Genomic DNA, 54,092 nt, shown 5'->3' with positions numbered 1-54,092 from the left:
GATAAGTTCTACAGTTGCCTAGAAAATTTTCAATGGTGGAAGGGTGGAGGGATATAAATGATTTATTCCATATATATATTGTTGAATTTTTCGGAGAATTTCTAGATAACTCTAGAAAATTTTCAGTAGTAGAAGGATGGAGATAGAGAAATAATTTACTCCATGGTAAATATCTCTTTTGCTTTGGTCATTCCCCCATCAGGAAAATCTCAATATTTTTGATTTTTTCCGATAAGTTTTACAGTTGCCTAGAAAATTTTCAGTAGTAGAAGGGTGGAGAGATATAAATGATTTACTCCATGACAAATATTTCTTGAATTTTTCTCATTCCCACATCAGGAAAATCTCAATATTTTTGATTTTTTCGGATAAGTTCTACAGTTGCCTAGAAAATTTTCAGTAGTAGAAGGGTGGAGATAGAGAAAGAATTTACTCCATGGTAAATATCTCTTTTGCTTTGGTCATTCCCCCATCAGGAAAACCTCGATATTGTTGAATTTTTTGGAGAATTTCTAGAGTTGCCTAGAAAATTTTTAGTAGTGCAAGGGTGGAGAGATATAAATGATTCACTCCATGACAAATATTTCTTGGATTTTTGTCATTACCGCACAAGGAAAATTTCAATATTTTTGATTTTTTCGGAGAATTTCTAGAGTTACCTAGAAAATTTTTAGTAGTGGAAGGGTAGAGATAGATAAATTATTTACTCTATGGTAAATATTTCTTGGATTTTTGTTACTTCAATCAGAAAAACTAATTTCTTCATGATCGAGTTTAACTTGAAGTTTAGCTTTTACATTATCGCTAAACTTAAGATCGGATACCAGATGATTTAAGTCTTTGTAATGATTACTGTTTCTATTATTTAGCAGCTTTTGAATAGTTTTTTTCTTGACATTTGTTCCTCTAAAAGTAATTATTAATTCTGCTTCATTCGCTGTATTGATATTAACAGCAGTTGAGCTTTTTGAATCTGATGATGAAGTTGATTTTATTTCAATAATTTTATCTACAGTTGAATTTTTTGAACTTGGTGATGTAGTTGATTTTTTATCAATAACTTTATCTGCTTGAATAAATTCAATATTTTGTAACTCTAGCTTTTTTTCTAAAAGTGACGAACATGAAGGAGCAATCATAAAAGCTAACTCCGGAGGATTATTGTCTGAAAGATATGGATTAAATTCAAAATCATCTAACCATTTACTAAATATTTCTAAGTGAGAACTTAACAATTCATAATTTTTTGCTTCTCCAAAACCTCTAGCTACTTGTGTACCATTGTGAAGTAATTCTACATAACAATCTAAGGCGTGTTTTTCTCCTGTTTTTTTGCCTGGAATTACTTTTGTAGTTTCAACTGTTGATAATGTATATACTTTCTTGTTTAAATATTTTCCCCATTTTTCTCGACATTTTGCTTCAACTAATCCACGAGCATCACCTTCAAATTTTTGCTCTTCAGCTTCGGCAAAATATCTTTCATGTATTTCTAGAACTTTTCCTGAATAATATTGACAAAAATCTCGGAAATTTGTAGGGGTTTTCCAGGGTATATTTTCAATTTCTTGCCAAGCACTATTAAAATTTTTATATCCTTTGTATGCTCCTTTAATCCTGTCATCTATCTCTTGTTTAATCATCATAAATTCTTTATTAGAACCTGAGCTAAGATTAATCACCGAATCTTTGACTAAACTTTTTAAGACAGAATCTTCTTGAATTAAAGAACTTACATTGTCTGATGTACCTACCAAATAAATTAGTAGAGGAATACTTGCTCTAAATTTCTGAACAGCTTGCTTTAGTAATGCTCTAAAAATTAATCTAGTTTCTTCTATCTCTTCTGGAAATTTTTCTAATGAATCTAATTCATCTGTTAAATAGACAAAAGTAAATCTGGGGTCTACTTTTGTGACTTGAGATATCACATCAAAAAATAATTCCACAAAATTTACTTCACTTGTTGCGAAAAATTTACTAAATTTTGACCTAAAAGGATTTAATTTTATCTCTTCTCTAGTTCCTGTATTTAATAATGACCCTGCATCAAATTCTTCGAGAATGTTTTTAGCAACTTCTTTTACATCTGGCAATAAATTTTGATTATGTATTAATTGCCAAAAAGTATCTCCTAAAATATAACAGTAAAGTTTAATGCTAAAATTATGACTACTACCAACTGTCCGTAAATGAGAAAGTGGAAACTGAATTACTACAGAATGTTTTTCATAATTTGACTGAGTTGTTGTTAATTCATGCAAATAAGTTAATAGGGAAGTTTTACCACTACCAAGAAATGCCGCCACAAATCTAAATGTAAAAAATCTATCATCAAAAGTATGTTTAAGATCGTCTCGAAGCAATTCCGTTATATTTGATATTGAAGAGTTACCAGATAAACTTTCAGCTGTAGTTGTAGTATCATCTTCACCCTCTTTTCCTGGTAATCTTACATCACGTTCAACCCAAATATTTTCCACATAACCTTCTCCTGGTTGAATTTGCTGTAAAAACTTTCTAATATATCTTTTTTTTCCTGCATCTTCTGGCATAATTTAGTTCACCCATTGAATTAATTCTTTATTGTTTTCTTGTACCGCAAATACTAAACCATCAGATTTCAATTGCTCGAAATATTTTTCTACTAGAGATTCAGAAATATGATGATTTTTAATAAACTTTTGGCAAATTTCTTGACTGCGAATAGCCACAACACCTTCTAATTCTTGACGCCTCCTTTCTTCAATATAAAGCTTTTTAAACTTCTCTACAAATGTCTCAAAATCCATATCCTCATTTTGATAATTTATCTGATTATATTTTGCAGCTAATTTTAAACAAGCCATCAAAGCATTTAAAATTTTAGGTCCTTTGTTAGACCTAAATTTATATTCAGTTGTTTGAAGATTAAGAACTAGAGCTTTCATTCCCATTTCAGTAACTTTAATTCTCCCTCGTTTAGGAGATTCCAGAAACTTCAGCTCACATAAACTCTCACAAACCTGTTTTGCATTGGGGCGGCGTTTTTTAGATAAATGATTCCTAACTGTACTTCTAGTAACAGTTCCTTCTGTTGAATAAGCAAACGTATAAAGCAGATAAAGCAATTGTTCAGTGGAAAGCTCTGTCATTAGTTCCTCTTCTTAATTTAAAACAAAAATATTTTATCTTTTCCAAACAAATTAGGAATTGAGTATAGACTATTATCTCAGTTTCTTAGGCTATTGAAATACACATTTTTTTGATTTATATATAAAGTTGCTCATTTCTGACTAACAAATTAAATCATAAGTCATTCAAGAATTTAGAATGCGCGAATTTAGAATTTAGAATTACCTCTCCTTTAAAACGGATAGGATTGACTAATCATGAAAATTTTTCTTCTCTTGGTCGATTGGATATGGCGAGGAGACCTCGCCATCCCTCGACCGCTTTTTATCCTCTTAAAAGAGGAGGTTTTCAAGCACAATTTTTCGGTAAATTCAATTTTTATATAGCGTTTTTATCTAGAATGTGGAGACCAAGTGCTATGAAAAAGGTATGTAGTGAATAGTCAAGAATATAAAACAGAATTAAAAGTAACAAACACAAGGATATTAGTTCATTAATGGACAATGTATAATTGATAATTACCTCTGGTTAAAACCATTCTTGATTGAATGTAAGGAAATATCCTAGCACTTTTTTTCCCTTGAAAGGGTCGGCAAAGTAAGCTAAACTATTTAATTAATAATTACTAATTTTTCGGTAATTGATCGGCGCGCTTTTTTTCTTAGAAAAACCTCAATCTAGATTTACATCTCAAATAAAAACACTATATAGATATAACTATTTACTTTACTCAGAAATTATTCGTTAAAAGTAACCCTTGTAGTTATTGTTTTCAATAATTGACTTACTTTGTACAATTTAGGGCTATTTTAACATTAGTACTCATACCATTTATCTGTAACAATCTGCTTAATAATTATTGCAAAAACCTGAATTTTACTAATAGCTTTTATATCTTATTAAGCGCAACTTCATAGATAAATGGTATCACATTCCACATCTCATTTTGAGATATAAAAAGTAGCGCAAAAACTGAATAATCACTAAGTATTTATATTGAAAAAAATCAACCATACTCGTGAGATAATAAAGTTAAAAAAAATTTTTTAACACTTAAACTGACAATATTTGCCAGATTGGTAATTTTCATTCCCTCCTGAATCCTGAATTCTGACTCTTTCTCTTTTACCGAAAATTAAGGTTTAAAGCCTATCCTTTAAAGGAAAAACAAGAAAAAAATTTCCTTTGAGTCAATCCTCTTCTTGAAAAGAAGAGGTAATAATTAATTATTAATTATTAATTGTTGAAACTATCCTTTAAAGTGCGAAATATAGGTTAATAATTTCCTGCAGTAATAATTGTTATTTCAGGACTAAATACTCTTGCAGTAGAAAAAAATTAACTATTAATTTCTGCTGTTAGATGTTGACTTTGATGAATTAGAAAATCTAGCGATCGCTAAACACTAATCTTCATTCCATCTCAGAGTGAAATGTAGTTAATTCTTGACTAAAAGACTCTCCAATTAGTTTGTAAACCTCTCTTAATTCTTCACCTTTAAAAGATTTAATCAATTTTTCTGCTGCCTTTTGAGGATTTTTAGGAACTACTACCCATAGTTCTTCATTCAACTTACCTTCTGGCTGTTGCTCTAACCAATTTTTAACCGCATTTTTTCCTGATTCAGTAATTTGATAAAAACCTCTCCCACTACTTTTTGATTGTTCTAACCATCCTAAATGTTCCCATCTTTTTCTCCATAATTGAGCAGTGCTATGAGCATAATCTAAAATCTCTCCTATTTTCGGTGCATTTAAAGCTTGATTATCCGGGCAAGCTTCCACAAGTTTAGAGAATTTATGAAAATAATTTGATGGATTTCCTAAATCTTTGACCGGGTCTTCCGGTGTATCAACTGTTTTTGTTCCAGTTGATTCTAATTCTAAACTGCTAATTAATTCTTCAATTTCTTTAGCTTCACAACCTAATCCATAAGGTGGTTGAGCACGACATAATTCTTCATAGCTATTAAATGGTTTTCCTTGCTCATCAAGTAATTGTTGATAAGCAGCTGGCTGTTTCATTAATTCACGCCATGCTTTTAATTGTTCCCCATTAACAACTACATCTTTTTTCAGAACAGATTGTAGTTTTAATTTAATAGCAAGTGCCCATTGGGGCGTACCAGGAGTTGTGCTAATTCCTCCTGCTTTTCCTAAAGTTTCATAATCCATTTTTCCCTGGATAGCAAAGGATATAGTTTTCAAAGTTTTATCAAATAAATTTTGATTTTTTTACCATTTTATTGGTAAGCATTCAGCAGTCAGCCATTAGCTATCAGCTATTTGTTATTAACTCATTATCATAACTAGAAAGGAATTATCCACCAATGAGAATTAAAATTCATTAATGAAATTGGCTATAATCTAACCTCAGTTATTACTTGCATAAGTTCAAAAACTGATTACTGTTTGCAGAGCATTCCGTAGGAAATGCTAATAACTGTTTGCGCAGCATTCCGTAGGAAATTCTTACTTTTATTGTTTGTTAACTCATGCCTTAATAGGATTATTTTAGGGTAAGAATTTTTTATTCTCACCCCTGAGAGCTAACTAAAATGGTATTAGTAGGTATATTTGCTTGACCATCAAATTTGTCAGCTTTTTTATACCTCCTATTTGTATATTTTAGATTGTAGATTGACTAAGTCAACTATTGCAGAAACAATTCTATTAATTTGGCTACTTTTGCTATGAATAACTTCTTTGTAATATCAACTCTTTAGCTAACTTTATTGCTGCTTTCATACTCGTCGCATCAGCAATACCTTGACCCGCAATATCGAAAGCTGTACCATGGTCAGGAGAAGTACGAACAAATGGTAAACCAACGGTAGTATTCACTGCTAAATCAAAAGCCATTAACTTGACTGGAATTAAACCCTGGTCATGATACAGCGCCAAATAAGCATCATAAGTTTTAGCTGGTAAACCTAGCCAAGCTTGACCTGGTTTGACCCACATCGTATCCGGTGGAACTGGCCCATCTAACTGTATGTCCGGTTGGCGATCGCGTTCTTTGTCCAACCAAGGGATGAGCCAATCTTGCTCTTCTGTTCCTAATTGTCCATTTTCTCCACTATGAGGATTTAAACCAGCAACAGCAATTTTTGGCTGAGAAATCCCAAAATCTTTTTGTAAACTTTCTATAAGCAATTCTAATTTCCAACTCAGCAATTCTGGTGTTAAAGCCTTTGGTACTTGACATAATGGTATATGTGTGGTAGCCAAAAGGGAGCGGAGTACAAAATTACTGTGAGGCGATCGCGCAAAAAATAGCATCCCAAATTTTTTTACTCCTGCTTTTTCTGCTAAAAGTTCAGTTTGACCAGGGTATTTATGACCAGCCATCTGCCAGCAAGTTTTGGAAATAGGAGCAGTGACAATACCTTGAAATTTTCCAGCTAAAGTCTGAGCAATAGCTGTTTCCATGAAACAAAAGCTAGCTTCCCCACTCACAGCATTACCTTTGCCGGGAAATATATTTTCTAATTTTCCATTAAACTCTACATCTAAAATTTTTAAATTTTCCCAGTTAACAAGTAACTCTGGCGATTGAGTTTTTTTCGAGAGTTGAGATAGTTTTTGGTAGGTTTGTTGCAAAATGCGATGACTGCCTATAATTGTCAAGTCACAATTTTCTGTAACAGTAGGGTCTGCTAAAGCCTTAAGAATTATTTCTGGTCCTATGCCCCCAGGATCTCCAATTGTCAATGCTAAACGAGGATTTGTATTTTCTATTTCTGTTGCTGATATTTTCATATTTATTCCGCTGAAGAATACTTACCGAATAATGAATAATTAATAATGAATAATTAATAATTAGGGTTTGCTGAAAAAGTCTTTTAGTAGGGGTAGGAGTTAGGAGACAACCCACCCCTCGCCCCTCCCCCGACCGTGGAGGGGAAGACAGGAGAAATGGGAATTTAGAAGAGGTAGTAGCTAAGTTTTGTCCCAAGATTGTTCTACCCCACATTCCGCACTTCAATTTGTAGTATCAAAATTAGCATGAAAAACAGTCTACTCCCTCAAGCCGTGAAGATATGTAGCTCATAACTTCGGAAACTACTGTATGACTTTAGTCTGGGGAGAAGTCAAAATGTCTTAAAATATATATCACAAATTACATAGGAGTATTTTAAGAATATGAGTGGTGAGATTTTCAATGCAGCTATTTTGTCTTTTTCTGTGATTCTGATTGGTTTAGCAGGAGGTTTCCTATTACTTAAATTACAAGGAGGCGAATAATTTAACTAGCTGTCAGCTATCAGCTACTAGCAGTCAGCGCAAATAGTCCACATAAAAAAGACATATAGAACCCATTTGGGATCTATTTATCTGTTTATTTAATTTAAAAGTATAGGGGGAGTGTGCTCTGTGTGGGGAGTACAGGGTCTGGTCTGACCCTACGCTGCAAACTTCACGCCAGAGTTGCATCCTCCTTTGGGACTACAAAAGCGCCCCATACCGTCGATGATGAAAAACTGTAAGAATTTACTTTTTATAAATTTTATGGTAGATTTAACAGATTAAAAATATAAACTCAAATATGTTTAACTCAAAATATTAAGTTTTGTAAAAAAATGAGATAACTTTGATAAAGTGATAAAGAATCTTTAATATAATTAACAAACTGTTTATGAAACTATTAATCGTAGGGGCTACTGGTACTCTTGGAAGACAAATAGTACGTTGTGCCCTAAACGAAGGTTATGAAGTACGCTGCTTAATCAGAAGCTACAGTAAAGCATCTTTTTTGAAAGAGTGGGGGGCTGAACTAATAGGAGGAAATCTCTGTAAGCCGAAAACTTTACTGCCAGCTTTAGAAGGAGTTGATGCAGTTATTGATGCTGCAACTTCGAGGCCAACAGACTCTCTGAGTATTAAACAGGTAGACTGGGAAGGAAAAGTATCACTGATTCAAGCTCTAGTGGCCAAAGGTGTAGAACGTTTCATATTTTTCTCCTTTTTAAATGCAGAGAAATACCCCCAAGTCCCTCTCCTAGAAATTAAGCGATGTACAGAACTTTTTATTGCTGAATCTGGTTTAAAATACACGATATTAAAGCCCTGTGGTTTTTTACAGGGATTGATTGGCCAGTATGCAGTGCCAATTTTAGACAAACAAGCAGTGTGGGTCCCCGGTCAAGGAACAGCCATTGCATATATGGATACTCAAGATATTGCCAAGTTTGCTGTCCGTGCTATTTCAGTTCCCGAAACAGAAAATCAAAGCTTTCCTGTAGTAGGTCCCCGTGCTTGGGATGCCAGTGAAATTATTCGGATGTGTGAAAGACTTTCTGGAGAAAAAGCAAAAGTAACTCGTACAAATATTAACTTATTGCGTATATTTCGTCAGCTTACTAGGTCATTTCAATGGGGTTGGAATGTATCAGATAGACTAGCTTTTGCAGAAGTATTAGCCAACAGTCAGCCTTTAACAGCTTCAATGGATGATGTTTACCCTGTATTTGGCATTAATCCTGAAGAGATAACCACACTAGAATCTTATCTGCAAGAATACTATAGTCGGATTATGAAAAAGTTGAAGGAAATAGAGTACGAGCAAGCAAAACTAGGAAAATCAACCTCCAAGAATAAACCTTTCTTTTTCTAAAGTTTAATAGTTCATAAAAATATAGTCAAATATGACATATCCTTATTTTGCAGGAGTTACCCTGACTGGGTGAACTACAACACCCTCGCTTCCCATAGTCAAAGACATTTGAGACTGCTTTTCTCATTATGTTTAGAGAACCATTCACATAACTCATTGATTAACCCAGTAACTCTGGGCTAATTTGATTATACCATTAATACAGATAGTCAAGATTGATTAAATGTTGTCAAATATTTAGTAGCTATGCTTGTACAAATCAACGAAGATATTTGACATCACTTGACTATATATGACTATATTTATGTATAACTTTTATTATACCAATTTTTAAGGTTATCAGTATATCAGTTATCAGTACATCTAGCTGTTTGCGCAGCATGACCTAGGAAAACTAGAGACTTGAGACCTTATTTTTTGGTCAAAAAAAATAGTTGTAAACTATACAAGCTATATATGTGATATGTGAAATAATTGCCTGAAATTGCTTGAGCGTTAAAGTTATGAGTCCATAAAATCTTACTTTTGACTTTTGACTTTTGACTTCCGTGAAACGGTATGACCACCCTGAACTAGATTTTTTCGAGTGTCAAAAATAGGAATAATTTATAACGATGCCAAACCAATAGCTTGTCGCATAACTAATGAGTTAAAAGACAAGCTGAAAGCTTATGGCTATGATATTCACATCAACAGTGGATCGGGAGGAATCTTGGGTTATCCTAGCCTAGAACGTCCTTTATGTCATACTTCTATAGACCAATTAGTTCCCTCTGGCTTTACTAAAGACATGACATTTGCTGTTGTCTTAGGAGGGGATGGTACAGTCTTATCTGCATTTCGTCAAGTAGCACCTTCCCATATTCCACTATTGACCGTCAATACAGGTCACATGGGTTTTTTGACTGAGACTTTTGTCAATCAGTTATATCCAGCTATTGAACAGGTATTAGCAGGAAACTATGAAGTAGAAGAACGGACAATGCTAGAAGTACGTCTGTTCCGAGATAATGAATTATTATGGGAAGCTCTGTGTTTAAATGAAATGGTTTTACATCGGGAACCCATGACCTGTATGTGCCATTTTGAAATCGAAATTGGTCGGCACGCTCCTATAGATATTGCGGCAGACGGTATTATTATTTCTACTCCTACTGGTTCTACTGCTTATTCTTTATCAGCAGGTGGCCCTGTTGTGACTCCTGGAGTTCCCGTTTTGGAGCTTTCACCTATTTGTCCCCATTCTCTGGCATCCCGTGCTTTGGTTTTTGCTGATACTGAACCTGTAACTGTTTTCCCTGCTAGTACAGATCGTATGATGATGATTGTAGATGGTAATGGAGGATGTTATGTCTTGCCAGAGGACCGAGTACGAGTGAAACAATCGCATTATAAAGCGCGTTTCATTCGACTCAAACCACCAGAGTTTTTCCATGTTCTGCGCGAGAAATTGGGATGGGGACTGCCACATATTGCCAAGCCAACTTCTGTAGAATTACCTTAAATTAGCCTGGTAGTTATTTTTCACAATTTTTGCTGCTAGATTAACTTTCAATATGCCAGGATTATATGAGAGCGTCTTACTATTACGTCTTTTTGCTTTCGGATTTATGGATTAAGAAGTGGGATAGACAGGTGCGTAGTTCACCCCAGGAGAATTAATCTCTCAAAGTAAAAGTGAAGGTAATTTCTGAAATGGAATAATGTCTGTTTATATTTGACTATACTTTTACCAACTATGAGTACCTTAACTATAGATCGAGATCGTTCTGTCTTACTAATAGAAACTGATGAAATTCTCGCCCAGTATGTGAGTTTGGATCTAGAAGAGTCAGGCTATCATCCAATTGTAGCTACTAACTCTACTACGGGTCTTCACAGGGCAATAGAAATTAAACCTGCTCTGATTGTAATTGACCGAATGTTGGCTGGTGAATCTGGACTATCATTGTGCAGTCATCTGAGAAAAATGGGTAATAATATGCCCATATTATTGTTGATGGGTCGCGACCAAATTGACGACCGAGTTGCTTGTCTGGAGTCTGGAGCTGATGACTATTTTCTTAAACCTTATCGCAGTGATGAATTCTTAAAATTAGTCCGTTTTTATTTACAACCTACTACAGCAGAAAAAGACCAATTGAGATTTGGGAGTTTAATTTTAGAGTTTGCTAGTCGGCGGGTCTTGTGTCATGGTCGTAGTATTGAGCTGACTATGAAGGAATTTGAGTTATTAAGGTTTTTAATGGAGCATCCTCGCGAAGTATTGAGTCGCGAACAGATTTTGGAAAATGTTTGGGGTTATGATTTTTTGGGTGAGTCTAATGTCATTGAGGTATATATTAGATATTTGCGCCTGAAAATTGAACGAGAAGGTGAGAAGCGATTAATTCAGACAGTCCGTGGTATTGGATATGTTTTGAGGGAGACTTAGAGTCTTTAATTTTTGGTAAGCAAGGTCTTGTTAGAAAACAATCAAAAGATTCTGGTATAGGTCATTTGAGTTATCAGTTATCAGTACCTCTAGCTGAAGCTAGAGTGATAAATAAACGACTCAGGAGTCAGGAGTCAGGAGGAAAGAAAGAAGAAGAAAGGGAAAGTTTTTTGATCACTAATTATCCGGATATAATATAATTTGTTTGATTTTTTGCCTAGCCCTAGAATCACAGAAGCAAGAATTTTCTATTATAATATTTGATTTAACGGCAGGAATGTCAAAATAAGTGAAATCTCAAAAAAATTACTATAAAATTATTATTTATCTTTTTCTTTTGGGTTTAATACCCTCCTGTCACTTGTGGTGTTTACCGAATAATTAAGGTTTAAAGCCTCTCATGAGCAAGGAGAAACAAGCGGTGGAGGGATGGCGAGGAAACCTGCGCTGTCCGACCATCGACCAAGATAGAAAAAATTTTCATGATTAGTCAATCCTATCCGTTTTCAAGCAGAGGTAATTATTAATGATTAATGATTAATTATTAATTTTTGAAAAGCTTTTTGGGGTTGGAGTCTCCATCCACTTTTTCCTTTTTCTTTCTTGCTTCTTCAAGAATAAAACATACATAGAATATCTGAGAAATAATTAATTATGGGTCGTAAAATTGGTTTGCTTAAGTCTGGAATAATCTTATTTCTATTGGTTTGCTGTTTGCTACAAATAATATTTGTTCAAGTTTTTAATACTCAAGCACAGGCTAAAAATATATCAGATTCTCAGATATCTCAACAAGGCCAAATATTACCAATTACGGCAAAAGCTCATATATCGAATCAGATAATTAATTTAGAGGTGCCAAAAACTCCTCAACAGCAAGCAATAGGTTTAATGTACAGGACTAAACTTGCTGATGACCGAGGAATGTTATTCTCTTTTGACCCGCCTAGGAAAGTTAGCTTTTGGATGAAAAATTGCCAAATATCTCTTGATATTATATTTATTAACTCTGGCATAGTTCAGGCGATCGCTGATAATGTCCCTCCTTGTTTAGCTGACCCTTGCCCTAGTTATGGACCTGATGTGTTAGTCGATCAAGTAATTGAACTTCGGGGAAGACTTGCAAAGGAATTAGGTTTGAAAGTAGGAGACCAGATAATGATTACAAAAATTTAGGTATTTGACAGAACTGAGATTATAGGAAATTATCATTCATGGAAGAAGGTGGTAGGTTTTAGGTTTTAGGTTGAATTGAGAAAAAGAATGCTTTATTTAGGTGAGACTTCAATTATTCAGTAATTAACACAAAAGCATGGAACTTTTTTGATAATTAGCACCCCAGTTATTGTTAATTATTCTGATCAGGACTTACGCAGAGACTATACATATAGCGAGGGCGCCATTCGGAGCTTGGCGTTAGCTAATACCATTCGCCCCTACAGATGGTGGTTTAACAGTCAATTTGCGTAAGTCCTGTCTTATGTTTACTTCTCGCCTACTCCTCTACTTCCCCTCTTGGGAGAGGTTAGGGGTGAGTCCCCTGCTCAATAAAATGTAGCAAACATTTATTAAGTTGATATTATTTCTGACTTTCTTGGTAAACAAAATTATAGCAGTTGCCATTCCTTTATTTGACTTATGAAATAGCTGTTTGCGTAGTACTTCGCAGTCAAAACAACGGAATATCAATAATCAAAGTTCTTCCCTTTTGCTTCTGCGATCAAACAAACAAATTGAATCCAAAAATTGGATGATTTATTTTTTGCTATTCCCCAGACCTATAGTTTTTGTACAACAAGCTAAAATATCGCGAAATTATGAATTATGTTGACAAAACCTAATAAAACTTTTGATTATTTTACTTGCTATATATTTACACTACAGTTTTAGTTTGCTATATTGGTAAGCTAGACATTATTTAGATGGATTCAAAGTATTGTTAACCCAAAGTTCAGAATATACATTCTCAAACTTTTCATGGTTTGTAATACTGCTATTCTATTCATCGGAAATAAATAAAGATAAATTAAGTTTCGCAAGCTGTAAGAGAAATATTTTGACAATATCGATAATGCTGAACTGTTGATTAGTATTACTTTGACCAAGAAGGTATAGAAGATATAGAAAAACTTGTCTTGCTAAGAGTCTATTTTTGCTTTGCTTAATTTAATTCTGTTGATTGGTGTGAGGATAATGAGATTTTGTGCTAGGAGTGAAAATATAGTTGTATATTTTTGCGCATTTATGCATATAGAGATGGTTCGTATTGTGAATTAAAATACATACAAATATTCAAAGCAAAGTAGTTATTTTGTCGTAGTTATTTTGCCAAAATTTGACTTGACCAAGTTTAGCCTCGTAAGTAGTAATAGTTTGAAAAAAGGCAACTATCTACTTAGAAGCTCTGTCTGCGCTGTTTATATCTTTTGACTAGAGAGAGAATTCAATAGAAAGTCTTCTGTAATGTTGAGACAGATAGTGAATTGTTTTTCAACCTGAATGTATATACATTTTGAGTAACGATAATTTCACTAAATTTTTCTAGAAATTAATAGCTAACTTTTGCGGAATAGCGTAGGCAACTTATGTAGATTCAAACCAAGCTATTCTCAAAATTTAGTATAGTCCAAGAGTACTAGATATAGTTGAGTTTGACTCTAAATTTTTTGAAAAAATGCAGAGTTTAGTAAACAGATAAAAAACTGGCATATCCTAGTTTTATGAAGAAAAATTATTGCTTGATGATAGTAAATAACTATCGATAATATCCAAAAAAAAATATTAATTTTATTGACATCATAATTCTCTTAAATATGTGACTTTATATATTCTCTTGAAAACAAGAGTTGCAAAGAGAATGGTGTCTGAAAAATAGGAGGTAAAAAAAAATGACACCAAATAATTATGCTCGCTTTATCCATTTCTTGAAAGATGATTTATCTATTTCTTCAGCTTCTATAGCAGTTGCAGAAAGAGCTAGTATTAGTTCAACATTAGTAGATCGTAAACTAGACTTTAGTGCTTTTCCAATGATTTTATGGCAATATGGTTTAGTTACTCTAGAGCAGTTGGATAAAATATTTGATTGGCTACAAACCACTTATGATTTCAACTAAATGCCAGAATAATGTAAGTATTCAGCCCTCATATATCAGCTAGCCTCCTGCGGAGGAACTGCGTTATCAGCTATTGTTTTTGAGCTTGATTTAAACCCTATATTTAAGGGTTCTTATTAAGCCAAAATCCAGTCATAATTAAATCTTACAAAAGTAGGTTCCTTTGACCTTAAAGTCTATATTTATTTAAACACTTCCTTCAGGAGGGAGTCTTATACCAATTATCATGCATTATTGCTATACTTGGACAAGACTTCAGTGCTTAACTAATTAGCACAAGTAAAATCACTTTTTTACTAATTTGACCTAAGTTCATGTTAATTATTCTTGTGTTTGCTTCTCCCTGTACGGACGTGGCATGCAACGTCCCTACCCACTCCCCCACTTTCCCTCCTGGGAGGGGGAGGGGCGAGGAGTGGGTCCCCTACTGAACAAAATTTAGAAAAGTTTTTGAGAAATGGTATTACTCCCCCAAGCTGATAGCTAATAGCTGAATACTTACAGAATACTTACAGAATAATTACTAGAAATATCAATTTAACTCTAGTTCAGAACTAAATTTAAAATCAAATTTAAAATCTATTCTATTATTAAACCTTGAAAATAACGGTTCTTCAATATGTAGGTAGTGCAGGATTGCGGAAATAACTGACCAGTTACAAAATCCCAAAACAATTACAAATCAAAAATGATTGACTGTCAGATGTGCGTCTTACATTCTGGAGGGGCTGTGTGCGGAATTACTTCCGCACAGTAGGCGCCCCGTAGGACACCTCGCCAATTAGCACTCGATGCATGAATTTTGACTTTTAACTTCCGCGTAGCGGCACTAGCGTTAGATTATCAAAATAATTGGGTCGCGCAATCCCACCTTTTAAGGCGAAATATTTTTGGAGAGTTGCTCACATCCCCGTTACAAAAATAACTTCTGACTTATGACTTTTTAATTATGACTTATGACTTCGTTAATGGGTGCATTACTAGATTTGATAATCCCTGGCAATTTCCTGAAAATAGTGTAATGATAGAAGTTGGAAAATAACTGACAACTGAGTATCGCGTTATTTCGATCCCGACGCGTGAGTCATCCCTAATGGTTGCCGAGTCTTGAAAAAGAAAGCGCAAAATAAATACTCATGTGAGTTAGCCATAAATAAGTCAAAAAATAGCGCTTTGGGGATTTTCCTCGAAGCATTGCGAGATACCGCCTGCGTTGATGGTTTTGCCGTCACGTTGCTATGAACGGTTTTCCCGACTTTTGCCGGGAATTGCCGGGCTTGATGTATCTGGAGGCGGGTTCATCTAATTGGTTAAGACTCATTAATTTAACGTAGAACCCGCCCCTACTATCGCAACATTTTAGATGCTAAATTATGACTCTGCTAAAACTCTAGAAGCAGTAGCTACACCTGCTCCTGGAGTAATAGCTTCATATCCCAACTCTCGCAAAGCAACTTCTAATGCAGAGATAGCGGTGAGAATATCCCGTTCGCTGACAAAACCCAAATGTCCAATACGGAAAATTTTCCCTTTCAAGTGGTTTTGTCCACCAGCTAAAGCAATATCAAAACGCTTACTTACAATAGTCCGTATTTTTTCTGCGTCTATTTCTGGTGGAGGAGCAACTGCCGTAATAGCAGGACTAGCTACTGCATCTGGGCAAAATAGGGGCAACCCTAAAGCTTTGACTGCTGCACGAGTTGTACTCATTAAACGTTGATGGCGAGCAAATATATTTTCTAATCCTTCATCCTGCATCATCCTAAGTGTAGCTTGCAGGGCAAAGAATAAATTTACTGGTGGAGTAAAAGGTGTAGTATTTTTAGCTCCATCTTTACGATACTTACCCAGGTCAAGATAGTAACGTGGTAATTTGGCAGTTTCATATGCAGTCCAAGCTTTAGGACCTACTGCTACAAAAGCTAAACCAGGGGGTATCATATAACCTTTCTGAGAACCTGAAGCAACAACATCAAGACCCAACTCATCTATTGGTATATTGACTGCCCCAATACTGGTAACGGCATCTACTATAATTAATGCTTCACCATGAGCTTTAACATAACTATTAATAGTTTCTAGGTCGTTAAGAACACCTGTAGAAGTTTCACTATGGGTGATAATGACTGCCTTGATTTTTTTCTCTTTATCTGCTTCTAGTTGTTCGCGAAATTTTTCTGAGTCCAGAGGTTGGCCCCATTCTGCTGTGATTTGTTCTACTTGGAGGCCATAGGCGGTAGCTACTTCTGCCCAGCGATCGCCAAATTTACCATTACATCCACATAGTACGCGATCGCCTGGACTGAGAAAGTTAATGATACCTGCTTCCATGGCCCCAGTTCCACTAGATGCTAAAATTAGGACATCATTTTTTGTTTGATGTAGCCATTTGAGGTTTTCCGTCACCTCTGCCATAATTTTGGAAAAGTCACCGCTTCTATGGCCTATTGGATGTTTAGCCATAGCTAATAAGGCTGTTTCTGGTACTGGAGTCGGCCCGGGAATCATTAACATTAGTTTGTCATTCATTATTTCTATTCCTTTGTTTTGTGTTACTTGAGTTAGTTTATATGTTTATTGATTGAGAAGCATTTCATTGAAAAAACTTATTTTTTCTTTAAGATTCCAAAGTTTAATTTTTTTAGTTATTTTGGGAGTTATTTAATTTTAATTATTTTTTTTTGAAGAAATTTTTGATATTTCTTTCTATAGGATTTACATTTAAGATATTAATAGAGGATTCAATAGTTGAGGTCAATTTTTATCTAAATAACAGTTATAAGTTAAAACTAATCACAAAGTTTTTATTGTTAAAGTAATGATTTTGAAGAGTTTCACAAATTATCATCAAAATATTAACTGTATTAATTTCTGCTAATTATTCCCAAAAACCTTACATTGAGCCAATCTATAAATTATGAAATCCTTAACAGTGGTATTAGACATCTCCAAAAATTCTCAAGCACTCACTATAACTAGGGCTTGCTGATTAAATCTAAAAGTATTTACAGATAAAGGTTTTAGCCTTTTTGGAGTCTTTCAAAAGTGCCTATTTTTCAGCTATTCACGCTCAAAAAGGAGCGTATTTTAGGTGCATAGTTGGGTAGAAAAATCACTCTTACAATTCTTACTCCTACCTCCTCGCTCCCGATCCATTTCTCCTGTCTCCTGTCTCCTACCCTCACCCATAAGACTAGTGAAGCGCAAACCCTAACTATCTTTTGGGGAGCGATCGCCATCTCAAGGAGATAGTCATTTTTTACCGAATTATTAATTATTAATAATTAGTAATTAAATAATTCTGGTTGAAAGCCTCCCCTTTTAAGGGGAAAAAAGAAATAATATTTCCTTATATTCAATTCCGTAGCGGTTTTAACCAGAGGTAATTATCAATTATCCATTATCAATTATCAATTAATGAACTACTTTAGAGTATTAGAGATAGTTACTGTTAATTATTTACCGAAAAATTAAGGTATAAAGCCTCTCAATTCATGGAGAAAAAAGTGGTCGAGGGATGGCTCCGAAACCTGCGCCATATCCAATCGACCAAGAGAAGAAAAAAATTCCTTTTAACCCAATCCTCTTCTTTTCAAGGAGAGGTAATTCTAAATTCGCGCATTCTAAATTCTTAATTATTGAACATTTTTATACTTGTTTTTATTGTTTTTATTTTCTACATAAATTGTGAATTATGCTAGTATTAATGCCCCTATTTTTAGTCTGACTAAACTACATATTGTTAATATTACTTTTTCATATCATGTCCGTTTATATCGTTTGTGTAAACCCAAGGGTGAATATCTACAGGAAATAATGGTTTTTTTCTTGCGAGGGTAGCCTTTCTTCCTCTTCTCTCTTCCCTCTTCCTTCTTCCCTCTTCCTTCTTCCTTACCTTTGCTATACAAGACCGATGCTGCCGGACATGATATCACGGGTTAAATTCTTTTAATCTGAATCTTTCTCGTGCTATTCCAAATATTTTTATCAGCCTTATTATATGCTCCACAAATATTCTTTTTCTTGAGTGCTTCTTGAATTCGCCGTGCGACGGCGAATTAAGCACTCGCTTTTTGAGCTTTTTGTTGATTCTCTCTCTTTGCTTCTTCTGACATTTTTTGGTTTCTTTTTTTCTTTCTTGGTGTGTCTACTATTTCCCCTCCTTGATATCCTTTATCCCCTTGAAATTTTTGTTCTTTATCAAACTTTTTTTGTTGTTTTTTGAATAAATTTAGATCACTTTATGGATCTCTTTATCCTACTACTACATCCACTATTTATTCACCTTTCTCTGTAATTATTATTTGGTTTTTAAATGTATGATTTTTTTGTTTTCCTGAATAATATTTTTTCTGTTTTTCATGGTTTCCTGGTTTTTCTCTATCTTGTTATTTACTGTCTACAATTAATTCTAGCTCTTTCAATATTTCTTGAACCCATAATTTATCTGATTCTTTTTTTTTGACTTGCTCCAACAAGCTTGCTGTTCAATAATTAATAATTAATAATTAATAATTAATAATTACCTCTCCTTGAAAAGAAGAGGATTGACTCAAAGGAAAAATTTTTCTTGTTTCTCCTTGCTCATGAGAGGCTTTAAACCTTAATTATTCGGTAAAAATATCCGAAAAATATCCACCCAATAATGGAATATATTGTTAGCAGTTGATTCACTAACTCCAAAATTTATTGCCAGCAATTGAAATGTCGGTATATTATGTAAATAATATAAAGTTAATAGAATTTATGACTCACTACGTAGTATTTTTTTTCTACCACCTCCTGCTTTGATTAACCTGGTTTCACAAACAGCTTTTCTGTATCTTACTTCTGCTTCAATTTTCTTCTGCTTTCAAAGAAAATCCACTTTCATCTAAATATCTTCAGTCTATTTCTCTTTTTTTTAGCTTGCTATTTCAACTCTTCTAGTCTGGGAATTTTCACCTTTAACTTCCAGTCATCAAGAGTTTTACTTATTAGGATATTCATTCTTTTCTATTTCATTTCCAATTTTTGTATAATTCTTTTGATCGTTTCCTGACTTATATTTATTTTTCACTCTTTCTTGAGAGTAAGTTTAACTTTTTTGATACTTTTTAGTTCAGATTTTACCGACTCTTTATACTTATGGCTTTTGCAACTGATTTAACCCACAGTTTTCTGCCTCTATGTTTTTGATTGTAGATTCCTTTTATGTGTCGATTTTACCATCTAGTTAACAAATTATATATAGTTTTTCTATTAATTCCAAATATTGATGTTAATTTCTGGAGCAACAATTTTTGAGAATTCAACAATATATATAAAGTTGCTGTCTCTCACTTGAGAAAATTTACTTTGCCAGCTTATTCTTTCTCAAAGTTTTTTTGTCTTGGTATTTAATTCTCAACATGAATCTTATCTAGATTGCCATTTTGCTTCCTTTTATCTCAGGATATATTTTGATGACAAAAATCAGCAATTAATTTTGTGTGCTTGCTTATCAAATTCAGAAATACCTTTTTTTAGCTTGCTCTAATGCACTTAATATTTATTTTTCTGTTTCATTGAGAGACCATTGATATTCAATTGGTAAATTTGCTTGCTTGCAACTTTCTTCAAATTGTTTTTGTAGTGCTAAAGCTTTTCTCACAGTTACAATAAGTTCCCGTGCTTTTTCGTGCTGCTTTGTATTATAGTCTACTGCTAAAATCGTCTTTTTTTCCAATAACTGAAGTAGCAGTTCATAATGAATACGGGAGGGAACTGGTATTGCTTCCATAGTTTTATTTATAGGGGTTTACATATCGGTTAATTATACTATGTGACAATTTAAACAATAAATAGAAATTAGAGAGCTTTTGTACTACTGATTATTCTTGAACAAGGAACAAGGAAAAATTTATGGAGATTAAAACCCCAACTAATTGTGGACACTGGGGGTAAAGCTAGGTTATTATACCCATAAGAGAAAAGATGATTAATATGAACATAAATCACTATAGCCATGCTAGATAGAATATGAACATTAGCTACATATCAATAGAAGTAACCATCAGTATTTAGATAACTAACATTTGTTCAAAACCTATTTAGGATAGCTATATATAGTTGATGCGGTTCAAGCAAATAAGATTTGACTTTCATTTTAATACCAAGTTCGGCAGATCGAAGGGATTTTTAATTTTTCTCTGTTTCCATATCTGGTGTGTCCTAATACCATTTCTCTATAACAATGCGCTTAATAATTCTTACCAAAACCTGAATTTTACTAATAGCTATTATCTTTTATTAAGCGCAACTTCATGGAGAAATGGTATAACTGAATCACTAACCTATCAAAATAGGATTTAGTATTATTTGAAGTTATTTTATAGATAATACTAATTTTTCTTCAGGAAGGAAGAAGGAAAAAGCGGATGGGGACTCAAATTCTAACCCATTGTAAAGACCGTGTAGACGGCGGAGAACTCAACACCCAAAAGAAAAAGATAAAGACTTAGATTTGAGATTCTCATCGTTAAATAAGAGCGATTATAATGGGAGTCCTCTTTCAACATTTATGATATAAGTAGGATAGCAAATAAGATATTCAACAATTAACAATAAATAATATCATCTCCTCTGGTATCGTTTGTGTAAAATCAAGGGCTAATATCTACAGGAAATTTAAATTTTTTCAAGCTTTTAAGCCTTCTTCCCTCTTCCTTCTTCCTTACCAAAAAATGAGGGTATGTGCCTCCCCTTTTAAGGGGATGAAAAAAATATTTAGTTCAGTATTTCAAGCCTCCGACTTCAGTCGGAGGTTCACTGATAACTGATAACTGATAACTGAAATGACCTTCACTATACAATATCGATGCTACCGGACATGATATAATTACCTATTCTTAAAACAAGAGGATTGAATAAAAGAATTTTGTTAGTCCTGCATGGTAATGGTGAGGATATATATTTTTTAATTTTTCCCACACTCCCCATCTCCTCACATTCCCCTCCACCGGAGGGGTGCGCGGGTGGGTCCCCATCTCCCCACACTTCCTTTACCATTACTATGCACCACCACCAGAATTTTTTCTCCTTTTAAGTTTCAAGGAGAAGGTGGAAAATTTAATTATTCAGTAATTTTTTTGATCACTCTATCATGTGCAATTTTTATCTAAAAAATTGTCAATATTTAATTTAAATCTAAAACCCTACATCTTTACTATTTTTAGTTAACCTATTTATCTGTAAATAACTGTAGCAATGCTGCACCTGGGTCTGCTTTTTTCATCAGAGACTCACCTATTAAAACAGCATCCACACCAGCATTTTTAACAATTTTTACATCTTGATATCCATGTATTCCTGATTCACTAACTACTAAAATTCCAAGCTTTTCTAACTCCTTCTTCCTAGCTTCCATTAATTTACAAGTTGTTTGTAAATCTACTGAAAAATCTGCTAAATTGCGATTATTTATACCTACCAACTTAACTCCTTCTATTGCCAATACCCGGTCTAACTCTGTTAAACTATGAACCTCAACTAAAGCAGTCATCCCTAAAGCATTAACTATCTTGATAAAATACTTTAAATCTTGGTCTGATAAAATTGCCGCAATTAGTAGTACAGCATCAGCTCCATATAAACGAGCAAGATATATTTGATATGGATAAATCAGAAAGTCTTTACACAGTAACGGTAAGTCAACATTTTTCCTAATATTTGACAAATATTCAAAGCCACCTTGAAAGAATTTTTTATCTGTCAAAACTGAAATACAAGTTGCACCATTTTGTTGATACGCTTTAGCTATAGTAACTGGTTCAAAATCTTCTCTAATTACTCCTTTACTAGGAGAGGCTTTTTTAACTTCAGCAATTACAGCAGGTTGAGTTTTTCCTGTTGATAGAGTAGCTAAAAAATCTAGAGGAGGAGACATTGAGTTAATTTTCTTTTTTAACTCAATTAATGGTTGTTTATCCCGTAGAGAATCTACCTCTTTTTCTTTATACCAAACAATTTCTTCCAGAATATTTTGAGGTTTTGAATTTGGCAAAGAAACTTCATAACGTAAACTACCCATTTCTACTGCTGAAGTTGGCGGTCGGCGGCGAATTTGCATTATATTTTGTATTTATAATTTCCTAGTTTTGGTATAGCAAGGAACAAGGAATAGTGGCAAAAGTTTTTCTCTGTCTCAAGTTCATCATCAACATAAGTTAAACACCAATTCGTTCCTTACTATAGTATTAAACAAGTAATAATTTTTGAAGCTTAACTCCTAAAAATTAAAATAATATACTAACCAATATCCTTATAGTTGATAAAAATATAGTCAAATATGACATATTCTTATTTTGCAAGTTTTACCTTGACGCTCGTGAACTACAACACCCTTTATCCCATGGTCAAAGACAGAAGGGAGCTGCTTTTCTAATAATGTTTAGAGAACCGTTCACGCAACTCATTTATTAATCCCCTATTTGCGGTACAATTGTATTCCTCTTTTTACTCTTTTTCCTGAAAAAATGATTTGATTTTTTTGCCTTTATTGTACACTTGAATCAAGTCATTATCTATAAAACTTGCTTTTGAGCTATAAGATTCTTCTGTAATAATTAGCGAATAATTAATAATTAAAGAATTAAAGAATTAAATAATTCAGCTTTGTTAGCTTCCCCTTGAAAAGGGAAAAAAATCTATTTTTTCAGCGTTGGTCAATCCTCTCCCTAAGAGCTATCCCTTATTTATCAGGAACTCCTGAAAACCTTGTGGTCAGCAGGGGAGTAGGGGAACTCTTAGCAGGGGAGAAAGGAGAAAGAATCATAGTAGATCGGAAAAACTACTTAAGTTATTAAAAAAAATGTACTTTTTCAGACACTTTTTCTCTGACAAAAACCTTTTCAAGACTTAGTCATAACTTGTCTATAATGTCTACGTTTTATCTTAAGAAAGATGTTTATAAAACATAGCCCTAAGAGGGAGAGGTAATTATCCATTAATGAAAAAGCTTTTTCAGTTAGTACCAATAAACGAAGATATTTGACATTATTTGACTATAATATGACTATATTTATGTACAACGTTTATTATACCGTTTCACTAAAGTCAGAATTCAGTAGGAGTGATTCGCGGAATTAGGAGCATGACCTAGGAAATCACCCGTACAGAAGTAAGAAGTGATATTCATGGAACTTAAAACCTCTACTCTACAGTAATTTCAGCTTATTATTTGACTTCATCAAGTTACCAACTATTTGTGACACTTTTTAAGTTAATTGGTATTACATCTTTAGGACTACCTTATTTTTTAATGATTCTTGATTTTAGTCTTTAAACTTTCAAGGTTTGGTAGTATAAAATTTCTTAATTTCCTGAAATTATAGTTACTAACTTTCAAAGCAAAATTCAATTCTGAGAAACAAAAAAAATGATAACTGAATAATAAATTGCTATATCAGTTATAGAGACTAAATATAGCAATTTTCTTTAAATTAATAACTATAGCAAAGAACAAGTTGGTTAGGATTTATGCTGATGATAAACCGTGAGACAGGGAAATATTTTTCTTACTGTTCCCAATTCCCTGTTACCGAATAATTAAAGTAAAAATCCTCTCCTTTAAAGGAGAAACAAGAAAAAAATTTCCTTTTATTCAATCCTCTTCCTTTTAAGGCTATGCTTTATCAACATCTTTCTTGACATAAAACTTGACAAAAATATCATTTGATGATTTGAAGCCTGAAAGCTCCTAGTGTCGTTGCGATCGCAAGGACAAAAAACAAATTTTAGGAGTACACAATTTAGTCAATTTGTCAAAGCTTGTAAAACCAACAAAATGCTCGTAAGCTTTTGATAAGTAGGCATTATACACTTTTGTAAAGAATTTTGCTGATAATGGATAACTTTTAGGGAGAAGTAATTATCAATTATCCATTATCCATTATCCATTATTGAACTGTTCCCTACTCTAACTAACAGTTGCTCGTTTAAATGCCTCATCCAAAACCTCTGACAAAGTAGGATGAGTATGTACATTAAAAGATAACTGATTAACAGATTGCTTTTGAGCTATAGCATTTGCTGCTTCTTGAATTAAATCCGACGCATGAAGGCCAATAATATGTACTCCTAATAATTCTCCTGTATCTTGACGATAAATTACCTTAGCAATGCCATCTGTTTCTCCTTCAGCAATTGCTTTTGAATTACCCTTAAAATAAGTTTTTACACTAGCCACTTCAAACCCTTGCTCTGCACCTAAATCCTTAGCTGCGGTTTCAGTCATACCAACATAGCTAATTTCTGGATGAGTAAAAGCAGCCGCCGGAATACTAAGATAATCGACATCCCGATCGCGACCACAAATATTTTCTACCACTGTTATACCTTGAGCTGAAGCTGTATGGGCTAACATCATTTTTCCAGTAGCATCACCGATCGCCCATAAATTAGGTACTGGTTCACCACTTGACAAAACAGCCATTTTATCATTCACCGGAATAAAACCCCGACGGTCAGTCTCCACACTGACATAATCTAGTCCCAAATTTTTTGTATAGGGAATGCGACCTGTAGCAACTAAACAAGCATCTACTTCCAGAACCTCTTCTACTTCCTTAGTTTTAGCATCAGCTAGTTCAATAATGACCGGAGATCCAGGAGTTACCTTAATCGCCAACTTACCCACTTTAGTTTCAATATCTCTTGATTCAATTAGAACTCTTTTTGCAATTTTTGCTATATCTGAATCGAAAGTGGGCATTAATTGGTCTAATGCCTCAATCATAGTAATTTCAGATCCAAGAGCAGTATAGATATCAGAAAACTCCAGTCCAATATAACCACTACCAACAATTGCTACCCAGGGTGGCAACCAGTCTAATTTCAAAGCATCATCACTGGTAAAAACTGTTTTACCATCTAACTCTATTCCAGGAGGAACAAATGGAATAGAGCCAGGAGCAAGTATAATATCTTTACCAGTAAAGTATTCTTCTCCCTTATCTGTCTTGACCATAACTTTTTGTTGACCTGCCATTTGCCCCCAGCCTTTAATCAAATCTATACCTAGACGTTTCAGACTGTTGGTCATATCGCCTCTAATTTTGTCAACAATGTTACTAGCATGAGAAGCTATAACTTGTCGGTCGTAAGCTACATTATCTAATTGAATACCCAGAGTTTTTAAATGGTGAGTATCCCGTAACTCTCGAACTTTACCAGATGCTGCCAGAAGCGCCTTGGATGGTATACAACCTCGGTTAACACAAGTTCCACCCATTTCCGCTGCTTCTACAATAGCTGTTTTTAGGCCACAACTTGTGGCGTGTAATGCCGCACCATGTCCACCAACACCTGCGCCGATAATTATTAAGTCGTAATCAAATTCTTGAGTCATCTGTTGTTTTTAAAACCTGTTTGTATGTTTGCAAAAACTATAATATTTGAAATTATAGGGACTTAGCTAAATATTTTATGTGAAGTTCTCTCCCGTTAAATAAGAGCGATTATAATGGGAGCTTCTCAAACAAAGAAGTTTATTGTTTTGCTGCGCAACGCTGCGCGAACATAGGCCGATCAATATCTAAGCCTCCACAAGCAGACAAGATGATACCCACCTCGTTTAACGCTTTACTTAATATGTTTTTTGCAGCGTTTTCATCTCTATCTAAAACTATTTTACATTTAGGACAAGAATGAGTTCTAACTGATAAAGCTTTAGGTACTTTATGACCACAATTACTGCAATGCATGTGATGTATTGTGAGGAAGTAGGGGCGAATGGCCATTCGCCCCTACTTACATGAACACCTTATTTACCTACATCATAAATTGATTTTGATAGTTTAGTATTTTTTGCTAAACCTCTAATATTTAATTTTTCTACTGCAATAATGTCATATTGTTTAACTAATTTATGAGCAGTTTTATAGTGAAAATATTCTCTTTGCCTAGCTATATTTTGGTGCAATCTAGCTATTCTATTTTGCGCCGCCCTCCAGTTATTAGATCCAATTTCTTTTCTAGATACTTTTTTTTGCTTTCTTGCTAAATTAGATTGAGATCTTCTATAAAATTTAGGAATAGAAACAGTCTCACCAGTATTAGTGGTCAAAAATTATTTTAACCCTACATAAATACCTACAGCAGTTTTGATATTATTTGTAGGAATTAGATTAGGAACTGATTTATCTTCCAAACTAAAACTTACATAATAACCATCAGCCTTTTTGGTTATAGTTGCAGTTTTAATTGTCAACCCATCTGGAATTGGTCTATGAACTATTACTGGAATAGCACCAAACCTCTTAGTAATTATTTGTTTTCCATCAAATTTAATTACTGATGAGCGGATGATTAACTCTACTGAAACAAAATGACCTTAAAAAACCTGATTTTTTAAATTTTGGTCGTCCTCCACGTTTACCTTTTTTGTCAGGTATTAGCCTTTCATGTCGGCTCTTAGCCGAAACTTTTCCAAGCTTTATCTAGTCTTTGTAAGTTAATTTGCTGGACTTCTGAATATATTTCTTTGTAGTCAGAAAATAACTGTTTTGTCTGCAAGAGTGCTGATTGCTGAAAATAATAATCTGGCAATCTTGAAATTTCACCAATAGGACATGAAATTAATGAGCAACGGTCAACTTGACATCTAGTTCTATTCAACCAATCTAGTCTTTGGGTATCACGCATAATTGTAATGCCTTCGTAACAGTTCTAGCCAATAATCAATTTTGACTGACTGTTCACAAGTTGGCTTAATTTTGTAGCAATGAGTAATTATCATAATTTTTATACTACTCTTTATTGCTATAGTTGAACATCAATCGAAACCTGTTTAATTTGCAGCTCGGCAATTGCCCTCCCGTTAAATCGCAGATTATAACGGGAGACCCCGAGACCGTATCAAGTTGGGATTTGTTTGAACTTAATTTGCTCTAGATCCCAGATTAACTTAATTCTTGACCAAAATAAAATGCAATAATTAAGTTGAAAGCACAAAGAGCGAGAAAATTAACTACATAATCCATATTGGGAAACTATTCATTCGTGCCTGTATGAGCTAGCCTTGTATACAGACATTACTTCACTTAGTCTTTTTTTTTGCTGCGACAAACAAAACTTTTATAGCAGGGAACAGGGAACAGTTGGAAAAAAATTTTCTAGTCTAAGATTGGTTATTAGTCTATGTCCTAACCAATTCTTTCTTAGCTATATAGCAATATTATTTGAGTTGTGAGATATTGGAAACTTTTAGGCAACAGCTCATCTGGCAACAGGCAACACAGAAGAAGAAAAAAACGTATCATATGAATGTAATAATTGCTATATTCTATACTTTTAAGGAACACTTGAATTCTCACAACTGATTCCTGATTGCTATATGTTTATGATATAATGAATTAAAAAAAATCAATCTCATTATTTCAGATAAAATACTGAAATCTATAAGTATTCAGTTTATCTTACTATTTATAGCGGTTTTCACAAAGGTAAACTACAAAACTTCGTCCTCTGCCTTATGCCTTTAAGCCAAAATCTCTGTACTCTATGAAACATGAAAACTGCTATAGATAATGATTTTATTTGATTAAAAATGGTTGATATAAACTTAATTTAGATACATTTTGAATGATAGATAGCTAAAAATCACTTAAAATATTCATTGATTGCAGAGCCAATTTAAAAGCTCAAGAAAGGTAGTAAAAATTAATAATCCGAGCGCTCTAGAACAAAAATTTTCACACATCCCCAAATTATCAAAATATTAGCTATTAATTAGGGTTTGCTGAAAAAATCTGTTAGTGAAGGAAGGGAGTAGGGAGTAGTTAATAGTAAGGAGTTTAGGAGAGTTATAGAGGAGGTAGTAGTTCATAATGGTTTCTTGATTTGTCTGCCGTAATCGTCCCAAAATACTAGCTTTTTACAGCTCTTTCCACCGAAAACAGCCGCACTTTTTTAGACAAAAAAATGCTACAACCAATATCAGTCAATGCTTTGATATTTAATCAGCAAGCCCTAATTAATAATATAAAGCAGATTTAACTTTTGCTCCGGGAAAATACTAGAAATAAAATATCTAGACTCCTGCTGTTTGTATGCCTATAATTTATATAAAAATAAGTTGAACTGTTAACAAGAAGATAACAAGGACAGAAATTAATATGGATAAAAAAGATATTCGTAGTCAGGCTGCAAAAACATTTGTTGAGAGCTTTGAGAAACAATTGGATAACTCTCTTCAGGAACCCAACCATGAAAAGTCTAATTCCCCTCTTCCAGAGACTGAAGAGTCCAATCAAAAATTTAGTTTATCAGAGTTAGAGGAAGCGATCGCCGATATAGACAAATATATGGAGACAAATCATCAAAGCCAACCATTATCGGAACCTGATTCAGAATAATATAATAACCTATCCCACTATTTTTCACAGGCTAATTTGTTAAATTCAAATGTGTTTGAAAAGTTTAATCTTTAATTTTTAACTATCAAAATATTTAGGGCTTGTTGATTAAATCTAAAAGCATTGACATATAAAGACTTTAGCCTTTTTTTTGCTTTTAAAAAGTACCTGGTTTTCAGCTCTTCACGCTCAAAAAGGAACGTATTTTAGGCGCATAGTTGGGCAAAAAAATCACTCTTACAAAACTTAGCTCCTACCTCTTCTAAATTCCTATTTATCCTGTCTCCTACAAAGAGCAAAAAGCACTTTATTCAGCAACCCCTATTTAGAGTTTTTAGCAAAAATCTTATTACTGAGAGGCTCATAATTTAACTAACTTGATTGAGATTGACGTTGACGTTGAACTTCATACAAAATTACTGCTGTACAGACAGCAACATTCAAAGATTCTACTTCATTACCCAAAGGAATCTTGACAGAATAATCAGCCAACTCAAGTAAATCTTGTGAAATACCAGACCCCTCATTTCCTAAGATTATTAATGTCGGTTTTCGTAAGTCAATTTGCCAATAATTTATAGTTGAGTTCGGCACTGTTGCTACAATTTGCAAACCTTGATTTTGTAACTTTAATACCTCAGCCTTTAAATTATCAGAAATTGCCATAGGCAACTTAAACCATACTCCTGCTGAAGCTCTAACTACTTTAGGATGATATAAGTCCACACTATCTGCACTTAACCACAAACCATCTACATTTGTTGCTGTAGCTGTCCTGATGATAGTACCAAAGTTACCAGGATCTTGAAGATTTTCCAAAGCAATTCCTAAACTAGCAATTTTGACAGAATTTGTTGACTTTTGTGGTGCTATAGCTATTATTCCATCAGGATTAACTGTAGTAGTAAGAGACTTCAAAACTCTTTCACTTACTAATTCTATCCTTTGAGCTTTTTGAGATAATAATTCCCACAAAAATTGATGTCTTTCTTGCCATTCAGGCGTACAACATACAGTTAAAAGAGGATAACTTTTGTGGCAAGCTTCTTCTAATATATGAGTTCCCTCTAATAAAAATAACTGCTTCTCCTTTCTTCCTTTAGATTGATGAAGCTTACGGATTTCCTTTACTAAAGGATTTTGTACACTGGTCAGCACCACTTATACTTTATTTTTTATCTAGTATTACTTATTTTATTTGAGGGGGTGAAACACGAGCAGAATATTGTGATTTTCCTACCCTAGATTTTGATAACTAATAAACAAATGCTGCATATACCTAGTGCCGGATGGCAGAAATAACTAACCAGTTACAAAATTCTAAAAGCCTTACCAATCAATACTTTTGAGGGCGAATGCCATTCGCCCCTACGACTTTTAACTTCCGCGTAGCGACACTAGATAATGCGGAACCCGGGACTTGAACCCGGAAGTCCTTGCGAACACTAGAACCTGAATCTAGCGCGTCTACCAATTCCGCCAGTTCCGCTAAATCACAATTTTTTATTTTTGCCGATCTACTCCAATTTGTCAATCACTTTAAATGAAGTTTTTTTACTACCATACTTTTCATAACTCAAACTTATGATTGTTCAAAATTATCTTTGTAATTTTTAATCTTTTCAATTGTTACAAAAATTAATTAAATGCTGATTATTGAGAATATTCTCATTTATTTTTACCTATTTACGTTGTTTGGTGAATTTGGTATAATATAAACATTAGTCTAAAATCTTGCAGAGCATTTTAACTGCACACAAATTAGGCGTGTGTAAGTCTTATTTCACCGTTAACTTTAACTGTATAAATGGTTATTTCAGTGGCAGTAAATGGTTTTTTTAGTTTATAAAGCTTAACACTTTTTCCTACACTATTTGACTAAATAAATTTTTGATGATAAGTGAAATCAAATTCTATCATAAATATTGAAAGAGGACTCCCCTTATAATCGCGAGATTTAACGCTCAGAGTGTCAATTTGAATTACAGTTAGGCAACATCAAACACTTAGAGATGAAACAATCGATTATGGAACCAAAAGATAACACTACTGAAAAAGATAGCGCAATGATGGAGTCAGCCCTTTCTGAATTAGGCCATGTCAGTGAGGGAGATGCCTCCCCAGTCGAGAACCCCGCCCGCCGATTTTTTTTCCAGCAAGTCGGACTGGTAAGCTGTGGATTCGCAGCCGAAGCTATAATGAGTAAGGTTTTTGGTGTAGCACACGCTTCTGACTTGGTGCCGACCTATTCTACTGTACGAGGCACGCCCGAGATTAAGGATTACTCGAATATACCCCAGCGAACGCACAAATACCCCGCCTCTAACCAGGCCAAGGAGATTGTGCACTCATCCATGACCATGGAAACCCTGTTCTCCGGCATCTGGCCCGATCAATGGTCTAGTCCGGAAGCCCCTGAATTCCATGATGAGATGGACCGCTTAATGGCCGCCGGTATCAAGGTGATCGCGGCGTGCCCATCGGCGGATTCATTGGATTCATCTGTTGCAGGGATCATGAGGTCGCTGATGTTCTACCTCAACAAGATATATGAACGTCCCAACAAATACAAAATCGTGCGCACTACAAAGGACATCGACGAGGCGATCAAGGAGAAGAAGCTAGGGATCTTTTTCACTCACCAGGGCACCGCTCTTTTCAACGGTGACATTGATATGGTTGGTGTCTGGCGACAGATGGGCTATGGTTACTGCCTGCTGGCCTACAACCAGCGCAATGCTGTAGGTGATGGTTGCTTCGAGGAGGCCAACGGTCCTCTCACCGCCTATGGTAAAAAGTTAATCGACAGCTACAATCGCTACGGAATGATCGTGGATGTCAGCCATACTGGTGAGCGCACCTCTCTTGATGCTATCGAGCGCAGCCGTCAACCTGTGGTATCTTCCCATTCAGTGGCTAAAGCCATCGCCGACTACCAACGCAGCCATTCGGACGCGGTAATCAAGGCGATCGCCCAGAGTGGCGGAGTTTGCTCCATCAACGCGGTTGGTGCCTTTGTGGACTTGTCCAATCCGGATATCGTGACCACTGATATACTATTCCGCCATATCGACTATATAGTAAACCTGGTAGGAATTGACCATGTCGGCTTCGGAACGGACTACGTTCCAAACACCAATATTTCAGCTACACTCATTCAGACCCCAGAAGGTCAGGAGATATTCCCCGATGGTGGCTACAGCGCGGCCATGGGGGCAAAGGGAGTGCCCACACCAGCACCGTATCAGATCGTAGCTGCGCTAGTAGACAAGATGCTAGAGAACGGCTACTCAGAGGTCGATTGCGGTAAGTTCCTGGGAGGCAACATGTACCGGGTGATGCAGGAAGTCTGGACATGATCCGTCTAGATAGGGTTTGCTGAATAAGTCTTTTTGCTAAGGCAGGGAGTAGGGAGTAGCTAAAACTCAAGATTTGGAGGGAGTTGTAGAGCAGGTACTCGGAAAAATTATCCCTTGCCAACTCTGCCCAACTATATGCCAAAATACTCACTTTTTGAGTCTTCTTAGGCGAAAATCAGGTACTTTTTCACGATCTAAAGCACTTACCTTTATCTATAAAGACTTTGATATTTAATCAGCAAACCATAGATAGCTCCTTCAAACGTCTCTTCTGGAAAGAGATAATTGGACATAATCCGAAGTTATCGAAACTAGACCCTATTTTGATGGGCTACCTTGCTCCTGCAAACAAAGTTGAAGGTTTTTGAAACTTGTCCGCAATGATTCTATTCTTAATAGACATCTCCTTCAAAAGAGGGAACAGCGAACAGGGAACAGGGAGAAATAATTGATAATTTATGGATAATAATTGATTTTATTTTTGATTTTTGGAGATGTCTAATGTTCAAGATGTGTGATTTTAAAACTTAATTATTACTTAGATCGGGAAATACTTCTCGGACAGCAGGATGAACCAAAAAATGGTCTTTAACATTCAAACCCTTAGCCAAGGCCGGATTTTTTTCTAAAGCTTCACTCCCATAATTAGCCAACTGTAATACATAGGGTAAAGTACTATTATTCAGAGCTTGAGTAGCTGTCCAGGGAACTGCTCCAGGCATATTAGGCACTCCATAATGCAAAACTCCCGATTCCACATAGGTAGGATTTGTATGAGAAGTTGGACGTAGAGTTTCCACACAACCACCTTGATCCACAGCTACATCAATAATCACAGAGCCAGAACGCATCTGCGCTACCAAATTTTTAGTTACTAAAACTGGAGAGCGACGACCAGGAACTAGAACTGCCCCTACAAGTAAATCGGAATCTACAATAGCTGCTTCAATAGCAGAAGAATTGCTGTATAGCAAATCCACTCTAGAACCAAATATAGTCTCCAAATAAGCTAATCTTTCCACATTTATATCAAAAATTTGAACCCTTGCCCCCAAACCAACAGCAATTTTCGCTGCTTCTGTACCAACAACCCCACCTCCCAGAATCATCACCTTACCAGCCATAACACCAGGAACTCCCCCTAATAGTAAACCTCTACCACCCTGTTGCCTTTCCAAAAATCTCGCCCCAAACTGCACAGAAAGACGTCCAGCTATTATACTCATGGGAGTTAACAAAGGTAACTTATGGTCAGGTAGCTCCACTGTTTCGTAAGCGATCGCCGTCACTCCACTTTCAATCAACCTTTCAGTGAGTTTCCGGTCAGCAGCCAAATGTAGATAAGTAAACAGTATTTGTCCTGATTTGAGAAATTGGTATTCTGATGATAGAGGTTCCTTTACCTTCACGATCATTTCACAATTCCAAACCTCTGCAGCATTTTGTAAAATTTTGGCCTTTGCTTGGATATAATCCTCATCACTAAAACCTGCACCCAACCCTGCTCCTGTTTCGATGAAAACCTGGTGACCAGCATCAGTACATACCCTGACACTTGCAGGAGTTAGTCCTACACGAAACTCTTGATCCTTAATTTCCTTGGGAATACCTATCTCCATTCACCACCTCTATCATTCTGTAGTTGAAAATATCATCTTATTCTGAGTGACATACTCCCACACTCAGCTGGCGCTATAGTGTGGGCTTCTCGTTTCGTAGCCCTGCCATTGCATCGGGCTCCACGAGCTTTAAGGACGGAATGCCCTACCGCCCTATTTTTGATATTTATCGCCGCGTTTCCTAGGTCATGCTACGCAAACAAGTCGCGGTCTATCACAATACCGCAATGCGGACAAGAATGAGTTCGTATATTTAATTCTTTGGGAACTTTTTCACCACAATTTGAGCAATCTTGGCTGGTATTTTTGGGGTTTACTGCTATAGTTTTCTGTCCAGCATTTTCAGCTTTGACAGTTAAAATAGACAGGAATTGACTCCATCCAGCATCGTTAATTGATTTACTCAAATGGGTCTTTGCTAGACCTTTAATTTTTAAGTTTTCATGGGCGATAACTTCAGCTTTTGATAACAATTCATTGGCTGTTTTGAAGTGAAAATCTTTACGTTTATCAGCCACTGCTTGGTGCGCGTTCCCTCTCTTGGTCAGCATTCCGCAAGCGAGCTGGCGTCGTCGCGGGGTCTGACCGCAAGCGAGCTGTCGTCGTCGCGGGGTCGCATCCGCTTTTTTATGTTTTTTGGCCACAAAATTGACGGCTTTTAACCATCTTTTACTTCCTTTTTTCTTTCGAGATAAACGTTTTTGCAAAGTCTTTAATCGCTTCTGAGATTTTCGATAGTATTGAGGTATGGGAACAGACTCTCCTTCACTTGTTACTAAAAATTCTTTTAGCCCCATATCGATTCCCAGAGTGTTTTTTAATGTAGGTTCCACTTCACAAATCGAAGCTGGAACTGATTTGTCCTCTAGGGATAAAGTTACATAATAACCATCAGCTTTACGACTAATCGTCACTGTTTTAATTTGAAAACCATCAGGTAACGGTCGATGTTGAATCAACTTTATATTGCCTATTTTTGGCAAATTAATTTTATTTCCTTCAATACAGTCAAGTTTTATTTGAGGATAAGTAAAACTACGATAACGGCTTGTTTTCTTAAACCTTGGTTTTCCTAATTTATGTCCACTCTTGTCTACCTTAAACCATCTATCAAAAGCAAGTTTTACCCGTTTTATGCAGTCTTGCAAAACCTGAGAATGAATTAGCTTATATTCTGGAAATTTGTCTTTGGTATTGACTAAATCTTTTTTTTGAGAGTAATAATCTGGATGGTCTCTTAGTTGAGGAATTGGCATTATCAAGGGGCAAGCATTAACCGGACAGCGGTTTTCTTGCCACCATGAGAACCTTTGACCCAACCGATAGTTGTACTGTCGAAGCAACAATTCCAAGCACAATTGAATAGTGGCTATTTGTTCTTTGTTAGGCCTTAATTTATATTGATAAGCAGTCCGCATGGTGGAAAATTTCCGGGATTGCAAAATAATAACACAAGTTTTTCAACTAGGGCGAAAGCTTCTGCTGGGATAGCGTGCAAATTGAATGGGCATCGAACCTATCCAATTGGTCGCCGATTCATCTCACACTCCTCTTTAAAATTATGGTGTGAGGCTCAAGGGCGGTTTAGCTAACAAGCATCAAAAAATTATCAAAATAATTGGGGTGCCCAACCCCGCCTTGTTAAGGCGAAACATTTTTGAAGTCTTGCTCAAATCCCCTATTTCCCCTCCTGGGAGGGGGAGGGGCGAGGGATGGGTTAACTTCCGACTTCTGACTTCTAACTTCTGACTTCCTTAACATCCGCTTTGCTTGAATAATTCTGCAACACTATTCCGATTTTTCAGCAAACCCCAATTATTCCGGAGACATCTAATTTTTTTTCGCAACCTATATTAAAACATAGGATTTGTCAACCCCTAGACATCTGCTAACTTTCCAGTAAAATCAGAAGCAAAAATTAAAATTAATAAATTAGGTAATTGAAGGAGGACAGAGCCATCAATCAACCATCAAACTCAAAAGAGAACCCAAAATCATCCCCGATCAACCAATCAATACTGAAAATTTGTGGTCCATCTAACCTTCAAGGAAACATAAATATTAGTGGTGCAAAAAATTCCGCTTTAGCTGCAATGGCAGGCACATTACTTTGTTCAGGCACTTGTCGGTTAAACCAAGTTCCCTCTCTCGCAGATATTAATAGAATGGGACAGGTTTTATCTGCATTCGGAGCAAAGTTAGAACAGAATGGTAATACTTTAGATGTAGATGCGAGTAATTTAGATACTACTGAAGCTCCTTATGAATTAGTTAGACAGTTACGTGCTAGCTTTTTTGTTATCGGTCCTATTCTGGCCAGATTAGGAGTAGCCCGCGTACCATTACCAGGTGGATGCGCTATTGGTGCTAGACCTGTGGATCTTCATGTTCGAGGTTTACAAGCTTTAGGAGCAGAAGTCCATATTGAACATGGTATAGTTAATGCCTATATTACTGGTACTAAAAAAAAGTTACAAGGCGCAAAAATATATCTTGACTATCCTAGTGTTGGAGCTACTGAAACATTAATGATGGCAGCAACCTTGGCTGAGGGAGAAACCATCATTGAAAATGCAGCTCAAGAACCAGAAGTAGTAGACCTAGCTAACTTGTGCATAGCTATGGGGGCTAATATTATTGGTGCTGGCACAAAGAACATCGTCATATCTGGAGTCCCTAAGCTGCATTCTGTAGATTACACTATTATACCTGACAGAATAGAAGCTGGTACATTTTTAATCGCTGGTGCAATTACTAATTCAGACATAACTATTTCACCAGTTGTTCCTCAACATTTAAGTGCAGTTATTTCTAAACTCCAGTCAGTAGGAGTAAATATCAGACAAGAAGTACCTGGAAGCTTACGCGTTATACCTAGTAAAAACCTTGTCGCTACTGACATTGAGACTCAGCCATATCCTGGTTTTCCTACAGATATGCAGGCTCCTTTTATGGCCTTACTCAGTGTATGTTCTGGTAGTAGTTCTGTTACAGAGACAGTATTTGAGAATCGTATGCGTCATGTTTCAGAGCTAAATAGGATGGGTGCTAATATTAGGGTCAAAGGAAATCATGCCATTGTAGAAGGTGTGTCCAAACTTTCAGCAGCTCCAGTAATTGGTACAGATCTTAGAGCTTCTGCTGCTTTGGTATTAGCAGCATTGGCCGCAGAAGGAGAAACTACTTTTCAAGGTCTACAACACTTAGACCGAGGTTACGAAAAACTAGAAGTTAAACTTCAAAAGTTAGGAGCACAGTTGCAAAGAATAGATATAGCTACAGAACATGAAATATTGCAGACTTCTGTCTAAGTGGATTTAATTTTTCATAAATAAAAGGAATACTTTTGTACTAATAGTCTGTTTAATTAATTTTGATAGGTTAAGTAAATTATCAAATTATGAAAAATAAGTGATTGTGACAATTTATAATCTTATTGAAAGTGACAAAATGGACTATTAGATAGTTTATTTATTTTGGTCGTCCTCAAAAAATAAGGATGTTTGTAGTTGTAAATGCAGAACTAGATAGATCTAATGTTATTCTCCATTTTTAGAGTATAATTGAGTATTTTTAACAGAGCAAGATATTTTTGTATCAAGGTACATACAATAAATAGCTCTATTAAGTCTGGGTCTCACTGCGCTAGATGAAATGCAGTATCATTGCTTCAAGAAATAACCAATTTTAACTACTTTATACCAATTTAATATGAAGCGGCATAGAATAATATTTCAAACATAATTGACCGCAGTTCAATAATGAATAATTAATAATGAATAATTAATAATTACCTCTTCTTTTCAAGGAGAGGATTAACTAATTATGAAAATTTTTATTTATTATCCCCTTAAAAGGGGAGGCTTTAAACCACAATTTTTCGGTAAGCGTAGATAAAGATAGATCTATGTTAATGAATTTCATCATTAGACTTCTTGCAGAAGTCAGGCAATAGGCAATAGGAAAATAAAATAGTTTATTTCAGATATTGAATTGATTTAATAAAAACTTTTGCAAGAGCTCTATTCTATGCAACCTTATCTCAAACTGATATGAGGACTATCAATTTTTGTTAGAAATGTAAAAATCTGTATAATTTTTTCAATAGTTACCGAGTACTGGCAAACTTCATCACTCAATATTAATACTTCTGATAACTTAACTTATTCTAGATATAATCATCTGCTCGAGTTTATCTTTTGATAAAGTACATTATAATTACTTTTTTAATAGATATCTACAAGAATCAAAAAAAAATTAATTATCGCACAGAAATTATCAATTATTTCTCCCTACTCCTTACTACCTTTGTTTTGGAGATGTCTAATGGTGTTGCACAGTGAGGAATTATTTGAGATTTTTGATAAACAAGATTTGAAATTTTAAAAGTGCTGTAATTATTAATATTAGTTTTTTGATTCAAAGTCTAAACTGATTTTTGGCAATATAATTCCATAATGTGCCACCTCTTTTTAATGGTGCCTCATACTAATTTGAAAAAATAATGTTAAAAATAATAAGGGTAGTAAGAACGAATAGCCATTCGTTTTATAGGAGATGTTCCTTTGACTAATGACTAATAAGATAAGTTATGACCTCATAAATGGCATCGAAGCTATTCCCATACGACTCCTAAAAAATCCCCTAGCCATTTTTAGCAAACATTTATCAAGTTGGTATAACTCTAGAATATATATTGATTTGTTTTACCTTTCTGTTGATGAAATTTACTGACTAAAAAAACAAGCATTTTTAAATGATTTGCCGTAGCGATGAATACATATATTTAATAGCTTATACCAGTTTTATATGAGGTTGCATAGAATGATGAAATTCATTACCTAATTATTAATAATTAATAATTAAATAATTCTGGTTTAAAGCCTCCCCTTTTAAGGGGAAAAAAGCGGTCTAGGGATGGCGATCTTCGGAGCGGGTCTGCAAGAACGGGTCTCCTCGCCATATCCAATCGACCAAGAAAAGAAATAATATCTCCTTATATTCAATTCCGTAGCGGTTTTAACCAGAGGTAATTATCAATTATCAATTATCCATTATCCATTATCCATTAATGAAATCAATCTATCTCTATCTACTCCTATCTGCGGTCAATTATGCTTGAAATGTTATTTTATGCAGCTTCATTTCAATTTGGTATTAGATATTTTTTTCTCTAGATTTTAATCATCAAGTTATTAACTTCTATGAACATTAAATTTATCTACTTGATAGTGAAAGTAGTTAATTTTAATAGATATCTCCGATAATCAAAAATAAAATCAATTATCGCATATAAATTATCAACTATTTTCCCCTACTCCCTATTCACTACTCCCTCTTTTCCAGAGATAACTAATAGACTTGTCGCTTTATAACTTAAAAAATCCTGAAAATCCTTGATATATAAAGATTACAGTTATTGATAATTTAAAAGGGTTGTAATTAGGGCTTACCGACCTCATCTAAAAGTATTGATAGATAAAGGTTTTAGCGTTTTATAGTTGAAAAAAGTACCAGCTTTTCGGTGGCAAGAGCTGCATAAAGCTAGTATTTTGGGATGATTATGGCAGAAAAATTGAGAGGCAAAACTAGCTCCTACCTACTCGCTCCCGACCCATTTCTCCTGTCTCCTGTCTCCAGTATAGCTGTCTCACCCTCACCCATAAGACTTTTGAGCGCAAACCCTAATTAGGGCTTACCCATCTAATCTAAAAGTATTGACAGATAAAGACTTTAGCCTTTTTAGATCGATCTGTAATACCTTGGTTTTCAGCTCTTCAGGCTCAAATTTGAGCGTATTTTAGGCTCATAGTTGGGCAGAAAAATTAAGGGACAAAACTTAGCTCCTACCTCCTCGCTCATTCCTATTTCTCCTGTCTCCTGTCTCCTGTCTCCTGTCTCCTGTCTTCTACCCCTACTAAAAGACTTATTCAGCAAACCCTAATTATTGCTCTGCCTGAGTTTTAGCGATTTTTTCCATCTATTTAGCGACAATTCTAATATACATACAGAATATTCGGTGGTATATGAGGTACAAAGATAAACTATAAAGTACGGGTATATTTCCCGCCACAGAAGTACCTCATTGATTATGAAATATGCTTTATATATTTAAGTTTTTAAAGTTTTTAATATCCTTTTTGAATAAATGAACTACACCAAATTATTTGAAGTAGAACATGGTAATTTTTGGGAGCTATTTATCAAATTACAAATTAGCTCAAAAGTTGATATTCATTGCCTTGAAGATTTTTTTTGATTAAAAATGTAACCTATTTTTTTTAGCTTGCTCTACTTAATATAAAACGTAAACTAAATTTAGTTAATTTTTGGGTGACATAAAAATAACGTAAGCATTCAGCCGTCAGCTATCAGCTATCAGCTATTGTTTTTAGTTGACGATCAAAGCTTTATTAATTATCCTACTAGAAAAATCTGCTCCCTTGCCCTTAAAATCTATATTAATTTAAACACTGTCTTTAAGGAGAGAGTCTTGTTGCTGATAGCTGAATGCTAATAGCTGAATGCTTACAAAATAACTAACTAAAAAATCAAACTTTCCTTAACATTGAAACAAAAATTATTTTTATCAAATTGTGCTAAAATAACAGTCACTATAATTACTATTAACTAAATATGGCTTTGGCAACAATACCCTTAATTGGCTTAAAAGCAGATAATTTTCGGCATCCATTAGATTTAGAAGCAACCAATACTATCAAACAACTACCTGGCATAGATTTATTAGTTAGGCAATTATTAGGACCATTAGGAGAACAATTTTTCTACATGGAAAATATTGCATCTAGTGTATTAGTAGGCAAGGAGCAATTACCACATTTATACAAAATACTATTAGATGCTTGTCACACACTTGATTTAGAACCACCACAATTATATGTTCGTCAACATCCTGTTCCCAATGCCTATACATTTGCCATGCGAGGTAAGCAACCTTTCATTGTTGTTCATACATCTTTGATAGAATTACTGAACTTAGAAGAAATTCAAGCAGTATTAGGCCACGAACTAGGACATCTTAAATGCGAACATGGAGTATACCTCACTTTAGGTAATTTAATCGTACTAGCTGCTGGACAAATTTCCACATGGGGTGCTATTATAGCTCAAAGTATACAAAATCAAATATTAGAATGGGTTAGGTGTGCAGAATTTACTTGCGATCGCGCAGCTTTATTAGCAACACAAAACCCAAAAGTAGTAGCATCAGTTCTGATGAAGTTGGCAGGTGGTTCTCCGAGTATATCTGCTCAACTTAATGTTGATGCTTTTTTAGCCCAGGCAAGAGCTTACAAAGAATTTAGTAATACAGAATTGGGTGAAGTTTTAAGGGAACTTCAAACAGCCCAACTAACTCATCCATTACCTGTATTGCGTGCTAGAGAAATTGACAGATGGTCAAGTAGTCAGAAATATCTGGATCTCTTGCAAAATTTAACAAAGAATGATTATAATAGTAAAAATAAGGGCGGGTGGCGAAATTGGTAGACGCACCACACTCAAAATGTGGCGACTTCGGTCGTGAGAGTTCGAGTCTCTCTCTGCCCACTTATTCTAAAATGAGGTTATATTTGCGGATATGGCACAACGATTAAAAAGATGGGAGTCTCCTCGTTACCAGGGAAGAAATATTAAAGGAAGAGGAGGAACTGCTAGGTTAAGGCAAGTTAAAAAGCAACAACAGCAACTAAGAAAAAATCTCAAAAATCAGGAGAATGGGGACAAAAGTTCCCATTTTTTTTTGTATATAAAACTGTGACGGAGTTTTACACTCACATTGGATTTACGATCGCTCCAGACACTAAAACTTTTCATTCTCCTTACTTATTCTTGAATTTTAAAAAGTGTCTTATCTATTGCTATGCCTTTAGACTCTCCACAGATAGAATATTCTAGGTTTATGAAGTACATTCAACAATTAATAATGAATAATTAATAATTAATAATGAATAATTAATAATTAATAATTAATAATTAATAATTAATAATTAATAATTACCTCTCCATGAATTGAAGAGGATTGACAAATTCATGAAAATTTTTCTTCACAGGAGTCGATTGGATATGGCTCCGAGACCTCGCCATCCCCCGACCGCTTATTATCCCCTTAAAAGGGGAGGCGCATACCCACAATTTTTCGGTAAGGAGCATGAAAGTCAAGAATATAGTTTTTCCAATGCTGAGTATTTTGTTAAATAAACTTTGATTATTTAAACTCTGAACTATTGTGCCACATTTACATGAAATCTGCTGTAAGTCATATTTTAGGATTAATTACTTACCTGATATTTTTGATTGTTTCTGCTGCCAGTGCAAAAAAATTATTAGCAAATCAATCAATTTTTCAATATCTCTATCTGAAAAGTAATTTCCTCCTAAAAACTAAAATCTATTAACTTAGTTTGCAGAATAAACGATAACCAGACTCATAGTATTCTACATAAATTTAGTAAAGCAATATCCTCCTAAATAGGGAATAGTCTTAATCAAGAAAGCAACTCAATATATTAAGAACTTGACTAATTTTTACAAAAGCTTGACGGTTATCGCTGATTATTTAATTCAAGAAAGATGCTTTTTATTTCTATTTAGAATTGGTAGCTGTGGACGAGAAGAATTAGGCGGTAGATAATATTCTGGAACAGGAGTAGCTCCATCTACCTCGGAGCGCTTTAACAACCAGAAGCGTAATATGAGAGCTATTCCTACTGTACCCATCCCCAGAAAAAACAGAGACCAACTTGCCCCTAAACCACCAATAACAGCATCAACCGATCCTACTGTCGCAAAAAAGCTTGCTAAAGGATCTTTTCGATAAGCAGCTTTCACAAATTTAGGCCATAAAGCATTGATCATAAGCTTAATGTGATAAAATTTAAATTTACTCGTAAGTTTCTTGCACTCAAGGGAATTAAGCGGATTGTCTAATAAATTCCCTTTATATTTATATCCTTAATAGATACTAATAACTAACTATACTGTCGTATTAAACTTTAAATCAGTAAATTAGTATTGATTTTTCTTACATATTTAATATTTAGCGGTTAATACAAAATTATAATAGCCTTGTATTTCACCAAAAATAAACCTCATATATTGAGATTGTCCAGGTGAAAAGTAGATTAATTGTTACAGAAAACTAATTCCCAGTCTAGGAATAGTTGAGATTAATATAGTATAGTTGCAAGCTAGATAGAAATTGTTGGTAAGTTATTGACAATATTAGGCTTACCAACAATAAACTTCTACTATATTTTTATTATAGATAGAGTTTTGTATGAGCTTAATCTCTATTATATATAGTGGTCAGTAGCCCTCTCTATAATTTAGGTATAACTAAAACTTTAATTGAGACCTAACCAAGATAGTAAACCTTCTCCAGTCAAGTACTCAATTGCCAAAGTTAATACAAAGCCAATCATAGCTGCTCTACCATTGAGACGTTCTGAATATTGGTTAAAACCGAATTTTGGTTCATCCAGATTAGGCTTCGTAGTAGGTTGTGGTTGTGTCATAATCAGTAGGTCTAAAATTTAATAACGTTTACAAATAGAGTTGTTTATTTACAAATCTTAAATATATTTTAAAAGGAGTTGACCTAGAGTCAAGCACATTGCCAGAATTCGATCCAATATCCCCAGCAAGTCCCCCTGTAATCCTTAACTCAGAATCTTATGGGAATATCAGTCCATCTTTTTCATATTGCTCAAATCTCGCTATAAGTGCTACAGTCTTAAATATATTTAGGCCACAGGTCTAGATAGTCTCAGCGCCATTCTCTTATTGGGGAAACTCCAAGAATGTGTTGGGTTGTCTGCGAAGCACGCCTTTAGACCAAACAAGACTAATCTGGCAAGAATGGTGCGCGAGAGACAAAAACCATCTATAGCGTTTTCTTTCAAGCATAACGTCGTGAGTATATCAAAGGTATTGACAATACAATAAGCACAAATATGTCAAACTCATCAGACTTACCAACTGCTGTTAAACAAGTAGCCAATGCACTCCGGTTGGGTGGATGGACTTGTTTCTGGTCTCAACTTGCATTGGGGGTAATTTCAGGCTTCATGTTTTTATTTGCTGCTTTCATCTTACCCAATCAAATGAATGAAGCAGGTACAGGAGGTAGCCTCTTTTTTCCAATTTGTGGGCTTGTGGTACTAGGATTCAGCATCTTCTTGTCATTTCGTTACACTCGCTTGGCAAGGCAATTACGAGCGCGTACAGATTCTTCAAGGCCAAGCAGGGCAGATACAACTCAACAAGTGAAAAGGACTTTAATTACAAATTTGGTTGGGATTACTCTAACTTTATTAGGAGCAGAAGCAATTGGAGGTATTTTATTAGGCGAATCTTTAGTTATGGGAGCGTCTGTGTTTAACTCTACAGAACTAGAAAAATTCACACCGGATATTATTATACTGTTGGGTAATACTCACATTATTGTGGCTCATTTTATCGGAATTGTCGTAGGACTATTTTTACTAGATCGAGTTTATAAGTAGTCAGTAAAATTTCATTTTTACAGCACAATTCATTTAAGTAGACCACAAAATTATTTTGGGGCACGAGAGTAGGGGTGCGACCCCTTTCGGCGTTAGGGTTACCTACTCTGTAAGAGGCATTTTACACTGGAAGAGGCAGACGCAAGGTAATGCTTACTAAGAGAGAAACTAGGGAGTAGGCAGTAGAAAAATGCTTTGGCTACTGTAGTCTATCTATTGGAAAACTCCTATAAACTATATTCAAGAATTATTTGAGAAAAAAAATTTGTATATCCAGTTATGGTTTTTTAGAATTGCACTTTCTATTGATACTTTAACTGGATTATTAATTTGTAGGTAATTAATCTATCTATAAAATTAACATAAAATTAATAACCTGATTAAATATTTGCAAAAACTATTTCGCAATATATAAATTAAAGGTTACTCATTAGAAAAATTTGCCAGGAAAAAAAACTGAAATATTTGGAAACTTGTACAAAAAATAAAAATTAAGTCTTCGCACTTCTTATATCCGGAATCAACACTAACTTCCAGAATAAATTACTTAGAATACTCCGATTAAGTATAAATAAAACTAAAACCCTAACTATGGAATTAAAACCTACATCTGGCTATAGTTTTTCTGGGCATATTCCTATAGAAATTGGTCAAGATAATTGGCGATCGCTACTGAGTAATATTGAAGCTGAAACCTATACTAACGAAGCTTATAGTGTAATGTTGACTGACATAAAAACTTCTCTAGAAGAAGCAGTAGCTCAAACCGAAGCTCAAATCGAAGTGTTAGGAGTAGAAGCAATAAAACTCAGCATAAAAAACTTGACTAAAACATTAACACCAGAAAAAAAAGCATCTTCAGCAGACCCAATTCACCCTCATTCTCACAATATGAATGAGCAGAAAGAAAATATTAATTACCAACAAATGAATCAAGAACAGTTAATCCAAAATCATCAAAATCAACCTCAAACACACATGAGTACTAACCTAACTACTACTGTAGAATCAGAAATTACTACTGAATCAGCCTTAGTATCCATAGATTCCAGCAACATGGAAACTAATCTCTCAGAAAATAACGAAAATTCCTTAGAAGAATTACCACCAGAAAATAATCGACGAAAACGGCGAAAAAAACTCACAAAAGCAGAAAAAGCAGCCTTATTAGTTCAAGAAAGAAATACATATTTACAGCAACTAGGGGAAAAACTACAAAAAGCACGAAAAATGCGTTGTTTATCTATGAAACAAATTCATAAACAAACCTTCGTACCCCTTCATTATCTAGAAGCTATAGAAAAAGGCCAAACAGACGAACTACCAGAAGATGTATATCTTCGAGGATTCATCTTTCGTATTGGTAACGCTTTAGGATTTGATGGAGTAGCTCTAGCAGAAGCTTTACCTATGTCCGATCCACTTCAAGGGTTAATGCCATCTTGGTCTAACTCCAATAAGAACATAGGATTAGGTATAGGTCCCATTCATCTATATATAGGTTATACAGCTTTAATGGCCGGTGCAGTAGGTGGACTAAATTGGATGTCTCAACAACCAAGTCCAGGAGCAAATCTTACTCCAGATAAATTAGAAACTCCTGATTCAGTTGCTCACTCAGATAAACATTTAGAAACTAGTCAAACACCAGGATTAAAATCTACTAAAAGTAGTGTAGTTGTTGGTTCCGATCTTGCTCCACCAGAAACAATGATTTGAAGAAGGAGTTCAATAATTAATAATTAATAATTAATAATTAATAATTAATTAGGGCTTACCGATCTAATCTAAAAGCATTGACATATAAAGACAAGTGCCTTTTTGGGGTCGAATGGCAGTGCTTGGTATCACGTCTAAAACGCTCAAATTTGAGCGTATTTTTAGGCGCATAGTTGGGCAGAACAATTGACTCGGTTATTACTGAGGACTGACTTCCAGTCAAAGGCTGTTAACATTTAACTACAAGGTTATCCCTATGTACTACTGTGTCAGATCCTGTATAACCCAAAATATCAGGTATATCTTCTGAGCGACAACCCAGAATTTGTTGCAATTCAGTATTGCTGTAGTTGACAAGTCCCCTAGCTATTTCCCCACCTTCTTCATCGCATAGTTCTACAGCATCCGATGGATAAAACTCTCCTTCTACTTGAGTAATACCAGCAGCTAGTAGAGATTTACCAGATTCAGAAATTGCTTGAACTGCACCCATGTCCAGATACAGCTTGCCCGCAGGTACTAAAATATTGGCAATCCAATGTTTGCGGGCATTTACTGGTTGTGGTTGAGGTTCAAACTGAGTCCCAATAGATTCTCCATTCAGAATTTTTGGTATATTGGCAGGAATTTGGCCATCAGTAATCACAGTTCGCACTCCTGCCGCTGTGGCAATTTTGGCAGCTTCAATTTTCGTAATCATTCCACCTGTTCCCCATCCACTAACAGAATCTCCAGTTTGAATTTGAAATTCTTCGAGTTGTTCTATTCGTTCTACTAAGGTAATGGGTAAAGCATCTGGATTATTTCTAGGGTCCGCAGAATATAACTTGTCAACGTCGGTTAATATAAATAACCAATCAGCCTCTACTAGACCAGCAACTAAAGCTGATAGAGTATCGTTGTCCCCGAATTTCAGTTCTTCCACAGCAGTAGTGTCATTTTCATTCACAATTGGGACTACATCCATTCGCAACAATTGTTGAAATGTATTGTAAGCATTGACATAACTACTACGTCGTGAAAGCTCACTCCTAGTAAGTAAGATTTGGGCAATTGTTTGTTTCAAAGATGTAAACAAGTCTTCATAAACTCGCATTAGTCTTCCTTGACCCACTGCTGCTACTGCTTGCCTCATGGAAATATTGCGAGGTTTTTCAGTTAGTCCTAAGCGATCGCAACCTACACCAACTGCTCCAGAAGAAACCAAAACTACTCGGTGTCCCTGAGAACGTAGATTGGCAATAGTCTCGATCAAGCTAGCAATTGTGGATAAGGCCAAATTTCCCGATTCAGAACGAGTCAGACTGGAAGTGCCTATTTTAATTACTATTGTTGTCATCGAAAAATATTGAACTAATTTTTGATTGCTTCAACTCTTAGAAATTACCTCAAAATTAGAAAACACCAAACCCTTAATAAACAAGAGATTGGTGTTTTCGGAATTTTATATTTAAGGCCTTTATATTTGCTGGCCTCAATTTAATTTTTATTGAATCTAATTATTTCATAGAGTTTTAGTAAATTCGGAAAATCGTAATATTTTCTTTAGATTTGAGTATAATTTCCAGGTATAGTGATAGTCATACTGATGAAATACTAAATTTTAGATTTTCAGGAACAAAGGAGCGTAGAGGGAGTACTTTTCAAGCTTTTCCTGTATTGCCTCTACTACACTCCCGACTCGTAACTCAAAAAATGATAACTGAAATGACCTTTCCTTCCACTGCCATATAAGATAAATTTGCAAAGACTGAACAAAAAAACCTATATAAATCGTGATGTAGCTGCTGCAAAAGTAATTAGGGTTTGCGCTTCACTAGTCTTTTAGTAGGGGTAGGAGACAGGAGACAGGAGACAGGAGACAGGAGACAGGAGACAGGAGACAGGAGACAGGAGACAGGAGACAGGAGACAGGAGACAGGAGACAACCCACCCCTCGCCCCTCCCCATCCCAGGAGGGGAATATCAGGATAAACGGGGAATTAGCGAGGAGGTAGGATTCAACAATTAATAATTAATAATTACCTCTGCTTGAAAACGGAATTGATTGCCTAATTAATGAAAAATTTTTCTCTCTTGGTCGATTGGATATGGCGAGGAGACCTCGCCATCTCTCGACCGCTTGTTTCTCCTTGTAGAGCGACAGCTCGTGGCGCAGCCAAGGAGAGGATTTTTACCTTAATTATTCGGTAACAATTGTCAATTTGGGATTTTTCTGCCCAACTATGAGCCTAAAATACGCTCCTTTTTGAGCTTGAAGAGCTGAAAACCAGGCACTGCAATTCGACCCCAAAAAGGCACTTGTCTTTATATGTCAATGCTTTTAGATTTAATCAACAAGCCCTAATTAGAAAAAGAGGATTAATGGCCATGGGGCACAGGGTTAAAGAAAAGCACACGGCCTGCACTGAAGTTTCCTCAGCAGACGGAGCAAGAAAGCTTGTGGAGATGGTAGTAGCGGAGGTGCAACTCAAATTGTTTTGATTTGTTGCCTAGTTAAGAATCGCGGTTAGCGCAGTTTCGCGTTAGAAAAACAAGAATTACCCGTTATAATCTCGGATTTAACGGGTGAGTGTCAATACCTTACTCTAAATAGGTGTGGTGGAGGAGAATCTAGGAGTGCTAAATAGAATGTCTAAAGTATATTCATCCGTTTTTACTAAACATGGTCAACCAGAATCTCTTCGTGTAGGAGTTATTGGGGTTGGTAATATGGGACAGCATCATACCCGCGTCCTAAATTTGCTCAAAGATACAGAATTAGTTGGTGTCGCAGATATTAATGTGGAAAGAGGACTCGACACTGCTAGTAAATATCAAGTTCGTTTTTTTGAGGATTATAAAGACCTTTTACCTCATGTTGATGCTGTATGTGTAGCAGTTCCAACTCTTCAGCATTACGCTGTAGGAATGACTTGCTTAGAAGCAGGAGTCCATGTCTTAATGGAAAAACCTATTGCTGGTAGTATTGCCGAGGCCGAATTTTTGGTAAATACTGCTGCTGAAGCTAACCGAATTTTACAAGTGGGTCACATAGAAAGGTTTAATCCTGCTTTTCAAGAACTTAGTAAAGTCCTCAAAACTGAAGATTTATTGGCCTTAGAAGCTCATCGGATGAGTCCTTATTCTCATCGAGCTAATGATGTGTCTGTAGTTTTGGACTTAATGATCCATGATATTGACTTGTTACTAGAATTAGTTGCTTCTCCAGTTGTCAAATTAACTGCTAGTGGAAGTAGTGTTTCTAGTTCTGGAAATTTAGATTATGTAACAGCTACTCTTGGTTTTGCCAATGGTATTGTGGCGACTTTAACTGCTAGTAAGGTGACACATAAAAAATTACGTTCTATTATTGCTCACTGTAAAAATTCTTTGACAGAAGCAGATTTTCTTAACAATGAAATTCTGATTCACCGTCAAACAACAGCAGATTATGTGACTGATTATGGTCAGGTACTTTATCGTCAGGATGGTTTAATTGAAAAGGTTTATACTAGCAATATTGAACCTCTTCATGCAGAGTTAGAGCATTTTATTCATTGTGTTGGTGGAGGGAATAAACCTTCAGTTGGAGGAGAACAAGCTCTTAAAGCATTGCGGTTAGCTAGTTTAATTGATAAAATTGCTTTTGATGGTTTAGCTTGGAATTTAAAAGATTCAGAGTGTGATTTGTTGAATACTTCTATGTTAAAAGTAAGTTAAAGTATTTCCGTAAATTCCTTGATAGCAGGGAACAGGGAATAGGAAATAGGGAACAGGCAAAAGTGGAAAAAATATTTCCTTTTCTAAGGTTTATTATCAGCATAAGTCTTGACAAACCCATTCTTTGCTCTAGGAATTATTCAATATATAGCAATCCTAAATAAGTTGTGGCAAATCAAAAAGTAGATAAAAAAACTGAAACTACCACCTGTTCGCTGTTCTCTGTTCCCTGTTCCCTGTTGCCTAAAAGCGGTAAGATTTTTATACATAAATAAAATAGGATTGCTATAAGTATTATTTCTTTAATTAATTACTCCGCCTTGTTGATTAATTTAGGCGGAGTTTTATCTCATATAGAATCCGGTTATATAGTATATGTTCATTATTCAATCTCCCCATCTCCCCATCTCCCCATCTCCCCATCTCCCCCAACAATACAATTAAGTATTCAACTGGATTTGATATTACTCGTTACTCCTTACTCGTTACTCCTTACTCGTTACTCCTTACTCCTTAGTAATACGATAACTAATTACCCGGATTCTATCTCAGAAGGAAGAAGGAATAAGAAATGCCTGGCACGGGAGCAAGATGCTCCCACTGTTCTAGTAACAAAAATAGAGTGAATAAATTATTAGTTAAAACTTCATCTATTTATCTGGAAAGATATAAGAAAAATCGTAAGGATTTCCTGCGGAATGCTGCGCAAACAGCCATTGGCGGTCAGCTTTCAGGAATTAGTAGTTTGAGGATTTGAGTAATATTGAGTCGCAAGTAAGTAGCTAATTTATTTCCGACTTTTAATTCTTTTAAATCTTTCAACTCTGATTCCTTTTTCAAGGGCAATTAAATTAATAGCTGATAGCTGACAGCTAATACCATTTCTCAAAAATTTTTCTACATTTTGTTGAGCAGGGGAGTAGGGGATTGGGGGAGTGGGGGAGAAGCAAAGATAAGAATAATTAACATTAACTTAGCTGAAATTAGGATGCAAAGTGATTTTGCTTGTACAGATCAGTTGACAACTGAAGTACGGCCAAAGTATAGCAATATTTTTGGGAATTGGTATAACACTTGTTTACGCATCATTCCATAGGAAATGCTTACAAAAAATCAACCAAATGTGGAACTATTCCAGCCCCACATCGAACCTTTAGCATCAGAAAATTCTATATAAATTCTATTTTTTGGTACACCTAAAGCCTGATTAATTTGTTGACAAAAATCTTGACTTATCCCTTTTGTTTGCTGAGAATTCATAGTACCAATACTCTTAATCTCCATGTAGCAGACAGGTTCATCACTACTACCACCAAAAGTCATAGGAATATCTGATTCAAAAGTAGTCATTACATAAGATTCTGGTTTGCCAAAATGCTTCGCCATGCCAGAGGAAAGATTTTTTAAGAGGCTGTCAATTTTATCTTTTTCTGGTTGAGAAACAGAAGTTTGAACTTTAATTAGTGGCATAAATCAATCAATAATTAGGGTTTGCTGAAAAAGTCTTTTAGTAGGGGTTAGGAGACAGGAGACAGGAGACAGGAGACAGGAGAATTTAGAGTAGGTAGGAGTAAGAATTGTAAGAATGATTTTTCTGCCCAACTATGCGCCTAAAATATCAAATTTTTGAGCATGAAGAGCTGAAACTTTTGCACTTTTTTCAATACCAAAAAGTCACTTGTCTTGATATGTCAATGCTTTTAGATTTAATCGACAAAGCAATAATTAACAAAAAAAAATGGTTATAGCTTAATCTAGTAGATATGAGCTAAAGAGCTATTCATCAAAACTATATCTATATAGCACTCATAAACATCAAAAAGCTGATCGCTGAGTGCTAATTAATATATCAGGACTTACCCACGGACAATAAATCGAGAGGGCGAATGCCAGAAAGCCACTACATATGGGGTTTTCAAGGTAAACTTGCGTAAGTCCTGATATATGACAACTAACCACCATAATTCCAACCTGTACTTTCTAACAATAGAGGGTCTCCCTCACGATGTACACCTGCAGCAATTACTTCTCCTACATATACAGTATGGTCGCCCTTTTCTACAGCACCAACAACTTGACATTCCACATAACCAAGAGTATCTGAAATAATTGGACAACCAGTTTCTCCCAGATAAAATTCTATATCCTCAAATTTATTTCCCACGCGACGTTGAGGTTTGAAAAATTGTTGAGCTAAATCTTTTTGTCCTGCTGCTAAAAAGCTTAGGGAAAATACCTCACTAGCCTTAATCATGGCATGGGATTTAGAATCTTTATTTACACAATTAACAATTAGGGGAGGCGCAAAAGATGCTTGCATTACCCAACTGGCCGTAAAACCATTAACTTCCTCACCATCTTTAACACCACAGATGTATAATCCGTGAGGAATCTTACGCAATATTGTTTTCTTCGCCTGTTCGTCTAACAAAGTTTTATTCAATATGATTAATGAAGTTTACATTTGATATTTTAACAAAACTTAACCCATTGTGGTCAAATCTAAAAATTTACCGAAAAATTGTGGTTTAAAGCCTCCCCTTTTAAGGGGATAATAAATAAAAATTTTCATCTCTTTGTCAATCCTATCCGTTTTCAAGGAGATGTATTTGTTAATTATTAATTATTAATTATTAATTATTAATTGTTGAAAGGACTTAAGCAAATTCTTAGACAATACGATATCAGTAGGGGGCGTTAGCGGAGCTTTGCGTTAGCAAATGCCATTCGCCCCTACATCGAAAAATATACAGCACATTTTGTGATGTGATTATAAATTTTGCTGGCTAAATAAAAAAAAATTAATATTTTAATTATGTTTTCCCTAGACAATTTTTTCAAGAAACTAACTCATCAAAAAATTTGGCGTTTCATAGCAGTAGCATTAACAGTTGCCACCTTAGCGATCGCGTGCAACAACACCCAAACCACCAGAAACTCAGAAACACCAACCATCCCCGAACCAGGTACCCTCGTTTGGGCACGCTACAGTGACTCCGACACCCTCGACCCCCACAAATCAACATCACCATTATCTAGACAAATAATCGATCAAATCTACGAAACACTTTTGGCCTTCGATGACCAAGGTAAAATCCAAGCAAACCTAGCCAAAGAATGGTCAGTCAGCGATAACGGGCAAGAATATACCTTTAAACTCAACGAAAATATCAAATGCCATGACGGCACAACCTTTGATGCAAATGCCGTCAAATTTACCATCGACAGAGCGATCGACCCTGAGACAGAAAACAACACCACAGAAAGTTGGGGACCAATAGAAACTGTCGAAGTTGTAGACGACCTCACAGTTACAGTCAAAATGTCTCAAGCTTTTAGCCCCTTTCTCCGCTTTCTTGCCGATCCTTACTCCAGCATGATATGTCCTTCTGCCATTCAAACCTATAACAACAAATTTGGCATAGAAGGAGCAATAGGTACAGGTCCATTCAAATTTGTTGAGTGGACTCAAGGGGAAAAACTTGTACTGGAGGCCAACCCAGAATACAAAAATTATGGGCGACAAGTAGAAAATTCTGGTACTCCCTACATCAAAAAATTGATAATTAAAACTATGCCAGAAAAGGAAGCGAGTTTAGCAGCACTCGAGTCTGGAGAAATTCATTTAACTGAACCCCCATTAGAAGAAATTTCTGCTCTTGAGGAAGACTCAAAATTCAAACTTCATATTGCTGAGAATAGTGGTCAAATAGTATTTTTAGAGTTCGTTACTTCCCGACCTCCCTTTGACGATGAAAAAGCAAGACAAGCAGTAACTTATGCAATAGACCCCAAAAAAGCAACTGAGGAAGTATTTGCAGGTTTAGTTAAACCTTCCGAATGCGCGATCGCAGATGTGATGTTTCCCAGTGATGAAAAACTTTGTTCCGAGTTTAGTATTAAACCAGACCCAGAAGAAGCAAAAATTTTATTAGAGGAACTTGGTTATAGTGAGGATCAACCATTAGAAATAACTCTTTTAACTTGGCAAGGAGGAAACCGTCAAAAAGTAATAGAAAATTTTCAAACTCAACTAGAAGAAGTAGGAATAAAAACTAAGTTAGAAACAATGGATATTGGCACTCTTAATGCCAGAATAAAAGAGGAAAATAGTCAAACAGAAGGTAATGGTGTTATTGATATGATGGGGTGGTCTTGGTATGACCCAGATTTTCTTTATACATTGTGGCATTCTCCTGGTTGGATGGGAGGTTATCACAGTGATGAACTGGATACATTACTAACAGAAATGCGAACTACAACTAACTTAGAAGAACGACAAGAAAAAGTTATAGAAGTTCAGAAATATTTGTTGGAAAATGCAGTGATGATGCCACTTTATAGTCCTGGTTGGATGTGGAGTTATGTTAGTAGTTCAGATGTTGAAGGTTTTAAGATAGGTGCTTTTAATCGACCTTTATTTAATGATGTAAAGTTGTCTAATACTGTAGAGGAGAAAGAAGCAGTTGAGTCTCCTGCAAGTTCTGAAGAAGAAGAATCAGAACAACCAGT

40 protein-coding genes and 2 tRNA genes (1 of these 42 only partly in view) are annotated in these 54,092 nt (G+C 35.2%); 18 read left to right on the top strand and 24 right to left on the bottom strand.

The window, feature by feature from the left end; genetic code table 11:
* Positions 1-740: 740 nt before the first annotated feature.
* The 4 genes from F6K23_RS08815 to pdxA form a co-directional block, all read right to left on the bottom strand.
* Positions 741-2,555, bottom strand: a complete 1,815-nt coding sequence (locus F6K23_RS08815; protein ID WP_293153481.1) for a hypothetical protein — start codon at positions 2,553-2,555, stop codon at positions 741-743.
* A 3-nt stretch (positions 2,556-2,558) separates the two neighbouring features.
* Positions 2,559-3,134, bottom strand: coding sequence for a hypothetical protein (locus tag F6K23_RS08810; protein WP_293153478.1), 576 nt, complete (start codon positions 3,132-3,134; stop codon positions 2,559-2,561).
* Positions 3,135-4,526: 1,392 nt separating this feature from the next.
* Positions 4,527-5,288 (bottom strand): hypothetical protein, encoded by a 762-nt coding sequence (locus F6K23_RS08805; RefSeq protein WP_293153475.1) that lies wholly within the window; start codon positions 5,286-5,288, stop codon positions 4,527-4,529.
* Positions 5,289-5,804: 516 nt separating this feature from the next.
* The gene (pdxA, locus tag F6K23_RS08800) at positions 5,805-6,875 is read right to left on the bottom strand and encodes a 4-hydroxythreonine-4-phosphate dehydrogenase PdxA (protein WP_293153473.1); all 1,071 of its coding nucleotides are present in this window, start codon (positions 6,873-6,875) and stop codon (positions 5,805-5,807) included.
* A 384-nt stretch (positions 6,876-7,259) separates the two neighbouring features.
* Here pdxA and petM point away from each other — a divergent pair, with 384 nt between their 5' ends.
* The 6 genes from petM (at position 7,260) to F6K23_RS08770 (ending at position 14,280) form a co-directional block, all read left to right on the top strand.
* Positions 7,260-7,361, top strand: coding sequence for a cytochrome b6-f complex subunit PetM (petM, locus tag F6K23_RS08795; protein WP_063823346.1), 102 nt, complete (start codon positions 7,260-7,262; stop codon positions 7,359-7,361).
* A 391-nt stretch (positions 7,362-7,752) separates the two neighbouring features.
* Positions 7,753-8,730, top strand: coding sequence for an SDR family oxidoreductase (locus F6K23_RS08790; protein WP_293153471.1), 978 nt, complete (start codon positions 7,753-7,755; stop codon positions 8,728-8,730).
* Between the two features lie 586 nt (positions 8,731-9,316).
* Complete coding sequence (locus F6K23_RS08785; protein WP_293153467.1) at positions 9,317-10,234, top strand: NAD(+) kinase; 918 nt, start codon at positions 9,317-9,319, stop codon at positions 10,232-10,234.
* Positions 10,235-10,468: 234 nt separating this feature from the next.
* Positions 10,469-11,164 (top strand): response regulator transcription factor NblR, encoded by a 696-nt coding sequence (gene nblR / locus F6K23_RS08780; protein ID WP_293153504.1) that lies wholly within the window; start codon positions 10,469-10,471, stop codon positions 11,162-11,164.
* A 654-nt stretch (positions 11,165-11,818) separates the two neighbouring features.
* Positions 11,819-12,340 carry a DUF192 domain-containing protein gene (locus F6K23_RS08775; RefSeq protein WP_293153464.1) on the top strand — a complete coding sequence of 174 codons (522 nt, stop codon included), beginning with the start codon at positions 11,819-11,821 and terminating at the stop codon, positions 12,338-12,340.
* Positions 12,341-14,052: 1,712 nt separating this feature from the next.
* Positions 14,053-14,280: a DUF2949 domain-containing protein gene (locus F6K23_RS08770; RefSeq protein ID WP_293153461.1), complete on the top strand. Its 228-nt coding sequence runs from the start codon at positions 14,053-14,055 to the stop codon at positions 14,278-14,280.
* Between the two features lie 1,371 nt (positions 14,281-15,651).
* Here the strand turns inward: F6K23_RS08770 and F6K23_RS08765 are convergent.
* The 11 genes from F6K23_RS08765 to F6K23_RS42820 form a co-directional block, all read right to left on the bottom strand.
* Positions 15,652-16,809 carry an alanine--glyoxylate aminotransferase family protein gene (locus F6K23_RS08765; RefSeq protein WP_293153458.1) on the bottom strand — a complete coding sequence of 386 codons (1,158 nt, stop codon included), beginning with the start codon at positions 16,807-16,809 and terminating at the stop codon, positions 15,652-15,654.
* A gap of 2,074 nt (positions 16,810-18,883) precedes the next feature.
* Positions 18,884-19,024, bottom strand: a complete 141-nt coding sequence (locus F6K23_RS08760; protein ID WP_293153501.1) for a transposase family protein — start codon at positions 19,022-19,024, stop codon at positions 18,884-18,886.
* Between the two features lie 786 nt (positions 19,025-19,810).
* Positions 19,811-20,041, bottom strand: coding sequence for a DUF5340 domain-containing protein (locus F6K23_RS08755; protein WP_124154993.1), 231 nt, complete (start codon positions 20,039-20,041; stop codon positions 19,811-19,813).
* A gap of 1,064 nt (positions 20,042-21,105) precedes the next feature.
* Complete coding sequence (locus F6K23_RS08750; RefSeq protein WP_293153456.1) at positions 21,106-21,309, bottom strand: hypothetical protein; 204 nt, start codon at positions 21,307-21,309, stop codon at positions 21,106-21,108.
* Positions 21,310-21,481: 172 nt separating this feature from the next.
* Positions 21,482-22,369, bottom strand: a complete 888-nt coding sequence (gene trpC, locus F6K23_RS08745) for an indole-3-glycerol phosphate synthase TrpC (protein ID WP_293153453.1) — start codon at positions 22,367-22,369, stop codon at positions 21,482-21,484.
* Between the two features lie 1,848 nt (positions 22,370-24,217).
* Complete coding sequence (gene lpdA, locus F6K23_RS08740) at positions 24,218-25,648, bottom strand: dihydrolipoyl dehydrogenase (RefSeq protein ID WP_293153450.1); 1,431 nt, start codon at positions 25,646-25,648, stop codon at positions 24,218-24,220.
* Positions 25,649-25,787: 139 nt separating this feature from the next.
* On the bottom strand, positions 25,788-26,003 hold the full coding sequence (locus tag F6K23_RS08735) for a zinc ribbon domain-containing protein (RefSeq protein WP_293153499.1): 216 nt from the start codon (positions 26,001-26,003) through the stop codon (positions 25,788-25,790).
* A 59-nt stretch (positions 26,004-26,062) separates the two neighbouring features.
* Positions 26,063-26,365, bottom strand: a complete 303-nt coding sequence (locus F6K23_RS08730) for a transposase (protein ID WP_293153447.1) — start codon at positions 26,363-26,365, stop codon at positions 26,063-26,065.
* A gap of 3 nt (positions 26,366-26,368) precedes the next feature.
* Positions 26,369-26,509 (bottom strand): hypothetical protein, encoded by a 141-nt coding sequence (locus F6K23_RS08725; RefSeq protein WP_293153444.1) that lies wholly within the window; start codon positions 26,507-26,509, stop codon positions 26,369-26,371.
* 203 nt (positions 26,510-26,712) lie between these two features.
* Positions 26,713-26,943, bottom strand: coding sequence for a hypothetical protein (locus F6K23_RS08720; RefSeq protein ID WP_293153441.1), 231 nt, complete (start codon positions 26,941-26,943; stop codon positions 26,713-26,715).
* Complete coding sequence (locus F6K23_RS42820) at positions 26,936-27,037, bottom strand: helix-turn-helix domain-containing protein (RefSeq protein ID WP_375340743.1); 102 nt, start codon at positions 27,035-27,037, stop codon at positions 26,936-26,938. Before F6K23_RS42820 ends, F6K23_RS08720 begins: the two co-directional genes overlap by 8 nt.
* A gap of 1,378 nt (positions 27,038-28,415) precedes the next feature.
* Here F6K23_RS42820 and F6K23_RS08715 point away from each other — a divergent pair.
* A complete protein-coding gene (locus tag F6K23_RS08715; protein WP_293153438.1) occupies positions 28,416-28,655 on the top strand; it encodes a hypothetical protein in 240 nt (79 codons plus the stop codon).
* 372 nt (positions 28,656-29,027) lie between these two features.
* Here the strand turns inward: F6K23_RS08715 and F6K23_RS08710 are convergent, their stop codons facing one another.
* Complete coding sequence (locus F6K23_RS08710) at positions 29,028-29,813, bottom strand: RNA methyltransferase (protein WP_293153435.1); 786 nt, start codon at positions 29,811-29,813, stop codon at positions 29,028-29,030.
* 247 nt (positions 29,814-30,060) lie between these two features.
* Positions 30,061-30,144 (bottom strand) — tRNA-Leu (locus F6K23_RS08705).
* Positions 30,145-30,682: 538 nt separating this feature from the next.
* On the opposite strand from F6K23_RS08705, the gene F6K23_RS08700 reads away from it, so the two are divergent.
* On the top strand, positions 30,683-32,014 hold the full coding sequence (locus F6K23_RS08700; protein ID WP_293153432.1) for a dipeptidase: 1,332 nt from the start codon (positions 30,683-30,685) through the stop codon (positions 32,012-32,014).
* Between the two features lie 527 nt (positions 32,015-32,541).
* On the opposite strand, the gene ald is transcribed toward F6K23_RS08700, so the two are convergent.
* On the bottom strand, positions 32,542-33,633 hold the full coding sequence (ald, locus tag F6K23_RS08695) for an alanine dehydrogenase (RefSeq protein WP_293153429.1): 1,092 nt from the start codon (positions 33,631-33,633) through the stop codon (positions 32,542-32,544).
* Positions 33,634-33,824: 191 nt separating this feature from the next.
* Positions 33,825-35,051, bottom strand: coding sequence for an RNA-guided endonuclease InsQ/TnpB family protein (locus F6K23_RS08690; RefSeq protein ID WP_367267663.1), 1,227 nt, complete (start codon positions 35,049-35,051; stop codon positions 33,825-33,827).
* 522 nt (positions 35,052-35,573) lie between these two features.
* Here F6K23_RS08690 and murA point away from each other — a divergent pair.
* The 5 genes from murA (at position 35,574) to F6K23_RS08665 (ending at position 41,413) form a co-directional block, all read left to right on the top strand.
* The gene (murA, locus tag F6K23_RS08685) at positions 35,574-36,944 is read left to right on the top strand and encodes a UDP-N-acetylglucosamine 1-carboxyvinyltransferase (RefSeq protein WP_375340742.1); all 1,371 of its coding nucleotides are present in this window, start codon (positions 35,574-35,576) and stop codon (positions 36,942-36,944) included.
* Between the two features lie 1,261 nt (positions 36,945-38,205).
* Complete coding sequence (locus tag F6K23_RS08680) at positions 38,206-38,367, top strand: hypothetical protein (RefSeq protein WP_293153426.1); 162 nt, start codon at positions 38,206-38,208, stop codon at positions 38,365-38,367.
* 1,902 nt (positions 38,368-40,269) lie between these two features.
* Positions 40,270-41,142: a M48 family metallopeptidase gene (locus F6K23_RS08675; protein WP_293153424.1), complete on the top strand. Its 873-nt coding sequence runs from the start codon at positions 40,270-40,272 to the stop codon at positions 41,140-41,142.
* A tRNA-Leu gene (locus F6K23_RS08670) sits at positions 41,121-41,202 on the top strand. Before F6K23_RS08675 ends, F6K23_RS08670 begins: the two co-directional genes overlap by 22 nt.
* A gap of 31 nt (positions 41,203-41,233) precedes the next feature.
* Positions 41,234-41,413 carry a hypothetical protein gene (locus F6K23_RS08665; RefSeq protein ID WP_293153421.1) on the top strand — a complete coding sequence of 60 codons (180 nt, stop codon included), beginning with the start codon at positions 41,234-41,236 and terminating at the stop codon, positions 41,411-41,413.
* An 803-nt stretch (positions 41,414-42,216) separates the two neighbouring features.
* Here F6K23_RS08665 and F6K23_RS08660 read toward each other — a convergent pair.
* Entirely contained in the window at positions 42,217-42,510 is a 294-nt protein-coding gene (locus tag F6K23_RS08660; RefSeq protein ID WP_367267662.1) for a hypothetical protein, read from the bottom strand.
* Positions 42,511-42,998: 488 nt separating this feature from the next.
* The gene (locus F6K23_RS08655) at positions 42,999-43,169 is read right to left on the bottom strand and encodes a hypothetical protein (protein WP_124145945.1); all 171 of its coding nucleotides are present in this window, start codon (positions 43,167-43,169) and stop codon (positions 42,999-43,001) included.
* A gap of 438 nt (positions 43,170-43,607) precedes the next feature.
* On the opposite strand from F6K23_RS08655, the gene F6K23_RS08650 reads away from it, so the two are divergent.
* Both F6K23_RS08650 and F6K23_RS08645 read left to right on the top strand, forming a co-directional pair.
* Positions 43,608-44,159, top strand: a complete 552-nt coding sequence (locus F6K23_RS08650; RefSeq protein WP_293153416.1) for a DUF3611 family protein — start codon at positions 43,608-43,610, stop codon at positions 44,157-44,159.
* Between the two features lie 591 nt (positions 44,160-44,750).
* On the top strand, positions 44,751-45,878 hold the full coding sequence (locus F6K23_RS08645) for a helix-turn-helix transcriptional regulator (protein WP_293153413.1): 1,128 nt from the start codon (positions 44,751-44,753) through the stop codon (positions 45,876-45,878).
* 229 nt (positions 45,879-46,107) lie between these two features.
* Here the strand turns inward: F6K23_RS08645 and proB are convergent, their stop codons facing one another.
* Positions 46,108-47,217, bottom strand: a complete 1,110-nt coding sequence (proB, locus tag F6K23_RS08640; protein ID WP_293153410.1) for a glutamate 5-kinase — start codon at positions 47,215-47,217, stop codon at positions 46,108-46,110.
* A gap of 962 nt (positions 47,218-48,179) precedes the next feature.
* Between proB and F6K23_RS08635 the strand changes: the two genes are divergently transcribed.
* Together F6K23_RS08635 and F6K23_RS08630 are read left to right on the top strand one after the other, a co-directional pair.
* The gene (locus F6K23_RS08635; RefSeq protein ID WP_293153407.1) at positions 48,180-48,362 is read left to right on the top strand and encodes a hypothetical protein; all 183 of its coding nucleotides are present in this window, start codon (positions 48,180-48,182) and stop codon (positions 48,360-48,362) included.
* A gap of 147 nt (positions 48,363-48,509) precedes the next feature.
* A complete protein-coding gene (locus tag F6K23_RS08630) occupies positions 48,510-49,580 on the top strand; it encodes a Gfo/Idh/MocA family protein (RefSeq protein WP_293153404.1) in 1,071 nt (356 codons plus the stop codon).
* Positions 49,581-50,693: 1,113 nt separating this feature from the next.
* On the opposite strand, the gene F6K23_RS08625 is transcribed toward F6K23_RS08630, so the two are convergent.
* Complete coding sequence (locus tag F6K23_RS08625; protein WP_293153401.1) at positions 50,694-51,050, bottom strand: phenylpyruvate tautomerase MIF-related protein; 357 nt, start codon at positions 51,048-51,050, stop codon at positions 50,694-50,696.
* 481 nt (positions 51,051-51,531) lie between these two features.
* Positions 51,532-52,011 carry a flavin reductase family protein gene (locus F6K23_RS08620; protein WP_293153490.1) on the bottom strand — a complete coding sequence of 160 codons (480 nt, stop codon included), beginning with the start codon at positions 52,009-52,011 and terminating at the stop codon, positions 51,532-51,534.
* Between the two features lie 384 nt (positions 52,012-52,395).
* Between F6K23_RS08620 and F6K23_RS08615 the strand changes: the two genes are divergently transcribed.
* On the top strand, positions 52,396-54,092 hold the 5' portion of the coding sequence (locus F6K23_RS08615; protein ID WP_293153398.1) for an ABC transporter substrate-binding protein. The gene runs 94 nt beyond the window's last position; 1,697 of the gene's 1,791 nt are visible here — the first part of the coding sequence; the start codon lies at positions 52,396-52,398; the stop codon falls past the right edge of the window.

Source organism: Okeania sp. SIO2C9, from assembly GCF_010672455.1.
Taxonomy (GTDB): domain Bacteria; phylum Cyanobacteriota; class Cyanobacteriia; order Cyanobacteriales; family Microcoleaceae; genus Okeania.
The sequence above is the reverse complement of the archived record's forward strand: the minus strand, read 5'-3'. Positions and strand labels throughout refer to the sequence as shown.

Coding starts and splice junctions, on each gene's coding strand:
- F6K23_RS08815 (WP_293153481.1), bottom strand. CDS start 2,555: ATGCCAGAAGATGCAGGAAAAAAAAGATATATTAGAAAGTTTTTACAG.
- F6K23_RS08810 (WP_293153478.1), bottom strand. CDS start 3,134: ATGACAGAGCTTTCCACTGAACAATTGCTTTATCTGCTTTATACGTTT.
- F6K23_RS08805 (WP_293153475.1), bottom strand. CDS start 5,288: ATGGATTATGAAACTTTAGGAAAAGCAGGAGGAATTAGCACAACTCCT.
- pdxA (WP_293153473.1), bottom strand. CDS start 6,875: ATGAAAATATCAGCAACAGAAATAGAAAATACAAATCCTCGTTTAGCA.
- petM (WP_063823346.1), top strand. CDS start 7,260: ATGAGTGGTGAGATTTTCAATGCAGCTATTTTGTCTTTTTCTGTGATT.
- F6K23_RS08790 (WP_293153471.1), top strand. CDS start 7,753: ATGAAACTATTAATCGTAGGGGCTACTGGTACTCTTGGAAGACAAATA.
- nblR (WP_293153504.1), top strand. CDS start 10,469: ATGAGTACCTTAACTATAGATCGAGATCGTTCTGTCTTACTAATAGAA.
- F6K23_RS08775 (WP_293153464.1), top strand. CDS start 11,819: ATGGGTCGTAAAATTGGTTTGCTTAAGTCTGGAATAATCTTATTTCTA.
- F6K23_RS08770 (WP_293153461.1), top strand. CDS start 14,053: ATGACACCAAATAATTATGCTCGCTTTATCCATTTCTTGAAAGATGAT.
- F6K23_RS08765 (WP_293153458.1), bottom strand. CDS start 16,809: ATGAATGACAAACTAATGTTAATGATTCCCGGGCCGACTCCAGTACCA.
- F6K23_RS08755 (WP_124154993.1), bottom strand. CDS start 20,041: ATGGAAGCAATACCAGTTCCCTCCCGTATTCATTATGAACTGCTACTT.
- F6K23_RS08750 (WP_293153456.1), bottom strand. CDS start 21,309: ATGGTAAAGGAAGTGTGGGGAGATGGGGACCCACCCGCGCACCCCTCC.
- trpC (WP_293153453.1), bottom strand. CDS start 22,369: ATGCAAATTCGCCGCCGACCGCCAACTTCAGCAGTAGAAATGGGTAGT.
- lpdA (WP_293153450.1), bottom strand. CDS start 25,648: ATGACTCAAGAATTTGATTACGACTTAATAATTATCGGCGCAGGTGTT.
- F6K23_RS08735 (WP_293153499.1), bottom strand. CDS start 26,003: ATGCATTGCAGTAATTGTGGTCATAAAGTACCTAAAGCTTTATCAGTT.
- F6K23_RS08720 (WP_293153441.1), bottom strand. CDS start 26,943: ATGCGTGATACCCAAAGACTAGATTGGTTGAATAGAACTAGATGTCAA.
- F6K23_RS42820 (WP_375340743.1), bottom strand. CDS start 27,037: ATGATAATTACTCATTGCTACAAAATTAAGCCAACTTGTGAACAGTCA.
- F6K23_RS08715 (WP_293153438.1), top strand. CDS start 28,416: ATGGATAAAAAAGATATTCGTAGTCAGGCTGCAAAAACATTTGTTGAG.
- F6K23_RS08700 (WP_293153432.1), top strand. CDS start 30,683: ATGGAACCAAAAGATAACACTACTGAAAAAGATAGCGCAATGATGGAG.
- ald (WP_293153429.1), bottom strand. CDS start 33,633: ATGGAGATAGGTATTCCCAAGGAAATTAAGGATCAAGAGTTTCGTGTA.
- F6K23_RS08690 (WP_367267663.1), bottom strand. CDS start 35,051: ATGCGGACTGCTTATCAATATAAATTAAGGCCTAACAAAGAACAAATA.
- F6K23_RS08680 (WP_293153426.1), top strand. CDS start 38,206: ATGACTAATAAGATAAGTTATGACCTCATAAATGGCATCGAAGCTATT.
- F6K23_RS08675 (WP_293153424.1), top strand. CDS start 40,270: ATGGCTTTGGCAACAATACCCTTAATTGGCTTAAAAGCAGATAATTTT.
- F6K23_RS08665 (WP_293153421.1), top strand. CDS start 41,234: ATGGCACAACGATTAAAAAGATGGGAGTCTCCTCGTTACCAGGGAAGA.
- F6K23_RS08660 (WP_367267662.1), bottom strand. CDS start 42,510: ATGATCAATGCTTTATGGCCTAAATTTGTGAAAGCTGCTTATCGAAAA.
- F6K23_RS08655 (WP_124145945.1), bottom strand. CDS start 43,169: ATGACACAACCACAACCTACTACGAAGCCTAATCTGGATGAACCAAAA.
- F6K23_RS08650 (WP_293153416.1), top strand. CDS start 43,608: ATGTCAAACTCATCAGACTTACCAACTGCTGTTAAACAAGTAGCCAAT.
- F6K23_RS08645 (WP_293153413.1), top strand. CDS start 44,751: ATGGAATTAAAACCTACATCTGGCTATAGTTTTTCTGGGCATATTCCT.
- proB (WP_293153410.1), bottom strand. CDS start 47,217: ATGACAACAATAGTAATTAAAATAGGCACTTCCAGTCTGACTCGTTCT.
- F6K23_RS08630 (WP_293153404.1), top strand. CDS start 48,510: ATGTCTAAAGTATATTCATCCGTTTTTACTAAACATGGTCAACCAGAA.
- F6K23_RS08625 (WP_293153401.1), bottom strand. CDS start 51,050: ATGCCACTAATTAAAGTTCAAACTTCTGTTTCTCAACCAGAAAAAGAT.